Origin of the sequence: Streptosporangium sp. NPDC049644 (assembly GCF_040675205.1) — a bacterium.
Classification (GTDB): domain Bacteria; phylum Actinomycetota; class Actinomycetes; order Streptosporangiales; family Streptosporangiaceae; genus Streptosporangium; species Streptosporangium fukuiense.
The window spans coordinates 1-46,033 of record NZ_JBFAOJ010000079.1 but is presented as its reverse complement, the minus strand read 5'-3'; the positions used below and the strand labels follow the sequence as shown (position 1 = coordinate 46,033).

Here is a 46,033-nt window from a genome sequence, read left to right as displayed (position 1 = left end):
ACCGCAGCGACCTCATTGATGGCTGCCTCGCGGGAACCGGCCTGGCCCTCACACCGGCATAGCCACTCACGACGTCACGAGTTCAACCTCAGTAATGATTTACGGCGGTCTGGTCACGTGGCCGTCGAGCACGACGTTTACCACGTTTGGCAACCCCGACGGGGGACGGGAAGGACGAGGCGAACTGCCTGGTGGCGCGGTCTGGGGCTGGCAGGCGAAGTACCTGTTCACGCTTGACGACGACGCTCTCGCGCAGATCGACAAGTCGATTCGCCGTGTCCTGACGACCGAACCCACTCTTGAGCGATACTACGTGCTCCTGCCGTACAACCGGCCCGGTGGTGATACTGCCAAGACGAAGAGCGCATGGACGAAATGGAACGAGCACGTCAGGAGATGGGAAGCCGCCAGCGCATCGGCAGGCAGGGCGGTGACGTTCGAATACATCGGCGAGACCCAACTTAACGAGTGCTTGCTTCAGCCGTCGCAAGCGGGGCGATTGCGCTACTGGTTCGATCTGGACATCTTCACGGAAGATCGATTCCGCGAGATTGCGGCTCGGGCCGAAGCCGACGCAGGCGGCCGATACAGCCCTGCGCTGAACGTGGAACTACCCATCAGTGCCGTCTTCGACGGCCTGGCTCGCACCCCTGCGTTCGAACATGATATTCGGAACGCACTGGCTGCCCTCCGCAAGGCCCGGGGCATCTATGGCCTGTCGGTGCCCGTAGAACGCCCAGACTTGTTCGAGCCCGCGATCGCGGTGCTAAATGAGCGCTTCGATGGCCTCGAGGAGCTAGTGACCGAAGCCGCAAGGCAGGCCCGGCAACCACATGGGGTGCTGCCCGACTTCACCCCAGCGATCGAGGCCATTGAGGCTCCCTCAGCGAGGGTCTCGGACCTGCTCCGGCAGCATTGCCTCAAGGATCGCTATTACACCGACAACGCGAGCAGCCTCTACGGCCAGATCGCGGCGATTCGATCAGCGGTTGCCGGGCTAAACGAGCTGCGCGCCGGTCGTGCATGGCGCGGCTTCGAGGCAGCAGCGATCCTCGTCACCGGCACGGGCGGCGCGGGGAAGACTCACCTGCTGTGCGACCTCGCCAAAACGCGTGCCGCGAACGCCTTGCCAACGATCATTGCGCTCGGTGAGCAGTTCGAACACGGTCCCATCGAAGCCGACCTGGGTAGGATCATCGGATTTCAAAACCCGGCAAGCCAGCTACTGACCACCTTCGACGCTGCCTGCCAGGCCATCGGCGAAATCGGCCTGATCGTCATCGACGGGTTGAACGAACCAGCCGACCGGCAGCTGTGGAACAGGTACTTGTCCAGCTTCCTCAACGACGTCGCCAAGTACCGTCACATCAGACTCGTCCTCTCCTGTCGCACCGAATTTCTCGCCGACACGTTGTCGGATATATTGCAGGCTCGGCTCCCTGTGTTTCAACACACTGGATTCGAGGAGGTTCCTCGCGACGCAATTCGGCAGTTCCTCGACTGGTATGGCATCGAGCGGCCCTCGTTCCCGATGATGGACCCCGAATTCACCAACCCGCTGTTCCTCAAACTCCTCTGCACGGCGCTGACAACCAGCGGAAAGCGCCGCTTTCCTCGCACAGGAATCGGAACATCGTGGATCTACGACAGCTTTCTCGACGCGATGGACATTCGGCTCTCCGCCGGGGAACGCTGCGACTATGACCGCACCAGCGCACTCGTCCGCCGCGCCGTCGAGCAAATCACCGCTGCCATGCACGCCCAGGGACGCAGGCTGCTCAGGGCGGACGTCGACCGCATCACGTCAGCGCTACTTCCGGACCGTAAATGGAGCCAGAGTCTACTCAACGGCCTGCTGAAGGAGGCCGTCCTAGCGAACCTTTCAATCGACGGCACCGAGTACATCAGATTCGGATACGAGCGGCTCGGTGACATTGCTTTGGCGAAGCTGATCACGGCGGAAGGTCTTGATGGGGCGAAGGCTGAAGTGAGCCGGCTGGCCGAGCAATGGTTCACCAATGCGGGAGTGATGCAGGCCCTAGCCGCGGTCCTCCCCGAGGTATTCGGCGTCGAGTTAGTCGACATACTGCAGATCTCAACCGCTGAGTATCATCCGTATGCTCATACCGACTTTCTGTTCAGCCTTGGTTGGCGGAAGCTCGAAGCGGTCAATGATCGCACTGCGGAGATCGTCGTGGAGCTACAACGCAACTCGGACTTCACCGATGACGCCAACTCCGCCATGCTGCAGGTCGCCACCGTGCCGGGCCATCCGCTTAATGCCGAGTGGCTGCATCGTCAACTTGCCGAGCTTAGTCTGCCTGAACGGGACACAACCTGGTCATATTTTTGTGACTGCCAGGGCGAGTTCGCTGGTCATCTCCCCAGTTTGATTGATTGGGCTTGGTCGGAGGCCAGCTCCGATGCCAACGACGAGACCCGCTATCTCGCGGCACTCACTCTCTGCTGGACATTGTCATCCTCTCACCGCCCTACGCGAGACGACGCCACAAAAGCAATCATTGCGCTGCTGGAGCCTGCGCCGCATGTCTACAACTCGATTCTGCAAGGCTTTAGCAATGGCAGCGACGACTACATCGAGGAGCGATTGCTGGCGGCCGGCTGCGGCATCGCCCAACGTGCCTTGAACCCGGGCACCGCCATCGGCATCGCCGAAGCGGTACTCAATTTCACCCTTGACCGCCGATACTGGCCACAGAACTACCTCAGCCGAGACTATGCACGTCGCGCGATCGACGCTGCATTGGAACACGGCTGGCAGCCTGGTATTGAGGACCTCGCCACGCGCGTCCACCCGCCGTACGCCTCGGACTGGATCGCGCCGCAACGGTCGCAGGCTGAGATCGAAGAACTGGCCGGGCCACCGAACTACAGGTATAGCCTTATCCGCCATCCCGTGATGTCCGACTTCGGCGATTTCCGCAAATACGTTGTCGATTCCATGGTCCACAGCTTCAAGCTCGATCATGAGATCGATGCCGATTACCTCGGCACCATCCTGTTCGAGCAGGTTCTTCAACTCGGATGGACACCGGAGCGCTTCGGCATCATCGACCGGAACCTTCCGCGAGCCTCCTCGTCGGATGGCAAGAAGCATGATGGATACGCACAGAAGTACCTCTGGATAGCCTTCAACCAACTCGTCGGACGAATGACCGACCGCTATGAACTCAATCCGAGCCGTCGCGACGACCAGCGAAGCCGCTACGAGACGCCCCTCGACATCTACGGTCACGACATCGATCCGACGATGCTGCAACGCCGAACCGAAAATCGGGTCTACGCGGACACACCCGCCACCTGGTACGCACCCGTCAACGCAACCTTCCCTGACCACCTCGATCCCGAGTGGGCGAGCAACGACGAGCACAGCCCGCCGGTCGACCGTCTCCTTATCTCCACGAACGCGGCAGGCATAACCTGGCAGGTGCTGGAGGGCCATTATCAGTGGTCGCAGCCACAGAACCCAGACGATGCAGCTGCGGGCACACCTCACCACACCATTTGGGCCCAAATCCGCTCGTACCTCATCGACGCGGCGGACACCGACGCATGGGCACAATGGGCCGAAGGCAAAGACTTCTATGGCCGATGGATGCCCGAGTCAGGGAGCCCGTCCGGTCTGCTACTCGCCGATCACCCGTACACGTCGGACTGGCCTGACCTGGACAATCGAAACGGTACCCGCTACGGGGAAACATCTTTGCCGGGGGCCCTCATTGTCGCGACTACCCGATACGGCGGCGTCAACGACTGGGACCAGTCGGCAAGCAAACACCTCTACACATTTCTGCCCTCGACGGCGTTCTGCTCAGTATTGGGCCTAGAGCGTATCGGCGACTTCCAGTGGGGAAGAGCAGGCACGTTGGTGGTGGAGAGCTTCGCGGCCCGCGAAGTGGGTCCCGACACCGTCCATGTCACCACTGAAGCACTTAGCGCGGCGCTCACCGCAAGCGGGCAGTGCCTGCTGTGGACAGTTCTAGCGGAGAAGGAAACTACCGCGTCCGAATATCAACGGCCCCCGATGGGGAGCCGTTCTCTCGCAGCTACTCGGCGTCATATCTCTTTGACGGAACCAGTATTCGACTGCTTGACGCCAACGTACGCACCCTGCACGTTGGCGGAGACAGATCAAACGAAACTACCTGGAACCTGCCTAGCGACATACCGCTTGAACCGGCGTAGGTGAGCAAACACTCGTAGCCGGGGCTCACGCCACTTAAATCTGGCGCCGAACTACAGTTGAGAAGCGCCACAAATGTGCCGATGAAAACGTTCCACAACTGCGCGGGTTGCCAGGCTGCTCCATGGCTGCTCGCACACGTTGATCGTCATCAAACAGCCACCCTTTACGGCCGTGCCAAGAAGGGATGAATGGCACATAATATCGATGGTCAAGAACGCATGGTTGCTCGGTGGTTGCTCGCGTGTACGCGATACGGGCCGGCATCCATCGTCACTTCCTGGCACAATGACAGGGATGATCTCAGACACAGCGATAGAAAACGTCATCTCGCGACACTTGGCGATATCAATCGAACCGACTTTTAATCCGTAGGTTCAGGATTCGAATCCCTGGCGCCCCATCACCTCACATAAAGATCGTTTTGTCCAAAGTTGAATTGCTACCTGGCGTCACCTCCTCCATTGAGAAGGAGGATCTCTAGCTTGTCAGTGATGTATCTACACGCATGATTGCCGTTGCTTCGGACGTACGAATCCTCTAGTCGCAAGCGGAGTTCAGCTGCACGCGCCCATGCTCCGCGGAACCCGAACTGATCTTGGTGTCAATCCTGGGTCGCGATAAATGCCTTATCGCGACCCAGAACCTTGATCGTTTCAAGATGGGAGGCCGCCCGATGACCGAGCTGGACGATTGGAGGACGGCCTGACCACTTCGTTACCGATGTCCTTCATTACGCCGCCTCAGGCCTCGCTCGTGCCGGTCGAACGGATGCCTTCCAGCGGCGGCACGACACTCTCTGAATCGGCCACCTCGACGATGGTGTGGGCCCGCTCCTTCTCCACCTCGGCGATGATCTCCTCGGCCTCACGCTGTTCCAGTCCCCACCGGCTCATCAGCGGGCGTCGGCCGACCCGCTGATTGCCCTCACTGAGGCTCTCGATATAGGTGAGCCGCGCCGCCTCGTACCGGTCGGTGGGCAGCAGCGGCACCACGCGTTCCACCTCAACGAGAGTCTCAACGGGCTGGCACACGTGGTCATTGGCCGGCGTCTCGATGGACGGTTGCCGGGTGTTCCGGACAATCCACATGAACAGTTCGTACGCGCCTGCGAAGGCCAGCGGTGCCAGAGCGCTGACCAGGCGCGACCCGAGTCCACCGGACCAGCCGTGCGCCACGTTCGCCGCCAGCATCACCGCCCCGCCCAATGCGAGCGCCACCCACGCCAGCACCGGCACACGTAGCCGACGACGCGAGCAGTAGACCATCACCAGCGACGCCATGACGATCACGCCGTCAGACATCGCCGGATACAGGATGGCCATGTCGTGCCGCTCACCCAGAGCGATCGCCAGACCGTAGAAGTGGTGGTAGGAGACGTAGGCGGCCGCGCCGGCGACCCCCAGCAGGACAGCCACCGCAAAGCCCAGGATGATCCGGTCCCCGTACCGATCGCGCTGAGTGCGCTCGACCCAAGCCCCTTCGACCGGAACCACCTCCCCGGCAATTTCTGGTGTCGAGGGGCGGCGCACGGCCTGGCTTCCGGGTTGATCAGGTTGCTGGGATGCAGGAAGGGGTTCGGTGCGGCGATCACCGAGCTCCTGCCCCCTTACCACCGCTGCCCTGAGCGCAGTTGAGATCGTCTGCTGAGGATCCTGAACTGGCGGTTGCTGGGCTTCCCCGGCATGGGCGTGTGCCGCGAGGTAGGACCCAATCTCGTTGAGGTGGGTGTGGGCACCGCCCCCTCTCTGCGCGCCTATTCCGGGCATGAGAGGTCCAGCCACGGAGCGTCGGTGCTGCTCAGGAGATGGGCGAACGGTTCAAGTCCCCCCTCGGACACATAGGAACAAAGTGCGACAGATAGCTATCTGTCGCACTTTGTGCTTTCCATGACCTGATCGTCGTCAGCGTCGGCGGACCGATCCGGCCCCGGCGCGTCCAGTACGCGATCGCGATGAAACCGGCCCTCACCGGCAGGCTCATGTCCGCAGGTGTCGATGCCCATTCGGACACCCCCGGCCCGAGAGTCCTCGCCGAACACCATCCGACCTCGGCTTTCGAGCAGATCCGCACCGGTACGGCGGTGCCGGGCACGGCAGGATCGTCCGGTACCGTCCGGCTCGGTACAGCGGGTGAGGTTATGGCTCAGCGCAGGGAGTTTCCTCCGTCTGTGATGATGGAGCGCCCGGTGATCCAGCCGGCCTCCTCACCGCACAGGAACGCGATGACCTTGGCCAGGTCTTCGGGGGAGCCGGTGCGGCCCAGCGGTGTGGCGCGCGCGGCGGCGGCCAGGAGGCGCTCCGGGTCGGGGCTGATCTCGCGCAGCGCGTCCGTCGCCACCACACCGCCGCTCACCAGATTGACCGTGATGCCGTCGCGGCCGAGTTCCACGGCGAGGTAGCGGACGACGCTCTCGGCCGCGGCCATGGCGGCGGCGATCGCCGCATAACCGGGGACGTGCCTGCTCGTCCCGGTGCTCACGGTCGTCACGACCCGGCCGCCGTCGGCCAGTTGCGGACGTGCCGCGGTCACGAGGGCGAGGAGGGAGCCGACGCGGGTGGCGAACATCCGCTCGTAGGTATGCCAGGGGGTTTCGAGTGCCTTCCCCAGGGACGGCGAGGCGGAGCCGAATCCTGTCGCGTTGGAGACGACCGCACGGACGGGTCCGAGCCGTTCACCCGCTGCGCGCACGAACTCCGCGCACTGGTCCTGATCGGCGACATCCAGCGCGAAGGCGGCGGCGTGTCCGCCGTTCCGGTGGATCTCGCCGACGACTTCGGCGGCGGACTCGGCGTTCCGGTGGTAGCCGACCGCGACGGCGTAACCGTCGCGTGCGAGCGTGAACGCGGCCGCCCGGCCGATGCCCCGGCCGGCTCCGGTGATGACCGCGGTCTTCACGGGCGGTCTCCGAAGGTGATGTTGTCGTCGTCCGCCGCCTCGGCGTAGCGGCGCCGCGCCGCTTCCTGAAGCCCCCTGGATTCGGGGCTGGCCAGTCTGTCCGCGAAGAGTGCGGCCTCCAGTCGGAGACCTTCGGCGAGCGGTAGCCGGGGACCCTCGACGAGTGCGCGCTTCGCGGCGGCGAGGGCGGCGGCGGGATGGGACGCCATGCCGCGCGCGAGCCGCAGAACCTCCGCCTGGAAGTTGGGCGCGGGGAACACCCGTTCGACGAATCCGGCGGCCCTGGCCTGTTCGGCGGTGAGGACGTCACCGGTGAGGACGATGTCGGCGGCCCGCCCGGGGCCGATCAACCGGGCCAGCCGCTGGGTGCCGCCCGCCCCGGGGATGATGCCGAGCGCGGTCTCGAGCAGACTGAAGTGGGCGGCGGCCGAGGCCCATCGCAGCGTACAGGCCAGGGACAGCTCGAAGCCGCCGCCCCATGCCTGGCCGTCGATCGCGGCGATCACCGGCTGCGGGATCCGCTCGACGCGTCGCATCGCGGTGTACCAGATCTTGGCCCGCGGCATCGGCCCCCGGGAGAGTTCGGCGAGCTCGTCCAGGTCGGCGTGGGCGATGAAGTAGCCGGGGACATCGCTGGTCAGCGTCACAACCCCGATGTCCGGCGCGGTCTCCAGCCGGGCGAGTTCCGCGTCCAGTTCTTCGAGCGCGGCGAAGGTGAGGAAGTTGCGTGGCGGGTTTCGGTAGGTGAGGACGGCGACGCCGTCGACATCCTCCCGGCTCCACATCGTCATATCAGTCCTCCGGTGAGTCGAGTCCGTGCTCGGTGGGGAAGCGCAGCACGGTGCTGTTGAAGAAGTCGGAACTCCCGTGGTCCCGGACGTCCCGCAGCAGGATCCGGTACCGGGCGGCGAACGCCTCGGCCTGCGGTTCCCACGTACGGTGATCGAGGGTGGCGCCATGGGTGAGAACGATCGGGGACTGGTCACCGGGGCCGCCGGTCCAGTGGTGGATCTCGCAGTCGGTGGAGTGCTGGACGGTCCGGTGCCGCAGCGTCACGAGCCCGCCCCGTCGCCCAGGAGGAGGACCGACGTCCCGTAGTGGACACTCTGGGTGGACGGCGTGCCCGGTCCGGCCGTGGCGGGCGGCTCCCCGTCCCCCTGGTTGCGGTCGTAGTGGGGGAAGTTACTGCTGGACAGCATCAGGCCGATCCGGTGGCCGGCCGGGAACCGCTGGGCCGTGTACCCGAGATCGATGTCCAGCCGGACCGGTTCTCCCCGTGGCACCGGGGTGTCGGGACCGTCGCGGCGGCTCAGCCTGATCACCCCCTCACCGACCGGCAGCATCCGCCCGTCGGGCAGCTGGTCCACCAGCCGAGCCATCACGTCGGCGTCCGCCGCGTCGGTGGCGAAGGTGAGCTTCAGCCGCACCGGGCCGATGACGTCCGTGTCCTCGGTGAGCACGTCACCGTGGTAGACGAGGACGTCGGGTCGCTCGGCCGTTCGGCTGAGGTCCAGCGGCCCGGGAACGAGGCGGCCGAGGTGCAGGACGCGCCCGCCGTGGCTCGGCACCGGATCCTCCGGATCGTGGAGGTAGCCGTCCGGTGTGGCCGGGTTCGCCGTGTCGGGCGTGGCGGTCAGCCGTCCCGGCGTCCTGCCCCGCGCGGCGGGCCCCGTCAGGTACAGGGCGTGCCCGGCGGCCTCTGCCGGCGGCCATCGCTCGGCGGTGCGCCACTCGTCCGCGCCCATCTGGAAGTACCGGACGGGGGCGGGACCGTCCGATCCGTCCAGGCAGCGGCGGAAGAACTCCAGGTGCCGGGCGGGCAGCCGGGTGGCCGCGGCGGAGGCCGCGACACCGAAGTTGACCTCGCCCTGCAGATGGGACAGGGCTCCGGTGTGCGCCCAGGGGCCGACTATCAGCTCGTGCCGCAGGTCCGGTCGCAGCCTGCGCATCTCCAGGTGCCCGCGGATGGTCGCGGTGGCGTAGACGTCGTACCAGCCGGTCACCGACAGGGTCGGCACCTCCACCGCCGCGTGGTCCCAGTCGGGCAGGGCCTGGATCCGTCCGTCCAGCAGGTCGCCGATCCGGATCGGGAATCCGGGCAGGTCCAGTTCCGGCATGCCCACGAGCGGCAGCCGCCGCATCGCCCGCCCCGGATCGTGAATCAACGACGCGACCTTGGCGACCAGCGACGGGTCGGCGTCCGGTCCCTGCCGGCCCAGCCAGTCGGCGGCCATGTAGGCCAGCCACCCGACGAGGTGGTCCAGCCGCAGCGCGCCGCCGGTGTCGCGGATGTCGGCCGCCGCGCCGGTCGTCATGGCAGGGGCGATGCCGCGCAGGTGGGGCGGGCGTTCGGCCGCGCCGAGCCAGGCGATGATGCCGAGGTAGGAGGTGCCCGCGAGGAACACGTTACCGTCGCACCAGGGCTGTGCCGCCGCCCACTCCACCGTGTCGTAGGTGTCCCTGGCCTCCTGCTCCCACATGACGGCCCGCCAATCGCCGTCGGAGTCAAAGCGGCCCCGGGTATCCTGCACCAGCGCGGCGAATCCTCCGGCGAGGCAGTGCTGGGGGTGCAGCGTGTCGGAGCTGATCTGCCGCCGGCCGTACGGCGTCCTGAACACCACGGCCGGGGACGGGGACAGAGGCCGCCACAGGTCGCCGCGCAACAGCACGCCGTCCCGCATGGGGGCTTCGACGCCGCCTTCGATGCGTCCCAGTTCCGTCATCACACCTTCTTGAGGGTGAGCATCGTCCGGGCCATCTCGTTCCACCCGGCGGTCGCGCCGCCGTCCACGGTGAGACTGCATCCGGTGAGGAAGGAACTGCCGGGCAGCGCGGCGAACACCGCGGCGCGGGCCTGTTCCTCGGGGGTGGCCAGCCGTCCGACGGCGGTGGTCGCGGTCAGCGAGTCGCGGAGCGGACCCGGCGGCCACAGTTCGTCGACCATCCCGGTGTGCGTCGGCCCGGTGATCAAAGCCACCGCGCGGATCCCCTGCGCGCCGTAGTCGACGGCGACGGACTGGGCGAGGCCGATGAGAGCGTGCTTGGCCATGTTGTAGACCGGGGAGCGGGGAGTCGCCGACACCCCGCACATCGACGAGGTGAACACGAACACTCCTCCGTGCGCGCGCATGTGCCCGACCGCGGAGCGCACCAGGTAGAAGTTGGCGTCGCAGCAGACGCCCATCACCTTGCGGTAGTCGTCGTCGGTGAGGCTGTGCGGGCGGCCGGGCACGTTGACGCCGGCGTTGCCGTGGACGACGTCGAGCCGGCCGTGCCGGGCGACCACCTCGTCGACGACCTCCGCGACCTGTGCCGGGTCGGAGACGTCCGCTTGGACGATGCCCTCTCCCGGGGTCAGGTCCACCCCGATGACCTCGGCCCCGACGGCCCGGAACAGCCTCATCGAGGCCGCGCCGATGCCGCTCGCCGCACCCGTGACCAGAACGACCCTGCCGTCGAGCCGGCCGAACACGTCACCGTCTGCCATGGTCATCCGCTCCTCCTCAACGGCCCGTGAATTCGGGGCTGCGCTTTTCGACGAAGGCACGTGCTCCTTCGACGGCATCATGGACTTCCCTGTTGTTGCGGATGTGGAAGGTGTTCTGGATCCGCAGCGCCTGCTCCAGCGGCTGACCGTACACTCGCTCGCGTAGCTGCTTGTAAAGCCCGATCGCGCCGGTCGGACCGGCCGCGAGCCTGCGGGCCTCGGCGAGCGCCGCGTCCCGCAGATCCCCCGATGGGACGACCCGGGTGTAGATGCCCAGGCGTTCGGCGTCGGTGGCGTCGAGCAGCCCGCCGGACAGATAGATCTCGGTCGCCTTGGCGCTCCCGACGATCCGGGCCAGCATCACGGCGGTGCCGGTCTGCGCCACGTTCACCAGGCAGCTCCCGATCCGGGCAGTGTCCGAGGCGATCCGCAGATCGGCGGCGCAGGCCAGCTCGGTGCCCGCCCCGGCCGCGGGGCCGTTGACCGCCGCGATGACCGGCTGCGGCGCTGTGACGATGGCCTCGACGATCCGCAGGTACACGGGGTCGGCGGTGTCACCGAGCACCGGCGAGTGCCTGCGGTCCCCGGCGAGGTGCTCGTCCACCGCGCCGAGGTCGTCCCCGCCGCAGAAGGCACTGCCCGCCCCGGTCAGCACCACGACCCTGGCCTGCGGGTCGGTCTCGGCGTGCTCCAGCGCGCGCAGCAGCTCCTCGCCGAGCGCGCGATCGATCGCGTTGCGGCGGTCGGGACGGTTCATGGTCAGCCACAGCACCCCCGGGGCCGGCCGGGAGACCAGCAGGGCCCCCTCACCGCCTGACGTCGTGCTCTCCTGTTCGCGCATCATGCTCTGACCATCCCTCCATCGACGAACAATGCTTGGCCGGTGACATAACCGGCCCCCGTTCCCAGAAGCCACACGACCGCGGCGGCGACCTCCTCCGGGTGCCCGCACCGGCCGATCGGCAGCCGTGCGGCGACCTTCTCCGCCAGCCCGCGAAGCCCGCTCACGTCGAGCATCGGGGTGTCGATGAAGCCGGGGCACACGGCGTTCGCACGGACGCCGAGCGGTCCCAGTTCGACGGCGAGCGAGCGGGTCAGGCTCAGCAGCCCACCCTTGCTCGCGTCGTAGGCGGCCTGCCCGGCGAACCCGGTCACCGCGATCGAGCAGACGTTGACGATGGCGGCGCCCGACCGTCCGGCGAGGGCGGGTGCCGCCGCACGGGCCAGCCGGAACGGCGCCGACAGGTTGATCTCCATGACGCGCGCCCAGTCGGCGGTGCTGTGCTCGCCCAGTGCCGCGCGGTGCTCCACACCCGCGTTGTTCACGAGGCCGTCGAGGCCTCCGAGCCGGTCGAGCGCCTGATCGACGATTTGCTGTGGCGCTCCGCTCTCCGTCAGGTCGAGCGGCACCACGTGGAGCCGATCGTCGTCGAACCGATCGCCGAACCGACTTCCCAGGCGCCCGCAGCCTGACACGTCGACATCGGTCGCCAGCACCTGCGCGCCCTGCAGAAGCAGTTCGGCCACGAGGGACGTGCCGATGCCACCGGCGGCCCCGGTGACCAGCACCCGGCGGCCGTTCATGCCGCGCTTCCCTGCCAGGTGCGGTTCAGCAGTCGCTCGGCGTTGCCGTGCAGCCAGGCCTGGACGACGTCGTCCGGAAGTCCCAGCCAGGTGACCTCGGCGGCGAGCCTGGCAGGGGTGGAGGCCTGGGTCCAGCTGGTGGACCCGAAGAGGACACGGGAGCGGACGGACGCGGCCCCCAGCGTCAGCAGCGCCTCCCATCCCGATCCCCTGGCCGCCATCCTGGACGGACGGTGCGAGGAGAACTCCAGGTAGACGTTGGGGTGCCGCTGCGCCACCGCCAGCATCTCCGTGACCCAGGGCCAGCCTCCGTGCCCGGCGACCAGGACGAGACCGGGGTGGGCGCCGGCGATCCGGTCCAGCACCCGCGGCCCGGAGACATCGATCGGGATGTCCGAGCGGAAGTGCTGCCCGCAGTGCAGCCACACCGGGACACCACGGTCGGCGGCGAGCTTCCAGAGCCCGGCGTGCTCGGGTGCGGACGGGTCGGTGCCGTCGAGGAACGGGATGACCGAGAGGCCGGTCGCACCGAGCTCGTCGAGCGCGCGACGTGCCTCGGCGATCGCGGTTCGCGAGTCGGTGAGGCTGACACCGGCCCACGCGCTGAGCCGGTCCGGGTGCCTGGCCGCGAAGGCGGCGACCGTGTCGTTGACGGTGGCGTCCCTGATGGGCCACGGCCCGCCGTGCAGGATCTGGTGGGCCACCCCGCTCTCGGTCAGCGCGGCGACATGGTGATCGATGTCGAAGCCGCGTCCAAGGACGTGGGCCAGCCGCTCCGCCGTTCCTATCGGATCATGCGCCGCCTCCGCCGCGACCTCGCCGTGAGCCCGCCCGGTGAGGGCGGCGAGCCGTCCGGAGAACATGACGAGATAACGCGGTGCGACGGTGGCCAGCGAACGCAGGTAGGCCGTCCAGCATTCGGTGTCGTAGGCGACCTCGCAGATGTCGATCACCGGTTCACCCATCATTCCCCCTCCTTATATACAAACGTTTGTTTACCAGACCCGGCACCGCCAGGTCAATGAACGTTCATATGGTGATAGCGTCAGGGGGTGGGTATGACACGCTCCCGGAAGACCACTGACGGCGCCCCTGCCACGACCTCGATGAGCCGGCGCATCCTCGACGAGGCGGCGCGCCTGTTCTACGAAGACGGGTTCCCCGCGACCACCGTCCGCAAGATCACCGCCGCGTGCGGGGTCACCGCGGGCTCGCTCTACAACCACTACGGGTCCAAAGAGGAAGTGCTCTACGCGATCCTCAAGAGGGCTCACGAGGACTCCGAGCGCATACTGGAGGAAGGACTCCTGCGCGGCGGCGACCGGGCCGACCGGCAACTGGCCGAACTGGTGCGGGAGCTCACGCTCTTCCACACCGAACGGCGTATCGAGGGCCTGGTGGCCCGGACAGAATGGCGCCACCTCCCGCCCGATCAGGCCAAGGAGGTTCTGGATGCCCAGCAGAGAGTCCGCCGCATCTTCGAACGCACCCTGGAACGGGGCCTGAACACCGGCCGGTTCCGCCTGAACGACCCGCGGTCGCCGGGTCCTGCCCGGGTGGACGTGGTCGCCAAGGCGATCCTCGACATGTGCATCAACGCCGGGCAGTGGTTCCGTCCCGACGGTGGGCTGTCCGCCCAGGAACTCGCCGACCAGTACGCCTTCCTCGTCCTCCAACTCGTCGGCGCGGCCCCGGAGGCCGGCGACCGGGAAAGCTGATCGCGCGTTCCTGATGGCAGGTGCGGAGACCGGCCGGGCGCGGGACCGGCCGGTACTCCGAGGGAAGGCTCAGCCTGCGGCGGGCGTCCCGCCGATGCGGTCACGCCGGACGGCCACGCCCAGCCGCTCGCGATCGGCCGTGTCCGCCGTGACGCCTTCCGAGCGCAACCGGTGCTTCTCGATCTTGTTCGTCGGGGTGTGCGGCAGCGCGTCGACCACGCGCACGTAGCGGGGCACCATGAAGTGCGCCATGCGGGGGATCAGGAAACGCAGCAGCTCGGCGGGGTCGATCTCCGACCCGTCCACGGGCGCGACCACGGCGAGCACATCGTCCTCGCCGTATGGGCTCGGCACGGCGACCACCGCGGCCTCCCGGACCGACGGATGCGCCAGCAGCTCGGTCTCCACCTCGGCCGAGGAGATGTTCTCGCCGCGGCGCCGGATCGTGTCGCCCATCCGGTCCACGAAGAAGTACTCGCCGTCCACCGTCCGGAAGGCGTCCCCGGTGTGGAACCACCCGTTGCGCCAGACCCGTGCCGTCGCCTCGGGCATCCCGAGGTAACCGGAGTTCAGTGCCCACGGCTGGACGGTGCGCAGCACCAGCTCACCGACCTCCCCGTCGGGCACCGGCCGGTCGTGCTCGTTGACGACCCGGGCCTCGACACCGGGCCGCAGCCGCCCGGACGTGCCCGGCACATCCGGGTTGGGGCCGGAGATGATCGGAATCGACACCTCCGTCATGTTGAACATGGCCACCACGTCGACACCGAAGCGCTCGGCGAACGCCGCGCTGTCCTCGATGAGCGGGATCATGAAAACGTGCCGCAGCGGGTGAGCACGGTCATGCGGGGACGGGGGGCGCTTGCCCAGGAACGTCGCCATCACGCCGAGCAGCGTGACGTGCGTGGTGCCCGTGTCGCGGACGGCCGGCCAGAACGACTCGGTGTCGAACGCGCTGACGAGACTGATCCCGCCGCCGAGCAACAACGCCGCGTACGTGCCGATGGTGCCGCCCGCGTGGAACAGCGGCAGGTTCACCATGTAGCGGTCGGCCGCTCCGAAGCAGCTGCCGAACGCGGCCCGCGCGCAGGCCGCGAGCTGGACGTACGAGCACAGGACGCCCTTCGACGGCCCCGTCGTTCCGGACGTGAGGATCACCGCGTACGAGTCCCACGGCCGGGGTGGTGAGTCCGGGCGGAAGCCGGGGCCCGGCGCCGCCAGCACCTCCGCCCCCAGCGTCCCGGCCCGGCCCGCCGATCGGCTGTCGCCCTCCCCGAGCACCACCACCCGTTCCAGCGCGCCGGCATCGATCTCGTCCAGGCGCCCGGCCAGCTCACCGTGCACGACCGCCACCCGCGCCCCGGACAGCCGGATCGCATGTTCGAGCAGCCTGCCGCGGTAGGCGGTGTTGAGCGGTACCAGGGTGCCGCCCAGCAGGTTGACGCCGAACCAGACGCGCAGTGCGTCGGGCCCGTTCGGCAGCCAGGAGACGACCGTGTCACCCGGCCGCACGCCCAGCGCGTGCAGCCCCGCGGCGACTCGCTCGGCCTGGTCCAGGGTTTCGGCGTAAGTCCACCGCGTCCCGTCCTCGAAGATCACGTACACCCGGTCGGGGTGCTCCGCGGCCCGGCGGACGAGAAGCTCCGCCACCACGCATTCGTCGGCCTCGGGCACTTCCGGGCCCCACCACTCACCGCTCATGTCACTCCTTGTTCCGCTGCTCGCCGGCCACGGCCGCGCCCAGATAGGCGGCCCGCAGCACGGGATCCTCCGCGAGCTCGGCGGCGGCGCCGACAACCTCGATCCGGCCGTGCCGCATGACCAGTCCCCGGTCGGCGAGCGCCAGCGCCTGGTTGACACGCTGCTCGACCAGGATCACCGTCAGGTTCTGCTCCCGCAGCCGGTCCACCACCGCGAACACCCGCTGGATGATCACGGGTGCCAGGCCGATGGACGGTTCGTCCAGCAGCAGCACTCGGGGTTCGCGCATCAGCGCCTGGCCGATGGCGAGCATCTGCTGTTCGCCGCCGCTGAGCACCTCCGCGTAGGCGTCCATCCGCTCGCCCAGCACCGGGAACAGGTCGACGACCCGATCCGTCCGCTCCCGCTCGACCTTGCGCCGGTCCGGGACGTTCCAGAGCCCGAGTCTCAGATGCTCGGCCACTGTGAGCCCGGTGAAGAGACGCCTGCCCTCGGGAATGTGGACGAGGCCGTGGGCCACGATCCGTTCCGGGCTCCACCCGGTGATGTCGGTTCCGGCGAGCCGCACCGATCCGGACGTGGGGTGAAGCAGCCCCGAGATGGTGCTGAGCAGGGTCGTCTTCCCGGCCCCGTTGCCGCCGACCACCGCGAAGATCTCGCCCGTATGGACCGTGAAGTCCACCGAGCGGATCACCGGCACCGTCCCGTACCCGGCACTCAGCCCGGACACGGTGATCAGTTCCTCGCCCTGCGTTCTCATGCGGGTGCTCCCAAGTACACTTCGACGACCCGTGCGTCACCGAGTGCCTCCTCCGGCGACCCCGATGTCACCAGTTCGCCCTGGTCTAGGACGGTCACGACGTCGGCGACGCTCGCGACGAGTTCGATATGGTGCTCCACCAGGACCACCGTGGTGCCCGCATCGCGAATCGCGCGGATCAGGCGGCCCAGCGCCTCCAGTTCGCGCGGCGTGAGCCCGGCCGCCGGCTCGTCCATCAGCAGCAGGCGCGGCCGTGCCATCAAGGCCCGGGCGACCTCCAGCAGTCTCCGCTCGCCGTGCGGCAGCGCCGCGGCCTCCTCGTCCGCCCGCCCGGCGAGGCCATGACCGGCCAGCAGCCCGTCGGCCTCCCTCTCCAGTTCGGCCCGTTCGCGCCGGGCCCACGGCAGCCGCAGGACGGTCGCCGGACCGTTCGCCCGCTCCCGCGCGTAGGCGCCGAGCAGGACGTTGTCCCGCAGGCTCGACGCGCCCAGCAGCCGCGGCGTCTGGAAGACGCGCGCCACCCCGCGCCGGGCGAGCCGCTCGGCCGTGGCCCGGCTGACGTCCTCGGTTCCGAGGAGGACCCGTCCCTCGTCCTGCTGCAGCAGACGAGTGATCACGTTGAGCAGGGTCGTCTTCCCCGACCCGTTGGGCCCGACGATCGCGTGCACCGTACCCGGCTCGATGGTGAGGTCGATGCCGCGCAGCGCGTGCACGCCGCCGAAGGACTTGCGGACGCCGGCCAGTTCGACGCCGAGCGGCTCCCCGCGCGGCGGCCTGACCTCGATCGTGACGTCCGTGCCGGGGACGTCGGAAGACGTGTCACCGGCCCCGTGGCGTGCCCGCAGCCTCTCCCACGCCCCGGCGATGCCGTGCGGCGCGTACACCATCAGCACCAGCAGCGCCGCGCCGTAGATGAGGCCGCGCCATTCCGCCAGGCCGGTCAGCAGTTCCGGGAGGGCGAAGAACAGCAGGGTGCCGATGATCGGGCCGGCGAGACGCGCGGCGCCGCCGATGATGACCACCAGCAGGAACAGGATCGAGAAGTCGAGGGTGAAGTCGTCCGGGGTGACGAGCCCGTGATGAACGGCCAGCAGCGCCCCGCCCAGCCCCGCGGTGGCGCCACCGCAGGCGAACGCGAACAGCTTCATCCGCGCGGGTCCGACGCCGACGCTCCGCGCCATCTCCGGCGCGTCCCGTACGGCCATCATGCCCCGGCCGAAGCGAGAGTCGACGATGGTGCGGACCATGACGAACAGTACGACATTCACGGCGAGGGCCAGCCAGAGGACGTCTCGTTCCCCGAGTTCCCAGGAACCGAACGCGGGCCGCGGGATGCCGACCAGCCCGGACCAGCCACCGGTCAGCCCCTCGAACTCGACCAGCAGGCTGCGCATCGCCATCGCCGCTCCGAGCGTGACCAGGGCGATGTACCAGGACGACAGCCGGAAGGCGGGCAGCGCCATCAGGGTCCCGGCGCCCGTGGCGATCACCACCGCCACCGGGGCCGCCGCCCAGAAGGTCCAGCCGTGGTCGGCCATGAGGATGCCGGTGGCGTAGGCACCTACGGCGACCAGCGCGCCCTGTCCGAGCGAGACCTGGCCGGTGTAGCCGAACATGATGTTCAGCCCCATCCCCACCAGCACGTAGATCGCGGCCGTGGTGGCGAGGTAGGTGATCGTCGGGTCGCCGCTGACCAGTGGCAGCGCGGCCACGGCCGCCACGAGAGCGACCCAAGGGGCCGAGCGCCGCACGGCGCCCGCCCGTGTTCCGAGAACTTCAGACATGACGTTGCACCGCCAGACCGCGCAGGCCGTTGGGCCGGATCAGCAGGATGAGCAGCATCGCTACGAACAGGACGACGGACTGCGACCCGGGAGAGCCGTAGGTGGCGCCCGCGGCCTCGACGGTGCCGAGCACCCATCCCGCCACCAGGACGCCTCGGTTGTCGCCGATCCCGCCGACCGCCAGTGCGGCGAAACCCTTGATCAGCAGACCCAGGCCCATCGTCACCGAGGCCAGCAGCAACGGCGCCGCCAGCACTCCGGTGAGCCCCGCCAGGGCGCCGCCGAGCAGGAAGGAACGGCGGGTCAGCATCGTCGGGTCGATGCCGCGCAGCCGGGCGCCGTCACGGTCGGCGGCCACCGCGCGCAACGCGGCGCCGAACCGGGAACGGTCCAGTAGGCCGAGCAGTATCACCACGGCGACGGCGATGGCCACCACCCCGATCTGGTAGCTCGAGAACCGGACTCCCGCCACCTCGTTGACGTTGATGGACAGCGGCCACGGGGGTGCGACGGTGCTCGGCTGGTCCGTCCACAGCCGTCCGGCGGCCTCCGCGAGCAGCAGCGAGAACGCCAGCGTGGTGATCACCCAGCCGGCTGCGTGGGACGATCTGCGCAGCACCGGGGTGACGGCCACCCGCTCCTCGGCCAGCGCCACGACCGCGACGACGGCCATCACGCAGACGGCGGCGATTCCCCAGGGGAGTCCCCCGATCGGAGTGGCGGCCATCAGCATCGCGCCGATCATGATGAGCTCGCCCTGGGCGAAGTTCACCACGTTCGTCGGCCGGTACAGGACGTTGAACCCCATCGCGACAAGGCCGTAGAGGCTGCCGAAGACCAGCCCCGTGACCAGGATGTCGGTGATCATCGGGTGGTCACACCCCGTCCGCGCGCCGCCGCAGAACCCCGCCCAGGCTCTCCGGATCCTTCGCCGACATGAGAGTGCCGATCGTGATGTCCTCATCGGCGATGCCGGAGTGCCGCTTCGCGGTGAACGACACCTTCGCCCGGGTGCCCTGGTAACCGTCGACCTTGTCGAGCGCGGCCTTGAGATCGGCCGGATCGAGGCTTTTGGTCTCCCCGATCACCGTGGCCATCAGCATCACGTAGTCGTAGTAGGGGCTGGTCACCGCCGAGTAACCGAGGCCCGCGGTGTCCGGATGCGCGTTGATCCGTTCGACCAGCCTGCGTACCTCGGCCGGAGGCTGCTCGTCGCCGGCATAGGTGAGCCCCCGGTAGGTGGTGCCGAAGAACCCGTCGAGCAGGGGCCGCGGGAACTCCCCGAGCGCATCGAGGTAGTTGAGGTCGTGCGAAACGATCACAGGATGGAAATCGCTGGCCGCCATCGCCCGCAGGATCAGGATGGTCGCCTGCGGCTGACCGGTGAACAGCCCCAGCCCGTCTACACCGGCCCGCTCCAGATTCCGGACGAACGGCGTCATGTCGGAGGCGTCCACCTCGAACACCTCGACCGCGACCGGCTTGGCGGAGTAGTCGTCGCGCAGCGTCCGGACGACGGCGTCCCTGATCGACGTGCCGAACTCCGAGTTCTCCACGATGATGCCGATCTTGCGCAGCCCGCGGACCTCGTGGAGGAAGCGCGCCGCCACCCTGGCCTGCTGGGTGGTGTTGTAGACGAGCTGGTAGTGGTGCGGGAAGCGGTCACCGTCCCCGAGCAGCTCCGCGCCTCCCCAGCACGACTGGATCAGGTTCGCGCGGGCGAGGGCCGTCACCGACGCCAGCACCTGTGAGCTGCCTGTCGGTCCGACCACGAAGGTCGGATTCTCCCGGATCAGCCGCTGTGCCACGGCCGGCTGGCTGGCCGGGCTCCCCTTGTCGTCCTGCTCCGCGACCTGCACCGCCTGTCCGAGCAGGCCGCCGGCCACCTTGATGTCCTCCAGCGCGAGCCGCGCACCCACGTAGATCGGCTTGTAGGCGGCTGCGAGGCGACCGGTCTTCGGCTCCACCCACCCGATCCGGGCGGCCGTGTTTCCTCCGCCTCCCGAGCTCCCGCACGCCGCCGTCCCAAGGCCGAGCGCTCCGAGCGCGGCGGCGGACGCGGCGCCCGCCAGAAACCCTCGCCGGGACATCCCGTCCATCCGGTAAGTGACCAAGGCCGCCTCCTCAGATTAGTGTATGAACGTTTGTATACTTCGCCTCGATGGGCGTCAAGAGGAAGCCCGTAAGATCGAGCGGCACAATGGGCTGGTCAGAGCCGGGCGTCGAAGTCGGCCCAAGGCCGTGCCGGACGGGTGACGAGCGGAGGCGTCAGCGGGCCAAGGCGGCCCAAGGGGCCGAGGGGCAGCGGCAGGTATCGACTCGCGTTCCGATTCCGCGGGGGATGTCGAAGGCACCCGGCACCCGTCTCGTAGGGGCACTTCGAGTGGAGTGGAAACCGAAACGTCCGAGGTTCTTTCCGACCTTCGGGGTTGCGAGAGCCTCGGACGTCACGGCGATGATCGTGATGACATGGTCGGGCCTTCCAGCCCACATCGCCGAAGACACCCGCGTGGCAACGGCCAGGCGGCGGCGTTCAAGCGCGGTGTAGTTGGCCCCCAGGACGGGTGACGACCAGTTCGGAAACGACGGCTCGTGCGGAGAGCCGGGTGATGCTCATCGCCAGCTCCGCGACGTCCGCTGTACTGATCATTTCGGCGGGGTCGATGCGATCGTGCACCCATGCGGACATATCAGTATCAACGTAGCCCGGACAGATCGCGGTGGCCGTGATTCCGGCGGCGGAGACCTCGGCGTTGATCGAGCGGCACAACGCGATGAGCGCGCCCTTGGACGCTCCATAGGCGGCCAGGCCCGGCTCGGGGTAGACGCCCGTGATCGACGAAAGCGCGATGACCTTCGCCCCCGAGACGGAGCGCTGCGCCGCGGTCGCGCGCAGGGCCGGAAGCAGGGCCTGTACCAGCGCATAGCACGCCCGGACGTTGACGGCGAACTGCTTGTCGAACCGATGCAGGGGCACGGCGTCGAGAGGGCCTGCCGTACCGACGCCGGCCGCGATCACCAGCACGTCGCACCGCCCATAGGCCGACGTGTGCGTCTGGGCGACGCGGAGGATGTCCTGCTCCTTGGCCATGTCGGCGGGCTCGGAACGCACCTCCACCCCATATGCGCCCAGCCGGGCGGCAGCGGTGGCGAGGTGGTCGGCATCCCGGGCACAGATCGTCATATCGTGCCCCGCCTCGGCCAGCCGCTCGGCGATGGCCAGACCGATCCCCCGGGAGGCGCCGGTGACCAGCGCCGCCGGCCTGGTTCGCATGGTGCCGGTCATACGACCTCTCTTCCCGTCATCGCGCGTAGCCCGCCCGCGGCGAGCAGCGGAACCGCGGCACCGGCCGTCTCGAAGCCCTGCCCCACCGTCAGCCCCCGCGCATGGCGCGCGTGAATCCCCTCCGCGATAACAGCGATCTTGAAATATCCCAGCGCCAGGTAGAACTCGAGGCGGCCGAGATCGCGCCCGGACACTCGGGCGTACCGTTCGGCGAGCGCCTCGGTGGAGGGCAGGTGCTCGCTCACAGCGGCCGCCGACCCACCGAGCACCGGTTCGATGGCCGGGTCGCGGTAGACCAGGTGCAGCGCGAGGTCGGCCAGCGGGTCGCCGAGGGTGGCCATCTCCCAGTCCACCAGTGCCCGCACCGTGCCCAGGTCTCGTGCGTCGAAGATGGCGTTGTCGATACGGAAGTCGCCGTGGACGATGGAGGCACCGCTCTCGGCCGGCACCGCCTCGTCGAGCTTGGCATGCAGGACATCGATGTCGCGGAGTTCACGCGTCGCCACCCGGCGCCACTGGTCGTACCAGCGGCGGACCTGCCGTCCCAGGAAACCCTCGGCGCGGCCGAAGCCCGCCAGACCCACCTCGGCGTACGGCACGGCATGAAGCGTGGCGAGCACATCGACCAGGCCGTAGGCGCAGCGAGCCGGTTCGTCTCCGCCATGGCGGTCGAGGTCTTCCCGGCTGCGGACGACCTCGCCGGACACGTACTCGACGAGGGAGAACGGGCTCCCGATGACCGAGGTGTCCTCACACAGCGCGACCGTGGGCGCGACGGGGACGGCGGTGCCCCGGAGCGCGCCGACCACCCGGTACTCCCGGGCCATGTCGTGCGCGGACGGGGTGAGTCCGCCGAGCGGCGGGCGACGCAGCACCCACGCGCTGTGGCCGTCGGTCAGGCGGTAGGTGAGGTTGGACCGGCCGCCGTGCAGCAGTTCGGCGGTGATCGGGCCGGCCGCCTCCGGAACATGCGCGTCGAAGTAGCGCTGAAGGGCGGCCAGGTGCAGCCCTTCAGGGACACCTGTCATGTCACGTTCCCGTGCGCCCGGCTGCCGCGCAGAGCCCGGCGGGCGATGGCCCACCGATGCGTTTCGGTCGGGCCGTCATAGATGCGGAAGGGGCGCACCTCACGCAGGAACCGCCCCAGCAGCACATCGCCGGACACCCCGAGTGAGCCGCAGACCTGCAGCGCCCGATCCACCACGCGCCACACCGCCTCCGCGGTGAACGCCTTGGCGATCGCGGTGGACTGTGCCGCGGAACGGCCGCGGTCGAGTTCCCAGCACGCCTGCAGCGTCAACGCCCTGGCCGCGGCGATGTCGATCTCCGAGTCGGCGATCATGCCCTGCACCATGCCGAGGTCGCCCAGACGTGAGCCGAAGAGTTCCCGCTCCGACGCCCTGGCCAGCGCGATCTCCTGCGCCCGTCGGGCGATGCCCAGCCAGCGCATGCAGTGTGTCATCCGCGCCGGGCCCAGCCGCACCTGAGCGTAGTCGTACCCCTTGTCCACCTCACCGAGCACCGCGTCGTCGGGCACGACGCAGTCGTCGAACACCATCTCGCAGTGCCCGCCGAACAGGCTCTCGTCGAGGGTGTCGATGTGTCGGATGATCTTCATTCCCGGGTTGTCGACGTCCACGAGGAACATGGTCGCGCCGCCGCGGTCTCCCGGCTCACCGGATGTTCGGGCCATGCAGATGGCGAAGGCCGCACCGTCGGCGCCGGTGATGAACCATTTGCGACCATCGATCCGCCAGCCACCCGCCACCTTCGTCGCCCGCGTGCTCAGGGCGGTCGGGTCCGAGCCCGCCCCCGGAGCCGGTTCGGTCATCGCGAAACACGAGCGCACCTCTCCTTGGGCAAGGGGACGCAGGTAGTGCTCCCTCTGCGGGTGAGTCGACACCGCCTCCAGCAGATGCATGTTGCCCTCGTCCGGAGCGGCGATATTGAGCGCGAGCGGCCCGAACAGCGACCAGCCGGCCTCCTCGAAGACCGCCGCCCGGCCCCGCATGTCCAGACCGTGCCCGCCGTACTCGAGCGCCACATGCGGGGCGAACAGGCCGGCCTGCTTGGCCGCGGCCTGGAGCCGGCCGCGCAACTCCTCGCCCCCGGCAGCCGCGACACCGCCGTAGCGCTCCTCCTCGGGAACGACGACCTCACGGACGAAGCGCGCGGTGCGCCGAGCCAGCTCCTCCACCCGCGGTTCATGGGACAAATCAATGGGCACTGACCGACCTCCCGGCGTCTTGGGCTCATCTCCCGCAACAGGCTAATAACTGTTAGCCTTTCGTAGCCGCCACCCTTCCTTGCTGTCAAGGCGAGTATCAATAAAGGCACAGGATCATCCTCGCTTCGGCTAGCATCGATTAGCCTTAAGGGAACACTAGGAGGTCGCCCGTGGCGGTGCGTGTGGCGGACATCAGAGCGGCGGCGCTGACGTTGTTCTCCGAACGCGGATATCAAGCCACCACGATGGCGGACATCGGGGCTGCGATCGGGATCCGCGGGCCGAGCCTGTACAAGCACGTCGGGTCAAAACAAGAGCTACTCGCTCAGATCATGACCGCGACAATGGACACCCTCCTGGAGAACCACGAGGCCGCCATCTCAGGCTGCGAGGACGTCACCGAACGTCTCCGCAGAGCCACCGAGGCGCACGTGCGGTTTCATGCCCGACACCGGCTGGAGGCCTTCGTGGGTACCCGAGAGATCCGCAGCCTCGAGGAGCCGCACCGGGCTGAGGTTCTCCGGCGGCGCGCAAGATACGAGCACGGATTCCGGAAGCTCGTCGCCGACGGGGTACAGGCGGATCGGTTCCGCGTCGCGTCCGTGAAGCTGACCTCCTATGCCATCCTCGACCTCGGCATGGGCGTCTCCGTCTGGTATCGGGAGAGTGGCGACTTCACCGAGGACCAGGTCGTGTACCAGTACGGCGATCTCGCGCTGCGACTCGCGGGCGCTCGCTGAGCCGGCGACCGTTCGGCCGGGCGCCCACGACGCCCCGGTCGGCACATGTCCCTGTCCGGTCGGCGCCGACCGTCTGACCGGGTTCCCGGCGCACGAACGGCGGCGAGGCCTCGGCCACGAGGGACAGGACCATCTCCATGAACCTCGACTGAGGGCGACCTGCCCGCCCCACTGAAATTTTCATACGTCCGCTGAATTCTTCCTGCCCAGCAGCAGGTCAGCGGCACAGCCTGGGGAAACGTCCTGTACACGGATGCGAAACAAGCCAAAGATGGGAGCGCTCCCATACGGGCACCCCTTCCCTGGAGGCTTGAAGATGAAGACACTGCGTTTGTGGGCTCTGTCCACAGCGGTCGCACTCCTGGCGGCGATCGGGGTGGCCGTCACCTCGCCCGCCGCCCAGGCGGCGGTCGCCTGTTCCGTGACCTACACCAAGGCATGGGACAACGGCAGCGGGTTCGGCGCCAACATCACGATCAACAATCTCGGCGATCCGATCGGCTCGTGGACGCTGCGCTACACCTGGCCCGGCAACCAGCAGGTCACCCAGGGCTGGGGCGGAACCTGGGCTCAGTCGGGCCAGAGCGTGACCGTGACCGCCCCGTCGTACGCCCCGGGCCTGGGAACGGGCGCCGGCGTCACCGTCGGCTTCAACGGCGGCTACAGCGGTGCCAACACCAACCCCACCGCTTTCGCCGTCAACGGCGTGGCCTGCGGCGGTACCCCGACGTCGACGCCCACCCCCACCCCGACACCGACACCGACGCCGACACCGACGCCCGGCAACGCGCAGGCCGTGGTGGCCGCGATGCAGCCCGGCTGGAACCTGGGCAACTCCCTCGACGCCACCGGCTCGGACGAGACCTCATGGGGCAACCCGCGGATCACGGCGGCGCTGCTCGACAACATCAGGGCGCAGGGCTTCAACAGCATCCGGATCCCGGTGACCTGGGGTCAGTACCAGGGCGGGGCCCCCAACTACACCATCAACGCGACGCACATGAACCGGGTGAAAGAGGTCGTCGACTGGGCCCTCGCCGACGGCTTCTACGTGATGATCAATATCCATCACGACTCGTGGCAGTGGATCCAGAACATGCCGGGCGACCGAACGAACGTGCTGGCTCGGTACAACGCGATCTGGACCCAGATCGCCGGCACGTTCCGGAACTCCTCCGCCAAGCTGGTGTTCGAGAGCGTCAACGAGCCGACCTTCACCGGCAGCTCCGGAGACGCCCAGAACGCGACCCTGCTGAACGAACTCAACACGTCCTTCCGAAACATCGTGCGCCAGTCGGGCGGCAACAACGCGACCCGGTTGCTCGTCCTGCCGACCCTGCACACCTCGGCCGACCAGGCCAGGGTCGACGAGCTGGTCAGCACGTTCAACGCGATGAACGACCCCAACCTCATCGCGACGGTCCACTTCTACGGGTACTGGCCGTTCAGCGTCAACGTCGCCGGCGGCACGCGCTTCGACGCCACCGTTCAGCAGGACCTGACCGGCGCCTTCGACCGGGTGTACAGCGCCTTCGTGACCCGCGGCATCCCCGTGATCATCGGCGAGTACGGACTGCTGGGCTTCGACCGGCACACCGGCACGATCCAACAGGGCGAGAAACTGAAGTTCTTCGAATTCCTCGGCCACTACGCGCGTACCAGGCAGATCACCACCATGCTGTGGGACAACGGCCAGCACTTCAACCGGACCTCGTTCCAGTGGGCCGACCCCGAACTGTTCGCACAGATCAAGTCCAGCTGGACGACACGCTCGGGTACCGCCTCGTCGGATCAGGTGTTCAACGCGAAGGCGTCCGCCATCACCGGCAAGACGCTCACCCTGAACCTGAACGGCACCTCGTTCGTGGGGATCCGCCAGGGCGGCACGGATCTGGTACGCGGCACCGACTACACCGTCTCGGGCGACCAGCTCACGTTCACCGCATCCGCGCTCACCCGGCTGACGGGCTCCCGGGCCTACGGCGTCAACGCGACGCTGTCGGCCCGGTTCTCCCAGGGCGTCCCGTGGCGGATCAACATAGTCACCTACGACACGCCGACGGTGCAGAACGCGAGCGGAACGACGAGTTCCTTCGCCATCCCCACCACGTTCAAGGGTGACCAGCTCGCCACCATGGAGGCCAAGTACGCCAACGGCACCAATGCCGGCCCCCACAACTGGACCTCGTTCAAGGAGTTCGACGTCGCCTTCGCCCCCAACTACAGCGCCAACACCATCACGCTGAAGCCGGAGTTCTTCGCCGAGGTCAACGACGCCTCAAAGGTCACGCTCACCCTCCACTTCTGGAGCGGCACGACCGTGACCTACTTCGTCACCAAGTCGGGAAGCACGGTCACCGGTACCACGACCTGATCGAGCGGGCTCCCCACCCGGCACCGTCCCGGCGGTCCATGGTTCGGCGAAGCGAATCGTGGACCGCCGGTATCCCAGGCCGTACCGGAACGTACGCCCGTCCCCCCGTCCGGCCGATGTCCGGCTTGACGTACAGCCGAGTGATCAGTGCCTCGATCCGGCCACTCCAGCACCGTGATCGTGTTCCGGTCGACACGGACGTCTCCGCGCACCGGAGCCGGCGACGCGAAGGCTGCTCCACACGGAGGGTGATCTTCAGAGCACGAACGGCATTTACGGCAGCTTTAGGTGAGCTTATGCATTGTTGTCCTATTGACTGCTAGGGGGAGGAAGAAAGATGACCTCTGGATCGGACGGATTCAACACCGCGGAAACACTGGTGAACGAGCCGCCCAGGCGCCGCATCCCTCGCTCCGCGCTGCTCATCGCCACCACCGCGCTCGCCGTGGTCGCCGGAGCCGGTGTCGCCACCGCGGCCGCGTTCTCGCCCTCGCCGTCCCCGACGCCCACGGCCGGCGACACCGCGACACCGTCGGCGGCACCGTCCGACAAGGCGCCGGGACAGGACCAGGGCCGGGGCCACAGGATGGGCTTCGGCGGACCTTCCATCCACGGCGAGTTCGTCGTGCCCGACGGTGAGGGCAAGTACGTGACCGTCGCCACCCAGTACGGCGACGTCACGGCCGTCGACCAGGACTCGATCACGGTCAAGAGCGAGGACGGCTACACCAAGGAGTACGCGATCAACGGGGACACCCGGATCAACCGCCGCGGCGAGGACGGCGACACCCTGAAGACCGGGCAGAAGGTCATGGTCATGGCGAAGGTGGACGGCGGCACGGCCACCGCCGTCGCGATCCACGACGCGACCACGCGCGACGGGCAGGGCCGACACGGCAAGGGAGGTCAGTGGCACGGCAAGGGAGACCGCTCGCACCGCGACCACCAGCCCGGCCGGCCGCCGACCTCCTCACCCGCACCGACCTCCTCACCCACGGAGACCTCCTGACCGCTGAGAATCACCACCCCTGCCATGCCGCCCGAGGTGGCATGGCAGGGGTCACCTCACGGACAGGTCACGTCCCGAAGAACCGGCGCCGATACCTCGGCCGCCCACCGATCGGGAGTGTGATCGCGTGAGCTCCGTATGTGATCCGCGGGGACACCGTCGGCGGAGAAGAAGACAGCCCGAACACCGGCGATCTCGATGCCACGGGTTCGACGATGTCAGTCCGGTCGTGGGGCCGGGTTGGCGGTGACCGAGCGGAGCAGGGGCCGTGACAGCGCACCCGCCCCCAGCACCCCGGCGAACCCCACGGCGACAGAGGTCAGCAGCGTGACCGCCCCGCTCACGCTCATCGCCGCGTACACGAACGGCGACGCGCAGAACATGCCGATCAGGATGGAACCGCCGCCCATCACCGCGAGGGGGACGAGAGTCTCGGTACGCCGCGCCCTGTCCAGCACTTCGAGCGGGGTCCCGGCCAGGCGGAGCAGGGCGTACGCCTGCCGTCGGTCGAGCACCGACGAGGCAGCGGTGATCCCCGCGCTCGCGATCGCCACCAGGAAGGAGACCCCGAGCACGACCAACGTCCCGGTGCGGACGTCGTCGAGCAGGCGGATGCCCTGCCACTGGTCGTCCATCGGCGAGGTGGCGACGTGTCCCGGGACCAGGCCGGCGAGTGCCGTACGGGCGGTGTCGATCCGCATGGTGTAACCGTCGCCCGGGGGCAGGCTGATGGTGAGCGTCCTCTCCTTCGCCCGGCCGGACTCCGGCCTGCCGGAGGTCTTGACGTGAGCGTCGATCCCGGCTCCGGAGAGCCGTTCCCCCGCCTGCTCCGCGAGGGCGGCCGCCTGGGCGTCGGGGACCACAAGGCGCAGGCCGGCCGTGGAGGGGGGACCGCCCAGCAGGTCGGACGACGGGCTCAGCAGCCCGACGAACCCGGCGATGAAACCGGTCAGTGCCACTCCGCTGACGGTCCGCCAGGCCGACTTGGGGTCGTCGACCAGGCGGCGGCCGGCCAGCAGCCTGGCGGGCCGCCGTGCCGTACGGGTGGTGATCCGGCCGATGACGCCCACCACCCAGGGCCCGACGAGGTTGACGCCGAGGAAGGCCAACCCGAGCACGCCCGCGACGACCGTCGTCGATGTGCCCCGGAACGACAGCGGGACGGCGATCAGGATCACGAACAGCGCGACCACCCGGACGAACCGCATCGCGGGCGGCGTCTCCCGTTTCGCCACCCCGAGCGGGCTGACCACCACCCGCCGCAGCCCGATCACCGCCGACAGGCCGACCAGCAGGGGTACTGCCAGCAGTACGCCGAGCACCGGGAGGATTCCGGGCCACAGGTCGGCGGCGAACCACGACCCGTCGGCCATCTCGATCCGGCTCAGCAGCGGAACGGCCGCGCCGTACAGCACCAGGCCGAGCACGGCCCCGCCGAACGCCGTGATCACCGCCTCGGCGACCGTCATCATGACGACCTGCCACGGCGTCGCCCCCACCAGCCGCAGCGCGGCCAGCCGCTGGTCCCGCCGCGCCACGGTCAGCCGGGCCGCCGCGCCCCCGAACACGAGCAGCGGCACGACCATCAGCACGCTCGCGATGAGCGCCATGATCTGGTAGACGACGGTCTCGTCGCCGGCCCTCCCCGCGAAATCGCTGATCTTCGTCGGCGGCGTGGACGTCAGCGGGTGGTCCGCCCGGGAGGCCGCCATCGCGGGATCGGCGGCCGTGCGTCCCACGACGGCGACGAGCTCGTCCGGGAACAGCAGTCCGTCGTCCCCGATCGTGCCCGCCACCTTGCCGGGGAAGCGCGCGGCGAGCTGCTCGGCCGGCAGTTCCCTCATCAGCTCCGCGAGCCCCGGCGACACCCACACCTCGCCCGGCCTGGGCATCCGGTCCGTCCCCGGCGGCCTCACCCCGGGGGCGTACCGCAGCGGCGCGACGTCCACGACCGTGATGATCCGGTCCCGGACATAGTCCTTGGCCGTGGCCTCGATCGCGACGGGCGTCCCCTTGGCCTCCACCGGGTTGCGCCACGCCTCCCGGTCGGCGCGCGCCGCGAAGGCGACGTTGGCGGCCAGCGCGAACACCAGCAGCGCCGACGAGATCGCCACGGCCGCCGCCGTCAGCCCTGTCCCCAGCATCGACTGTCGTCCACCGCCGCGGAGCAGCCGCCAGCTCAGCTCCAGCAGGTTCCTCACGCGTTTCCCCCGGACAGCGCCCGAATGTGGTCCTGCCGCCGGCCAGGGGCGAGGATCATGCCGTCGCGGACCTCGACCACCCGGTCGCACCACCGGGCCACCTCGGGATCGTGGGTGACGACGACCAGGGACGCGCCGTTGTGCTTGGTGGCCTCGACCAGGATGCGCATGATCTCATGACCGGTGGCCTGGTCGAGGGCACCGGTGGGCTCGTCCGCGAAGATCACGGCGGGGCGGGTGACGAGCGCGCGGGCGATCGCGACCCGCTGTGCCTGCCCTCCGGACAGCTCGCCCGGCCGCCGCCCTTCCATTCCGCCCAGTCCGAGCGGCCCGAACCACGCCCGCGCCTCCTGTACGGCCCGTCCTCGCGTCATTCCGCCGAGCATCAGCGGCAGCGCGACGTTCTCGTCCGCCGGCAGTTCGGGCAGGAGCTGCCCGAACTGGAACACGAATCCGAACCGGGTACGGCGCAGCGTGCTGCGATCCCGTTCCCCCATCGTGTCGATCCGTTCTCCGAGCAGACGCACCTCTCCGGAATCCGGCTTCATGATGCCCGCGAGACAATGGAGCAGAGTCGACTTGCCGGACCCACTCGGCCCCATGATCGCCAAAGCCTCCGCGCGGCCGATCCCGACATCCACCCCCGCCAGGGCGACGGCCGGCCCGAACCGCTTGACCAGGCCGTGGCCGGAAAGCACGAATTCACTCATACCTCCGACCCTGCCCCGTCCGCCCTCTCTCCCGGATCGGCCGACCAGCTGATCGTCCACGTCCCGCATCGGCCGAAAGTCCACCCTGGTGAAGACGTACCGGTGCCTCAGCCCGGGCGCGGTGACGACCGGGGACATCACCCGCCGCCGGTGAGAGCAGGATCAGCGAGGCGTCACTCCGCCCGCGGCGGTGGCGACGCCTATCCGGTTCCAGGCGTTGATCGCGGCGATCGTCCACAGCAGATGGACCAGCTCGGTGTCGTCGAAATGCTCGGCGGCCGCGTCGAGGACCTCGTCGGGAACACCCTTTTCCGCGATCAGGGTCACGGACTCGGTCAGTGCCAGGGCCGCGCGTTCGGCTTCGGTGAACAGTGGGCTCTGGCGCCAGGCCGACAGGGCGTCCAGACGGCGCGGGTCCTCTCCCGCGTCCAGGGCGGCCCGGGTGTGCAGGCCAAGGCAGAACGCGCAGCCGTTGAGCTGTGACGCGCGCACCCGCACGAGTTCGGCGAGGGCCGGCTCCAGGCCCTCGCACGCGGCCGCGTCGAAGACCGTCATGACGGAGTGGACATACGGTGCCGTGGCGTGCACGTTGACGCGCGGCTTCACCGGGCCTGCACCGGGCGGCGGCCCTGCACCGAGTAGATCACGCACGAACCGGCCCGGAAGCCGGGGTCGGCCAGCAGGACGCGCACGTCGGCGAGTTGCCGGTCGGTCATCCCCTCCTGGATGAACTGATCACGCAGGTGCCGGGTGTGGTGGGCGACAAGGTGCACCCCCGGGGAATCCGAGTGCCACAGCTCCAGCCGGGGCAGCGGGTCGATGTCGACCAGGCCGGCACGGTACATCGCGGCGGCGGCGTGGCGCCCCCACGCCACATCGGCGCCCGCGCGGGTCATCAGGCGAATCTTGGCCTCCATGAACGTCTCGTAGAGCCGCCGCGCGGCGGGATCGGGCATCAGCAGCGCGGGGCCGTAGGTGATGTCGAACTCGTCGAGTTGGAGCACGCCGCCGGGTTTGAGCGCGCGTACCAGTCGGTCCAGCACGGCGAGGCGTTCCGGCAGGTGCAGCAGCACCAGCCTGGCGTGTACGAGGTCGAACTCGGCTTCGGGCAGCGGGTCGCGCACGATGTCGTGGCGCAGGATCTCAAGGCCGGGGACGGCGGGAATGCGCTCGGGCTTGATGTCGGTGGCCACCACGCTCCCGGTGGGACTCACCCGCCGAGCCAGCCACACCGCCACGCTCCCGCCGCCCGCCCCCACCTCCAGACACCGCCACCCCGGAGCGACCCCGGCCTGGGCGAGACGGTCCGTGGTCATCGGGTCGTAGGCGCGGGCCAGGCAGCGGTGCTGGTCGAGAGCGTGCTCACCGTGATTGTCGAAGACGTAGCGCGACGCGCTCGTCCCGGCGGCGGTGACAGTTGGGTGCATGGGTCCTACTCCTCGGTCGGTATGAGAGAGCCGGGAACGGCTGACTCGGCCGCGATGCGGGCGAGGGTGGCGGCGCAGACCTTGCCGGTCGGGCCGAGCGGCAGCTCGGGCAGCACCACGAACCGTTCGGGCAGTTTGCGCGGCTCCAGGCCGCGCTCGTCGCGCAGGTAGGCGGTCAGTACGGCCGGGGACGGCGGCGGGACGCCGTTCTTCGGGGCCACACACGCGCACAGGCGCTCGCCCAGGTCCGGGTCGGGGACCGGAACGCAGCACACGTCCGCTACGTCGGGGTGGGTGCCGAGTTCGCGCTCCACTTCGAGCGGAGAGATGTTGAGCCCACCCCTGACCACCACTCGCCGGATCCGGCCGACGACCCACAGCGTGCCGTCGGCTTCCAACCGGCCCAGGTCGCCGGTGCGCACCCACCCGCCCGCGGCCCGATAGCGGTCGTCCAGTTCGGGTGCCGCCACGTGGCACAGCGGGCTCATCGGTCCCAGCGCCCAGATCTCCCCGATCTCCCCGGCGGGCACCGGTCGCCCTTCGCGGTCCCGGACGGTCACCTCGGTCACGTCGGGGGCGGGGCGACCGGCCAGCCCGGGACGCCACCGGCCGGGGTCGCCTCCCGTGTGGCAGTTGACACCGTCGGTGGACCCGTACACGTTGACGACGGGCCGGTCGAACCGCCGTACACAGGCGTCCCACGCCTCCTGATGCAACGGCGCCCCGCTGGCGATCACGGCCCGCAGGGACGACAGGTCCGCGTCGACGTGACCGTCGAGATCGGCCATGCGGCGCAGCATCGTGGGTACACCGAGCACGTGGGTGGGGCGGTGCCGCTCGATCGCGCGCAGCGCGGCGGCGGGGTCGTAGCGGGACAGCAGCACCAGGGTGCCGCCGTGCCTGGCCAGGGTCACCGAGGTCCCGCAGGACCCGAACGAGGACGCCAGGGAGACCAGCAGCAGATTGCGCATCGGCTCCGGGCCGAACCGCAGCGCCGCCAGATAGTTGCCCCGCCCGCCCGCCATCGCGTTGTGCGAGTAGGCGACCATCTTGGGCTCGGCCTCCGAGCCCGAGGAGACCAGGATGCGTGCGGGCGCCTCCGGGTCGAGACGGGTGGGACGCCAGCGCCGGACCTCGTTCCCTCCGGGGCGGTCCAGTCCGCGTGCCCCTGTCACGGGCCGGCCGAACGTCCACAGTTCGCGAAGGTGCGGCATCTCGCACCGCCGGTCGCGGGTCGCCTCGACCGTGGCCGGGACGGTGATGAGGGCTCCGGCCCGGGACCTGGCAAGCAGGGCGACGACGTCGCGAAGCCCCCGGGCGTCGGGGATGGGCAGTGCCACCGCGCCGATCGCCGCGACCGCGAGCTCGGCCACCACCGCGTCACGTCCGTTGGGCAGCAGGACGCCGATGATGTCAGCCGAGCCCCAGCCCGCCCCGGACAGGGCGGCGGCGGCGCGGCGGACCCGGATATCCAGCGCGGCGTAGTCGAGGGTGCCCGCCTCGTCGATGACCGCGGGGCGGCCGGGCGCCATCCGGACATGCTCCCCGAACAGGGTGTACAGATCCCGGCCGGGGCACAGTCCACGCGCGGTCCACTCCGCGCGCAGCCGTCCGGGAACGCGATCGGCCAGGACGATGCCGTTGGCGGAGGTCCAGGGCGGCGCATTGACGGGTCTCATCGGGTGTTCTCCAACCGAAGGGGCGCGGTGGCCGGGACGAACGTCCACGGTGCGCGGCTGTAGACGGCCTCGCCGCCGGTGTCGAGTGCGGTCGAGAACGCGGGGTCGGCGGCCATCTCGGCCAGGTCGGTCACCACGGTGACGGCGCCGACCCCGGCACCGGTGCACGTGGCATCTCCCCTGCCGTGCGGGGCGGTGGCGTCGCGGATCAGACGGGCCGCGTCGACCAGGGCCGTCTCCGCGCGCACCCCCGCGCCGGTGCGGGAGCGGGCCAGCAGCGCGGCGACGACCCCCTCCGCGTTGATGAGCCCGCCCAGCACATCGGTGAGGGTCAGCAGGGTCGGCGCGGGCGGCTCGCCGGGGCCGCCGACCAGGGCCGCCACTCCGCAGTACGCCTGCACCAGGTAGTCGGTGGCCAACGGCTGGGGCTCGGGCAGAAGGTCCGCCCAACCCCCGGCATGCGCGTGAACCAGACAGGGCCGTACGGCGGCGAGGGCCTCGTGGTCCAGGCCGAGCCGGGCCGCGCGGCCCGGTGGCCAGTTGTGCAGGAACACGTCCGCGGCGGCGACGAGCCGCAGGGCGGCACGACGGCCAGGTGCGGACTTCAGATCGGCCTCGACCACCCGCTTTCCCCGGTTCAGCGCCTGGAACCTGGCCGAGCACTCTCCCGCCATGGGCGGAACTCCCCGCATGGGATCACCTCCCGGCGGTTCGAGCCGGACGACCTCGGCGCCGAGCAGGCCGAGCAGGTGCCCCGAGAGCGGGCCCTGCACCCTGCTGGTGGCCTCCACGACCCGCAATCCGGCCAGCGGGGCGCGGTCGTGCGGACCGAGTGACGGAAGGGCGGACGCCGGGCCGGTGACGACCTGCCCGCGCAGCCGCCACGGCGACGCCGGGACCGGGGGAAGCAGGCCGGGGGCGTCGGCGGCCCGCACCGGCAGCACGCTGACGCCGCTGCGCTCGGCCACGACTCGCACGGTCCGGTAGTCCAGCGCGGCCGCCGCCGTCCCGAGCGCGGTGGGCAGCGGACACGTCGCGGTGGCGAAGCGCTGCTGGAACGGCGGCCAGCCCGTCGCGACCGCGGCGGGGCCTGCACCCAGTTCCGTCCAGAAACGCCGCCAGTCCTCGGCGTCGAGCGTCTCGATCTCGAAACGCACACCGTCCGCCGAGCGGAAGAGCGGGGCACCGTACCCCGCCGGGCCGGGTGAGCCGGGACCGGGCTCGGCGGTGGCCGCAGCGACGTACTGGGTGAGAGCCAGCAGTGCCGCCTGGGCGGCCGAGGTGGCCGCCGCCAGGGCCGGCCCGCCGCGCAGCAGGGCCAGCACACCCGCGCTGACCGCCTGGACCGCGAGCACCCCGGCGCACACCGAGACGTAGTCCACCCGCAGCGGTCGTGGCCCGCCGGTGGCCCGCCCGTGGACCTGCATGATCCCGCAGGCGGCCTGCACGTCGTGTTCGCCGGCCATGGGCACGGCCACGGGTCCCGACCAGCCGATCCGGCACTCGGGCAGCGCATCGCCCGTCACCGTGAACGGAAGGCGGGTGACGCCCAGCCACCCCGCGGGGGCCCCGTCCGGCGGCGACTCGCTCCCTGTCTCGACGGCACAGCCCAGCGCGCGCAGCCGCCGTACGGCGACCCGCAGCGCGGGTGAGTCACCGAGCGCGCGCACGGCCGTCCCCGCCAGCGGCCGGTCCGCCGCCACCCCGGACCGGACTACGTCCACCGGCCCGTCCCGTGGGTCTCCCGCATCTCGCCGAGCCGGTCGCGCAGGGCCATCCTGCGGACCTTGCCGGTACCGGTGCGCGGTACCTCATCCCAGGTCAGCACCACGGGGTCGGCCAGTCGCGGCAGATCCGCGGTGGCGCGCCGCCACGATCCGAGATCGAGTGCGCCGTTCTCGGTGACCACGACGGGCAGGGAGGGGCGCTCGGGGACGCTCAGGATGACGCACTCCAGCACCTCGGGGATACGGTCGTCGATGACATCCTCCAACTCGACGCAGCTTCCCTCGGGGATGGCGTCCACCTCCCGATCCACGAAACGCATGCCGCCGGTGCTGGTGAGGGCGCCGACGTCGCCGGTGTTCCACCACTCGCCCGCCCGCTTGTCCTGCCAGCGGCTCTGTTCGCCGACGTATCCGAGGCACAGTGCCTTGGTCCGGCAGTACACCAGGCCGGTGGCACCTCGCGGCACCGGTCGCAGCGTCTCGGGATCCATGACGCGCAGCCGGGTGCGGGTGGGGATCGGATGGCCGAGGTCGCGGGTGGTGGGGTGCCGGTCGTGCGCGGTGGCCATGGCACGCCGGGTGAGGAACCGGAAGGTCAGCGGACCGGTCTCGCTCTGACCCCAGCCCTGCAACCACACCGGGCGGCGGTGCCGCGTGGCGTGGAGGAAGGCACGCACGGTGGGCGGGTGCATGGCGTCGAAGGTGCTGATGTAGAGGCGGACGCGCTCGAACGGACCGCCCTGCTCCTCGGCGTGGCGTTGCCAGCGCACGTAGGTCGCGGGCAGTGCTTCGAGGGTGGTGGGCCGATGCCGGTGCAAAAACGGGCCTGCCTCGGCCCAGTCGGGGGCGCAGACCGCCAGGAGTTTGGCGGGGGCCAGCCACAGCACGCTCGCGGCCTGGGCCAGCGCGCGGCCGTGCGCGAAGGAGATCGCACTGGCCACGGTGTCGCCGGGACGGCTGCCGAGCACCGGCCAGCGGTGCGCCTCGAACCCGGCCAGGCGACGCATGATCGTACGGGTGGAGTGGACGACGAGTTTGGGCACGCCGGTGGTGCCGGAGGTGTGCATGATGGCCAGCGGGTCGTCGGCGGGCGGGCGGTACGCGGGCGGCACGGTATGGCCGCGCACATCGTCGATGGCCAGGGTGCCCTCGGCCGCGCCGTCGACGAGCAGGGTCCTGGTGGCGAAACAGGTCAGGTCGGTGCCGGCCTCGCGGCTCGACGCCAGCAGCGCGGAATCGGTGACCAGGAGGGCCGGCTCCAGCCGCTTCAGCAGCGTCTCCAGCACGTCGGGGGCCAGGTTCGCGGAGAGCGACGCGGGCACCGCGCCGATGCGCGCCGCCGCGCAGTTCAGCAGCACGTAGTCCCAGTGGTTGCGTTTGGCGATGGCGACCCGGTCTCCGCGCCGCACCCCGGCGGCTGCGAGCCACCCGGCGACATCGCGGACGAGCCCGGCCAGGCCGGGAATGTTCAGCGCGGAGCCCAGCGCGGGCGCGATGTCCAGCGGCCGGCTCAGATGCACGGCCGTGGTGTGGCCCCGGTCGGCCAGATCGTCGAACAGGGTGCCCAACTCGATGGGCTTGGTGAGGAGTGTCATCTACTCGCCTTCCGGTTCGGGGGTTGGGACGGGCGGCCGCGGCGTGGCCGCGGCGGACGACCCCGATCAGCCGGCGGGCGACAGGTGGGCGAGCACCCGCGCGGCGGCCCGCGCGGCAGAGGCGACCGCACCCTCGCTGCACGGGCGCAGCGCCGTCCAGTCGCCCGCGTACTCCACCGCCGAGACCGGACGGGCCTCGAACGCGGCGCGCAGTTCGAGGGCACGCGGTGTCGCCTCGGGCAGGCCGTACCGGAACCGATGCACATGGGCGGAGGTGACGCACGCGGCCACCCCCGGCATGAAGTGTTCGGCACGGGCGGTGAGCCGGTCCGTCACCTCCTCGTCGGAGGCGTCGATCAGTTCGGCGGTGCCCCGGGGTGAGGCGACGAGCGACACCAGGCCGCGCCCTGCGGGCACCCGCCCGGGATGCTTGTGGTGATCCACGGTGATCACGTTGACCAGGGGATCCTCGGCGGCGGGGACGAGGGTGGCGAAGCCGCGCCGTACGCCCGTGGGGGCCATCGGCCGGTCCAGGACCAGGGTGAGACGGAGCATGGGCGCGTAGCCGCACGCGTCCCGGTAGGCGCGTTCGACCGGCGGGGCGTCCGTGTGCAGGCGTGCCGCGACAGGAGCGGGAACCGCCAGTACCGCCGAGCGGGCGGTGACAGTGCCGCCGGGTGACTCCAGCCGGACCTCACCGAGGTCCGCGACCACCCGGGTCACGGTATGCCCGGTGACCACGTCGAGCCGCGCGGCCAGCGCACGGGCGAGAGTGTCCATGCCGTCGCGGTAGGTGTGCCAGCCGTTCGTGCTGCCCGAAGCCGTCAGATGCGCGGCGAACGGAGCCGCCGCGGCGCGCTCGGGATCCCATCCGAAGAATCCGGCGACCAATGGTTGGATGAGGTAGTCGCGAAGGTCGGGATGGTAGCGCCTGACGAGGTCGGCGACGGTGGCGGAGCCCAGCGGACCGCGCTCCGGACGGTCAGGATCGAGGTCGCCGAACCGGGCCAGGCGCGTCTGGAGGCGGAGCAGGTCCACCCGCGCGCGTGGCGGCAGCCCCGCCCCGGTGAGCAGTCCCAGCGGGCGGCCGGCGTGTGGCCTGGACCGGCCGCCGCGCCATACGGCGAGCGCGTCGCGCACCCGGGGCACGGCCTCGGGGTCGGCGTCCAGGCCGAGGGCGGCGATGAGCCTCCAGGTGGCCGGGTAACCCGCGGCAGAGGGGAGCATCTCGGCTCCGGTGTCGATCAGACAGCCGTGGGCGCGCAGGGTGCGCATCCGCCCGCCGACCGCGTCGGCGGCCTCGAAGACTCTTACCGAGCACCCCGCCTCGGCGAGCACGTAGGCGGCGGCCAGCCCGGCGGGACCCGCACCGACCACCGCGACGTCCAGTGCGGAGGTCATGTGGCGGCGCCGGCGAGCAGCGGGGCGGCCAGATTCGCGATGACCAGCAGGACCACGGTGACCCGGTGGGCGCGAATGGCGATCCGCCGGGCGCGCAGGATGTCACCTCGCACGGAGCCGATTACCAGGTGGGTCGCGCGCATGGCGAGAACCGGCACCAAGGCGATCGGCAACCACCAGGGCACGGCGCCGACGAGGGGGCCGGCGACGATGAGCAGGACCGCGGCGGCGGTCATCACGGTGATGAACGCCGTGTTGACCCCGGCGGGCACCAGGGCCGCGACGGTGACGCGCCCGGCGCGACGGTCTCCGTCGATGTCGTGGGTGTTGGAGTAGAGCCCGAACAGCATCGGCCCGAATCCGAACAGCAGGGCCTGCACGAGAACCAGATCGGTCACCTCGCCGGTGAGCAGGCCGTACGGCACCAGCACCCAGCCGACGCCCAGGCCGATCAGGAAGATCTCCTGAAATCCTCGATAGCTGATCTTCAGCCCCCAGGAGTACTGCACCGACGCCACGACGCACACCGCCGCCAGCACGACCGCCCACGGCGGGCGGTGTGGTGCCACCGCCACCGCCAGCGCCCACAGCACCACGCCGAGCGCGGTCGCCGCCCAGGCGAAACGGAGTGCCTGCGCCTCGGTGAGCGTGCCGGCGACCAGCGGTTTCCTGGCCAGGCGTCGCCTTGCGGCATCGGCGCCGTAGTTGGCCGCGTCGCTGCCGTCGCGGTAGCCGGTGATGTCGTCGAAGCCGACCATGGCGGCCACCACGGCGATCTCGGCGAGGCAGATCAGCACCAGCAGGCCGATGACGCCCGGCTCCCACCGGACGGCGGGAGCGAGCAGCGTCCACACCAGTGGCAGGCCGATGTAGTAGTCGTAGACATCGAGCTTGGCCAGACGCGCGTAGGCCGTGAGGGTGCCGCGTGCGTTCGCGGCCGGACCGGACTCCGTTTGCCCGCTGGTTTGCCTGCCGGTGAACTGATCGGTCATCGTGCTCCCCGGGTTTCGTGGGCGAAGGCGCAGACGGTGTCGGCGATGTGTTCCAACTGGATGTCGCTGAGATGCGGATACAGCGGCAGGGCGAGGTTGCGCCGGGCGGCCGAGGCGGCGTTGGGCCAGTGTGTGTCGCGGGGCGCGTGCGGCGCGAACGCGGGCTGGGCGGGAAGGGTGCGCGGGTAGTAGACGTGCGAGTCGACGCCGCGCTCGGCCAGGTGTGCTCTGAGCGCCTCGCGGTGGGTGGCCAGCACCGTGTAGACGTAGTGGCAGCGTCCGTCACCGCCGACGGGAGGTGCCGACACCCCGAGGGCGGCCAGGGAGGCGAACCGGGTGGAGTAGTAGTCGGCGATATCCGCCCGGCGTGCCAGCCGTCGGTCCAGGCCGGCCAGCCGATGCGTCTGGAAGGCGGCCATCACCTCGTCGAAGCGGCTGTTGTACCCGATGCGGTGGTGGACGAATCGGCGCGTGCCGTCCTGGCCGTGATTGCGCAGCATCCGCACGCGCGTGGCCAGGTCGGCGTCGTCGGTGACCACCACACCGCCCTCACCCGGCATCCCGAATGTTTTGACCTGCACGAACGAGTAAACGCCCGCGTCGCCCCAGCGACCCGCGGGACGTCCCAGCAGCGTGCCGCCCTGCGCGACCGCCGAGTCCTCCAGCAGGCGTAGGTCGTACCGGTCGGCCAGCTCACGGAAGCGGGGCATGTCCGCCATCGTCGAGAACATGTGCGCCGGCATCAGCGCCTTGGTGCGCGGGGTGATGAGTGCCTCGGCGGCGGCGGGGTCCATGGTCAGCCGCACCGGGTCGATGTCGGCGAAAACCGGCCGGGCGCCGATGTTGACGACGGTCGCGGCCAGTGGCGCGCAGCCGAAGGCGGGCACCACCACCTCGTCACCGGGGCCGACTCCCATGGCGTTCAGCACCAGGGTGAGGGCGGCCGTGCCGCTGGAGCAGGCGACGACGTCGCCGGCACCCAGCCGATCGCGCAGTTCCCGCTCGAATCGTGCCGTGTGCTCGCCCAGGATGAATCTCTGGGGGGCGGCGGTGCCGATGGCGCGCACCGTCTCCAGCAGTACGTCACGCTCCTCCTCGAACAGGTCGGCAGGAAAGAAGGGGATGGTCGCGGTGGTCGGGGCGGTCACCGTCGTCCTCCCGCGTAGAAGTTCTCGACCTCGTCGCACACCCGGTCCACCTGCCACTCGGCCAGGTCGGGATAGAGCGGTAGCGCGAGGGCTCTCGCGCAGGCCGCCTCGGCACGTGGGAAGTCGCCGGGGGCGTGTCCCAGATGCGCGAAGCACGGCTGGAGGTGCATCGGAACCGGATAGTAGATTTCGGACTCGATCCCCTTGGCCGCCAGATGCGCGACGAGGGCGTCTCGATCTCTGACCTCGATGAGATGGACGTAACAGACCCGGTTGCCGCCGGGGTGTGGTGGGACGGCGCCGGGAACCGCGTACACCCCCGGGACACCGCGCAGCCGGTCGTCGTAGCGCGCCGAGAGCTCGTCTCGGCGGACGATGTCGGCGTCGAGGCGAGCGAGTTTGGCGAGCAGGACGGCGGCCTGGATATCGTCCATCTTGCTGTTGAGGCCGGAGAGCACCGTGGGGTTGGCGATACCGGGGAAGTGGTCCAAGGTGCGTCCGTCGCGACCATGATGGCGTAGCGCCCGCGCGGTCTCGGCGACGGCGTCGTCATCGGTGAGCAGCGCCCCGGCGTCACCGATGGCGCCGAGGGTCTTGGTCGGGAAGAACGACAGCACTCCGCCGACGCCGAGCAGCCCGGCGTGCGTGCCGTCCAGACGCATGCCGATGGCTTCGGCGCTGTCCTCCAGGACGGTCAGCCCGTGTCTTCGCGCCACCGCGTGCACGCCCCGCATGTCCGCGAGGCGGTCGAACAGGTGCACCGGCATGACCATCCGGCTGCGGGGGGTCACCACGGCTTCCACGGACCGCGGATCGATCCCGTACCCGTGCTCCTCGATGTCCGCGAAGACGGGCACGCCTCCGGCGTGCACCACCGAGCCGACCGTGGCGATGAAGGTGTAGGCGGGGACGATGACCTCGTCTCCGGGGCGCAGTCCGGCGGCGCGCAACAGCAACACCAGCGCGTCGGTGCCGGAGTTGACACCGACGACGTGTCTCGCGCCGGTCCACCGGGCGAGCGCCCCCTCGAACTCCGCGACCTTGGCGCCGTGCGAGAACTTGCCCCGGTCCAGGATGTCGACGCAGTGAGCACGGATCTCGGGCCACAGCTCACCGAACGACGTGGCCTGGGTGAAGAAGGGGATGGGCGCGGGTTCGGTTCGCGCCGGGGATGTCGTGGGAGGAGGGAGGATCTTCTCCATGGCTCTCTTCCTGTGCGGCACGGTCGGGGAGAGCAGGTCCAGAGAGCACGGCGGCATGGCGCGGAAGGCTACGCGTCGGTTTCGCGCGTCCGGTCGCACCCGCCGTGGGCTGTCCGGGGCGCCTCCGGGCAGCCGCACGACGGGCGCACGGCGGACGCGTCTGGATCAGCGGCCCAGCAGGGGGATGTCGTTCTTGCCGAGGTGGTAGTCGCGAACCGCGTCGATCAGCTCCGTCACGGAGAGCCGGCCGGTGCCGTCGGTGTCCAGTTCCCGGAACGACTGGGCGGCCACGTCCGGCTCAAGACCGATGGCCTCGAACCACTTGGTCATCTCCGTCTGGCTGATCTCGCCGTCGCCGTCGCCGTCCAGAACGTTGACGATGGCCTGGATGGTGGGACCCACCACGCTGGCGAATCCGGCGTCGCCCTTGCTGATGATCTCCTGGTTGGCGGCTTGGATGAACTGGCCCTTGTCCATCTGGGGAGTGCCCGCGGCCCTGGACAGGCGGTCGAACATGGCCAGGTAGACCTGCCGGAGCTCGGCGCCCTTCGGGGTGCCCTGAGCGCCCAGACCGGTGACGATGTCATCGGCCTCGGATTCGAAGTCCGAGCGCTCGATCACGCCGTCGCCGTCCGAGTCCCAGAGACGGAAACGCTCTTCCAGACGACTGCTCTGCTTGGTACCTGCAGCCATTTGAGTCCTTTCCCGAGAATTTTGGGCAGCCCAATGGATGAGCGCCAGGGATGAGCAGAGTCAGCAGCAGAATTCCATCCTTTGAAATCCACCACTCTCCGCAATGGACTTATAACCGTGAGTGACGATCCGTAAACGCGGAACCAAGAAAGTTCCACGGCTTTATCTGGTGAGGCATCCAAAAAGGGAACAGCTAGACATAACCAGCCGTACGCCGATATGCGAATATCGAGGATCAATCAATTCTCATAGCCTGATCACCGTGAAATCGGACGCGCCGGCACCGGACTCCTCCATGCCTCCGGGCATGCCCTGCCGGAACACCAGCGACATCTCAGGCGCCAGATTCAGGTCCCGGCCGGTGACCATCGGATCGGCATGGATGAGCACGTTGTAGTGATTGGGGAAGTGGCAGCCGTCGAACCCGAGCAGCACGCCGATTCGGCGCCGGCCGATCCAGACCTCGTCACCACGGTCGAGCACACCCGCCGTGGCGATCTCGACGAAGCCGAGAAAACCGACACGGTCGATCCTGGCCCCGGCCGCGGTCGCGGCGTGGTCGGTGACGACCAGCTCGTGCACCTCACCGGCTCGCACGCACCGGCTCGCGTACGGTTCGAGTCGCATACCCCGGTCCGTCCGACGGTGGACCAGCAGCTTCACCAGGGTCGCGGTGACCTCACGCTTGGGGCCGTCCTCGTACGGGTTCACACCGTCTCCTTCTCCTTTCCGGTGGCCGCCGCCAGCCGATAGACGTCCTCGACGAGACGTAGGGCGGGCAGCCCGCCGTCACCGTCCCCCGCGCCGTTCCGGACCCGCTCTTCGAACGCCCGCAGCACTCCCACGTACTCGTGCCACAGAGAGTTCTTGAACCCCGGATGGCCCGTCAGCATGTCGGCGTAGAGCGTTCGGCCGTCGGCCAGCAGGACCTCGATGTCCTTGCGCTCGCCCGGATAGGACCAGTCGAGCAGCACCCGCACCGACGCCGCCCCGGCGCGCAGCCCGATGTCGGCCCGCCGATCGGTGCCCGCCGCGTCACGGGTGATCCGCGCGGACACCACCTCGGCCGGTCCCAGCAGCGACTCGACCAGATCGAACGCGTTGGGGCCGTTGTCGGCGACACATCCGCCGCCGCACCGCCGCGCGTCCAGGTACCAGGTGTCCGCGCCCGCGTGCTCCTCGATGCGTTCCAGGTAGCGCACCGTCAGCTTCTCGACCCGTGCCCCGGCGAGCCCGGCTCGCAACCGGCCGACCGCGTGGTTGTACCTGCGGTGGAAGGCGGTGAACAACGGAACGTCCCCGCGCGCGGCCAGCCGCGCCAGCGAGACGCCCTGCTCCGTCTCCAACGCGAGCGGCTTCTCCACACACACGGCCACTCCGCGCTCCAGCGCGTCCGCGCACACACGCGCGTGCGCGTCGTTCGGCACGGTGACCACCACCGCGTCCGGACGTACCTCGTCCAGCAGCCGCAGATGGTCGGTGTAGACGGGCACCGAGCCGGTCCGCGCGGCCAGCACCGCCGGATCGCGGTCGCACACCGCGCTCAGCCGCAGCGTCGCAGAGCCGCGCAGCGCCGCGAGGTAGAAACGGGAGATCACACCGAGGCCGACGACCCCGATCCGCAACGGGACCGTCATCGCTCCGCCAGGACGTCCGGTACGGCAAGGCCGGCATCTGCCGCGACCTCCGCCAGCTCGGCGTACACTGTCGCGTCCAGCGGGACCCCCGTACTCAGATGTTCCTCGGCACGCCGGTGTTCGTGCCACCCGGGGTAGCGCACCGGCTCCGCCAGGTCGACGGGCGGGCAGGCCAGCAACGTGCCGAACAGGACGTTCGCGTCGGCCTCGGCCCCCTCGCGCAACGCACCCGGCGCGACGGCCGCCACGAAGAAGCCGATGTCGTCGTCGCGCCCGCCCGGCCCGCCGTCGCCCGCGAGCGCGTCGGGATGCGCGCCCAGCCCGGCGCCGGGCACCAGCGCGGCCAGCACCTCCACCGCGATGCCCAGCCCGAACCCCTTGTACTGCCCGGCCTCGCCCCCCAGCCACATCAGGTGTGCCCGCCCGGCGTCGAAGGCGGCGGGGTCGGTGACGGAGACGCCCCCGTCGTCGCGGAGCAGTCCTTCGGGGACGGGTCGCCCGGCGCGGGCGGCCTGACGGATACGGCCGGTGGGGGCCGCGGTGGTGCTCATGTCGAGCACGAACGGGGGATGGTCGCCCGCCGGGGCGGCGACGCTGAGCGGGTTGGTACCCAGCATCGTCACCGCACCGCCGGGTGGCCTGGCGATGCGCTGGCCACCACAGTTGCTGGCGACCAGTCCGATCATGCCGCGGGTGACCGCGCGCAGCGCGTGGTGCCCGGCGCAGCCCAGATGGGTGGCCCCGCGCACGGCCGCCACACCGATCCCGTACTCGGCGGCGCGTTCGGCCGCCGCGTCCATCGCGACCCCGGCCACCCACAGGCCGAGCGCCCGGTCGGCGTCGATGAGCACGGCCGCGCCGCGGTCGGCGACCGTACGGGGTTCGGCATGGGGGTCGACCCGCCCCTCGTCGAACAACGGCAGATAGAGCCGGGTCAGGTTGACCAGGCCGTGCGAGTTCAGGCCGGTGAGGTCGCCGTAGCAGAGCGCCCGCGCGGCCTCGTGCGCCCGCTCGGGTGCCAGACCTCGGGCGGCGAACACCGCCGAGGTGAAGCCGAGCAGGTCGGCGTGGCGCACCCGTACGGTCCCCGGCGCCGACGACGCGGGCTCGGGGTGCGGTCGCGCGGCCGGCAGGGTCTGGTTCATGGTCGTCCGTTCGTGTCGTCGGTGAAGGCCAGCAGTAGTCGGGCCACCGCGGCGGCGAACTCCGCGAGCTCGTCGGCCCGCGCGAACTCACCATCGGCGTGGGCGTTGTTGACGGCGAGGTCACCGGGCCCCAGCACCACGGTGCAGGCCCCGGCTACCCCCGACATCCAGATGGCGTCGCAGGTGAAGGCGGGCTCGTCGGGCGGCCACGGCGCGATCCCGGCCGCGTCGCGCAGGAGCGCGTGCATTCGGTGGTCGCGATCGTCCAGGACGGGCAGGCCGCGCTTGAGCCACTCCAGCCGGGTGACGACGTGCGCCTCGGCGGCGGTTCTGGCGAACAGTGCCGTGCCGGCGAAGGCCGTGACGAACGCGTCGAGACCGTCGGCCAGGGCGGCCCGCAGGTCCCGCTCCAGCCGCTGCCCGGCGGCCGCCGAGGCGTAGGCGAGGTTGAGCAGTAGCGACCCGCCGCCGTAGACCTTGTTGTGCAGGGTGCCCGTGTGCAGGCCCGCCACGCACACCACGCCCTCGGCGGCGTGCCGGTCGAGCGCCCGGCCCAGGTACTGGGCGAGAAAGCCCAGCAGGACACTGGCGTTGTGCCCGTGGGCGGGGTGGTCGCCCCCGTTCAAGTCCCGCCGGTCACGCCGGAGTCTGTCCCCCTTTCTCGGGGGTGGGCTTCGGCCTGCGGGCCGACAGGAGAGAGGTGA

The 46,033-nt window shown here is 69.8% G+C and carries 38 protein-coding genes; 5 read left to right on the top strand and 33 right to left on the bottom strand.

The genetic code is table 11. From position 1 onward, the window contains the following. The first annotated feature begins 94 nt into the window (after positions 1 to 94). Positions 95 to 4,210, top strand: coding sequence for a hypothetical protein (locus AB0J58_RS32885; RefSeq protein ID WP_364223298.1), 4,116 nt, complete (start codon positions 95 to 97; stop codon positions 4,208 to 4,210). Positions 4,211 to 4,947: 737 nt separating this feature from the next. Here the strand turns inward: AB0J58_RS32885 and AB0J58_RS32880 are convergent. The 9 genes from AB0J58_RS32880 to AB0J58_RS32840 form a co-directional block, all read right to left on the bottom strand. After that, entirely contained in the window at positions 4,948 to 5,700 is a 753-nt protein-coding gene (locus AB0J58_RS32880) for a DUF2637 domain-containing protein (protein ID WP_364223296.1), read from the bottom strand. A gap of 649 nt (positions 5,701 to 6,349) precedes the next feature. Further along, positions 6,350 to 7,102, bottom strand: a complete 753-nt coding sequence (locus tag AB0J58_RS32875) for an SDR family oxidoreductase (protein ID WP_364223293.1) — start codon at positions 7,100 to 7,102, stop codon at positions 6,350 to 6,352. After that, complete coding sequence (locus AB0J58_RS32870) at positions 7,099 to 7,893, bottom strand: enoyl-CoA hydratase/isomerase family protein (RefSeq protein ID WP_364223290.1); 795 nt, start codon at positions 7,891 to 7,893, stop codon at positions 7,099 to 7,101. Before AB0J58_RS32870 ends, AB0J58_RS32875 begins: the two co-directional genes overlap by 4 nt. Position 7,894: 1 nt before the next feature. Further along, positions 7,895 to 8,158 carry a hypothetical protein gene (locus AB0J58_RS32865; RefSeq protein ID WP_364223288.1) on the bottom strand — a complete coding sequence of 88 codons (264 nt, stop codon included), beginning with the start codon at positions 8,156 to 8,158 and terminating at the stop codon, positions 7,895 to 7,897. After that, complete coding sequence (locus AB0J58_RS32860) at positions 8,155 to 9,825, bottom strand: CocE/NonD family hydrolase (RefSeq protein WP_364223285.1); 1,671 nt, start codon at positions 9,823 to 9,825, stop codon at positions 8,155 to 8,157. The genes AB0J58_RS32865 and AB0J58_RS32860 overlap by 4 nt, the downstream gene beginning before the upstream one ends. Continuing rightward, complete coding sequence (locus tag AB0J58_RS32855) at positions 9,825 to 10,595, bottom strand: SDR family oxidoreductase (RefSeq protein ID WP_364223282.1); 771 nt, start codon at positions 10,593 to 10,595, stop codon at positions 9,825 to 9,827. Before AB0J58_RS32855 ends, AB0J58_RS32860 begins: the two co-directional genes overlap by 1 nt. A gap of 10 nt (positions 10,596 to 10,605) precedes the next feature. Next, entirely contained in the window at positions 10,606 to 11,433 is an 828-nt protein-coding gene (locus AB0J58_RS32850; RefSeq protein WP_364223279.1) for an enoyl-CoA hydratase-related protein, read from the bottom strand. Then, positions 11,430 to 12,173 carry an SDR family NAD(P)-dependent oxidoreductase gene (locus AB0J58_RS32845; RefSeq protein WP_364223276.1) on the bottom strand — a complete coding sequence of 248 codons (744 nt, stop codon included), beginning with the start codon at positions 12,171 to 12,173 and terminating at the stop codon, positions 11,430 to 11,432. Before AB0J58_RS32845 ends, AB0J58_RS32850 begins: the two co-directional genes overlap by 4 nt. Then, positions 12,170 to 13,141, bottom strand: coding sequence for an amidohydrolase family protein (locus AB0J58_RS32840; RefSeq protein ID WP_343971451.1), 972 nt, complete (start codon positions 13,139 to 13,141; stop codon positions 12,170 to 12,172). The genes AB0J58_RS32845 and AB0J58_RS32840 overlap by 4 nt, the downstream gene beginning before the upstream one ends. Positions 13,142 to 13,231: 90 nt before the next feature. Here AB0J58_RS32840 and AB0J58_RS32835 point away from each other — a divergent pair, with 90 nt between their 5' ends. After that, positions 13,232 to 13,891, top strand: a complete 660-nt coding sequence (locus AB0J58_RS32835; protein ID WP_364223273.1) for a TetR/AcrR family transcriptional regulator — start codon at positions 13,232 to 13,234, stop codon at positions 13,889 to 13,891. Between the two features lie 69 nt (positions 13,892 to 13,960). On the opposite strand, the gene AB0J58_RS32830 is transcribed toward AB0J58_RS32835, so the two are convergent. From AB0J58_RS32830 to AB0J58_RS32795, 8 genes are all read right to left on the bottom strand, one after another. After that, positions 13,961 to 15,592, bottom strand: coding sequence for an AMP-binding protein (locus AB0J58_RS32830; protein WP_364223271.1), 1,632 nt, complete (start codon positions 15,590 to 15,592; stop codon positions 13,961 to 13,963). Between the two features lies 1 nt (position 15,593). Beyond that, the gene (locus tag AB0J58_RS32825) at positions 15,594 to 16,352 is read right to left on the bottom strand and encodes an ABC transporter ATP-binding protein (protein ID WP_364223268.1); all 759 of its coding nucleotides are present in this window, start codon (positions 16,350 to 16,352) and stop codon (positions 15,594 to 15,596) included. Then, positions 16,349 to 18,136 (bottom strand): branched-chain amino acid ABC transporter ATP-binding protein/permease, encoded by a 1,788-nt coding sequence (locus AB0J58_RS32820; protein WP_364223265.1) that lies wholly within the window; start codon positions 18,134 to 18,136, stop codon positions 16,349 to 16,351. The genes AB0J58_RS32825 and AB0J58_RS32820 overlap by 4 nt, the downstream gene beginning before the upstream one ends. Beyond that, complete coding sequence (locus AB0J58_RS32815; protein WP_364223262.1) at positions 18,129 to 19,004, bottom strand: branched-chain amino acid ABC transporter permease; 876 nt, start codon at positions 19,002 to 19,004, stop codon at positions 18,129 to 18,131. Before AB0J58_RS32815 ends, AB0J58_RS32820 begins: the two co-directional genes overlap by 8 nt. A 7-nt stretch (positions 19,005 to 19,011) precedes the next feature. Beyond that, complete coding sequence (locus AB0J58_RS32810; protein ID WP_364223259.1) at positions 19,012 to 20,250, bottom strand: ABC transporter substrate-binding protein; 1,239 nt, start codon at positions 20,248 to 20,250, stop codon at positions 19,012 to 19,014. 419 nt (positions 20,251 to 20,669) lie between these two features. After that, entirely contained in the window at positions 20,670 to 21,410 is a 741-nt protein-coding gene (locus AB0J58_RS32805) for an SDR family oxidoreductase (protein WP_364223256.1), read from the bottom strand. 8 nt (positions 21,411 to 21,418) lie between these two features. Continuing rightward, positions 21,419 to 22,450, bottom strand: a complete 1,032-nt coding sequence (locus tag AB0J58_RS32800) for a phosphotransferase family protein (RefSeq protein ID WP_364223253.1) — start codon at positions 22,448 to 22,450, stop codon at positions 21,419 to 21,421. After that, the gene (locus tag AB0J58_RS32795; protein WP_364223250.1) at positions 22,447 to 23,649 is read right to left on the bottom strand and encodes an acyl-CoA dehydrogenase family protein; all 1,203 of its coding nucleotides are present in this window, start codon (positions 23,647 to 23,649) and stop codon (positions 22,447 to 22,449) included. The genes AB0J58_RS32800 and AB0J58_RS32795 overlap by 4 nt, the downstream gene beginning before the upstream one ends. A 170-nt stretch (positions 23,650 to 23,819) precedes the next feature. Between AB0J58_RS32795 and AB0J58_RS32790 the strand changes: the two genes are divergently transcribed. The 3 genes from AB0J58_RS32790 (at position 23,820) to AB0J58_RS32780 (ending at position 27,772) form a co-directional block, all read left to right on the top strand. Next, a complete protein-coding gene (locus AB0J58_RS32790; protein WP_364223247.1) occupies positions 23,820 to 24,389 on the top strand; it encodes a TetR/AcrR family transcriptional regulator in 570 nt (189 codons plus the stop codon). Between the two features lie 316 nt (positions 24,390 to 24,705). Beyond that, the gene (locus tag AB0J58_RS32785; protein ID WP_364223244.1) at positions 24,706 to 26,763 is read left to right on the top strand and encodes a cellulase family glycosylhydrolase; all 2,058 of its coding nucleotides are present in this window, start codon (positions 24,706 to 24,708) and stop codon (positions 26,761 to 26,763) included. Between the two features lie 337 nt (positions 26,764 to 27,100). Continuing rightward, on the top strand, positions 27,101 to 27,772 hold the full coding sequence (locus AB0J58_RS32780) for a hypothetical protein (RefSeq protein WP_364223241.1): 672 nt from the start codon (positions 27,101 to 27,103) through the stop codon (positions 27,770 to 27,772). 218 nt (positions 27,773 to 27,990) lie between these two features. Here AB0J58_RS32780 and AB0J58_RS32775 read toward each other — a convergent pair whose 3' ends face one another. From AB0J58_RS32775 to AB0J58_RS32700, 16 genes are all read right to left on the bottom strand, one after another. Beyond that, positions 27,991 to 29,973: an ABC transporter permease gene (locus tag AB0J58_RS32775; protein WP_364223238.1), complete on the bottom strand. Its 1,983-nt coding sequence runs from the start codon at positions 29,971 to 29,973 to the stop codon at positions 27,991 to 27,993. Beyond that, complete coding sequence (locus AB0J58_RS32770) at positions 29,970 to 30,683, bottom strand: ABC transporter ATP-binding protein (protein ID WP_364223235.1); 714 nt, start codon at positions 30,681 to 30,683, stop codon at positions 29,970 to 29,972. Before AB0J58_RS32770 ends, AB0J58_RS32775 begins: the two co-directional genes overlap by 4 nt. A gap of 162 nt (positions 30,684 to 30,845) precedes the next feature. After that, a complete protein-coding gene (locus tag AB0J58_RS32765; RefSeq protein ID WP_364223232.1) occupies positions 30,846 to 31,289 on the bottom strand; it encodes a carboxymuconolactone decarboxylase family protein in 444 nt (147 codons plus the stop codon). Beyond that, positions 31,286 to 32,110 (bottom strand): methyltransferase domain-containing protein, encoded by an 825-nt coding sequence (locus AB0J58_RS32760; protein WP_364223229.1) that lies wholly within the window; start codon positions 32,108 to 32,110, stop codon positions 31,286 to 31,288. The genes AB0J58_RS32765 and AB0J58_RS32760 overlap by 4 nt, the downstream gene beginning before the upstream one ends. 5 nt (positions 32,111 to 32,115) lie before the next feature. After that, on the bottom strand, positions 32,116 to 33,789 hold the full coding sequence (locus tag AB0J58_RS32755) for a class I adenylate-forming enzyme family protein (RefSeq protein ID WP_364223226.1): 1,674 nt from the start codon (positions 33,787 to 33,789) through the stop codon (positions 32,116 to 32,118). Beyond that, positions 33,786 to 35,513, bottom strand: coding sequence for a CoA transferase (locus AB0J58_RS32750; RefSeq protein ID WP_364223223.1), 1,728 nt, complete (start codon positions 35,511 to 35,513; stop codon positions 33,786 to 33,788). The genes AB0J58_RS32755 and AB0J58_RS32750 overlap by 4 nt, the downstream gene beginning before the upstream one ends. After that, entirely contained in the window at positions 35,504 to 37,111 is a 1,608-nt protein-coding gene (locus tag AB0J58_RS32745) for a class I adenylate-forming enzyme family protein (RefSeq protein ID WP_364223220.1), read from the bottom strand. The genes AB0J58_RS32750 and AB0J58_RS32745 overlap by 10 nt, the downstream gene beginning before the upstream one ends. A gap of 66 nt (positions 37,112 to 37,177) precedes the next feature. Then, the gene (locus tag AB0J58_RS32740; RefSeq protein ID WP_364223217.1) at positions 37,178 to 38,512 is read right to left on the bottom strand and encodes an FAD-dependent oxidoreductase; all 1,335 of its coding nucleotides are present in this window, start codon (positions 38,510 to 38,512) and stop codon (positions 37,178 to 37,180) included. After that, positions 38,509 to 39,504, bottom strand: a complete 996-nt coding sequence (locus AB0J58_RS32735) for a UbiA family prenyltransferase (protein WP_364223214.1) — start codon at positions 39,502 to 39,504, stop codon at positions 38,509 to 38,511. The genes AB0J58_RS32740 and AB0J58_RS32735 overlap by 4 nt, the downstream gene beginning before the upstream one ends. Next, positions 39,501 to 40,652, bottom strand: coding sequence for a DegT/DnrJ/EryC1/StrS family aminotransferase (locus AB0J58_RS32730; RefSeq protein ID WP_364223211.1), 1,152 nt, complete (start codon positions 40,650 to 40,652; stop codon positions 39,501 to 39,503). Before AB0J58_RS32730 ends, AB0J58_RS32735 begins: the two co-directional genes overlap by 4 nt. Continuing rightward, positions 40,649 to 41,911, bottom strand: coding sequence for a DegT/DnrJ/EryC1/StrS family aminotransferase (locus tag AB0J58_RS32725; protein WP_364223208.1), 1,263 nt, complete (start codon positions 41,909 to 41,911; stop codon positions 40,649 to 40,651). The genes AB0J58_RS32730 and AB0J58_RS32725 overlap by 4 nt, the downstream gene beginning before the upstream one ends. A gap of 108 nt (positions 41,912 to 42,019) precedes the next feature. Further along, complete coding sequence (locus AB0J58_RS32720) at positions 42,020 to 42,547, bottom strand: EF-hand domain-containing protein (RefSeq protein ID WP_364223206.1); 528 nt, start codon at positions 42,545 to 42,547, stop codon at positions 42,020 to 42,022. A 246-nt stretch (positions 42,548 to 42,793) separates the two neighbouring features. Next, positions 42,794 to 43,258 (bottom strand): hypothetical protein, encoded by a 465-nt coding sequence (locus tag AB0J58_RS32715; protein ID WP_364223203.1) that lies wholly within the window; start codon positions 43,256 to 43,258, stop codon positions 42,794 to 42,796. Further along, a complete protein-coding gene (locus tag AB0J58_RS32710) occupies positions 43,255 to 44,184 on the bottom strand; it encodes a Gfo/Idh/MocA family oxidoreductase (RefSeq protein ID WP_364223200.1) in 930 nt (309 codons plus the stop codon). The genes AB0J58_RS32715 and AB0J58_RS32710 overlap by 4 nt, the downstream gene beginning before the upstream one ends. Beyond that, positions 44,181 to 45,329, bottom strand: a complete 1,149-nt coding sequence (locus AB0J58_RS32705; RefSeq protein WP_364223197.1) for an Ldh family oxidoreductase — start codon at positions 45,327 to 45,329, stop codon at positions 44,181 to 44,183. Before AB0J58_RS32705 ends, AB0J58_RS32710 begins: the two co-directional genes overlap by 4 nt. After that, entirely contained in the window at positions 45,326 to 45,955 is a 630-nt protein-coding gene (locus tag AB0J58_RS32700; protein WP_364223194.1) for a M20/M25/M40 family metallo-hydrolase, read from the bottom strand. The genes AB0J58_RS32705 and AB0J58_RS32700 overlap by 4 nt, the downstream gene beginning before the upstream one ends. Between the last annotated feature and the right edge of the window lie 78 nt (positions 45,956 to 46,033).

Coding starts and splice junctions, on each gene's coding strand:
- AB0J58_RS32885 (WP_364223298.1), top strand. CDS start 95: ATGATTTACGGCGGTCTGGTCACGTGGCCGTCGAGCACGACGTTTACC.
- AB0J58_RS32870 (WP_364223290.1), bottom strand. CDS start 7,893: ATGACGATGTGGAGCCGGGAGGATGTCGACGGCGTCGCCGTCCTCACC.
- AB0J58_RS32860 (WP_364223285.1), bottom strand. CDS start 9,825: ATGACGGAACTGGGACGCATCGAAGGCGGCGTCGAAGCCCCCATGCGG.
- AB0J58_RS32855 (WP_364223282.1), bottom strand. CDS start 10,595: ATGACCATGGCAGACGGTGACGTGTTCGGCCGGCTCGACGGCAGGGTC.
- AB0J58_RS32850 (WP_364223279.1), bottom strand. CDS start 11,433: ATGATGCGCGAACAGGAGAGCACGACGTCAGGCGGTGAGGGGGCCCTG.
- AB0J58_RS32845 (WP_364223276.1), bottom strand. CDS start 12,173: ATGAACGGCCGCCGGGTGCTGGTCACCGGGGCCGCCGGTGGCATCGGC.
- AB0J58_RS32840 (WP_343971451.1), bottom strand. CDS start 13,141: ATGATGGGTGAACCGGTGATCGACATCTGCGAGGTCGCCTACGACACC.
- AB0J58_RS32835 (WP_364223273.1), top strand. CDS start 13,232: ATGACACGCTCCCGGAAGACCACTGACGGCGCCCCTGCCACGACCTCG.
- AB0J58_RS32830 (WP_364223271.1), bottom strand. CDS start 15,592: ATGAGCGGTGAGTGGTGGGGCCCGGAAGTGCCCGAGGCCGACGAATGC.
- AB0J58_RS32825 (WP_364223268.1), bottom strand. CDS start 16,352: ATGAGAACGCAGGGCGAGGAACTGATCACCGTGTCCGGGCTGAGTGCC.
- AB0J58_RS32820 (WP_364223265.1), bottom strand. CDS start 18,136: ATGTCTGAAGTTCTCGGAACACGGGCGGGCGCCGTGCGGCGCTCGGCC.
- AB0J58_RS32815 (WP_364223262.1), bottom strand. CDS start 19,004: ATGATCACCGACATCCTGGTCACGGGGCTGGTCTTCGGCAGCCTCTAC.
- AB0J58_RS32805 (WP_364223256.1), bottom strand. CDS start 21,410: ATGCGAACCAGGCCGGCGGCGCTGGTCACCGGCGCCTCCCGGGGGATC.
- AB0J58_RS32800 (WP_364223253.1), bottom strand. CDS start 22,450: ATGACAGGTGTCCCTGAAGGGCTGCACCTGGCCGCCCTTCAGCGCTAC.
- AB0J58_RS32785 (WP_364223244.1), top strand. CDS start 24,706: ATGAAGACACTGCGTTTGTGGGCTCTGTCCACAGCGGTCGCACTCCTG.
- AB0J58_RS32780 (WP_364223241.1), top strand. CDS start 27,101: ATGACCTCTGGATCGGACGGATTCAACACCGCGGAAACACTGGTGAAC.
- AB0J58_RS32770 (WP_364223235.1), bottom strand. CDS start 30,683: ATGAGTGAATTCGTGCTTTCCGGCCACGGCCTGGTCAAGCGGTTCGGG.
- AB0J58_RS32760 (WP_364223229.1), bottom strand. CDS start 32,110: ATGCACCCAACTGTCACCGCCGCCGGGACGAGCGCGTCGCGCTACGTC.
- AB0J58_RS32755 (WP_364223226.1), bottom strand. CDS start 33,789: ATGAGACCCGTCAATGCGCCGCCCTGGACCTCCGCCAACGGCATCGTC.
- AB0J58_RS32745 (WP_364223220.1), bottom strand. CDS start 37,111: ATGACACTCCTCACCAAGCCCATCGAGTTGGGCACCCTGTTCGACGAT.
- AB0J58_RS32740 (WP_364223217.1), bottom strand. CDS start 38,512: ATGACCTCCGCACTGGACGTCGCGGTGGTCGGTGCGGGTCCCGCCGGG.
- AB0J58_RS32735 (WP_364223214.1), bottom strand. CDS start 39,504: ATGACCGATCAGTTCACCGGCAGGCAAACCAGCGGGCAAACGGAGTCC.
- AB0J58_RS32725 (WP_364223208.1), bottom strand. CDS start 41,911: ATGCCGCCGTGCTCTCTGGACCTGCTCTCCCCGACCGTGCCGCACAGG.
- AB0J58_RS32720 (WP_364223206.1), bottom strand. CDS start 42,547: ATGGCTGCAGGTACCAAGCAGAGCAGTCGTCTGGAAGAGCGTTTCCGT.
- AB0J58_RS32710 (WP_364223200.1), bottom strand. CDS start 44,184: ATGACGGTCCCGTTGCGGATCGGGGTCGTCGGCCTCGGTGTGATCTCC.
- AB0J58_RS32705 (WP_364223197.1), bottom strand. CDS start 45,329: ATGAACCAGACCCTGCCGGCCGCGCGACCGCACCCCGAGCCCGCGTCG.